Here is a 56,523-nt window from a genome sequence, read left to right as displayed (position 1 = left end):
CCGGTGGCGGACGAACCGGCGGACGAACCGGCGGACGGTCCTGCGGCCGGCAGCGGCAAGGACGCCGCGACCGCCGGCGTGGGCGGTGCCGCGGGAGGCTCCGGCGACGGCACCGACTCCAAGCGCGCCGCCCAGTTGCGGCGTCAGCAGGCGGCCCGCAGCGCCGCGCAGGCCCGCAAGTCCCGGGAGGCGGACCCGGCGCGGGGCGCGCTGCGCCGCTCGGTGCTGGTGGAGGCCGGCATCGCGATCGTCCTGCTCTCCGTGACCACGATCCTGTCCGGCTCGCAGCCCGGCCGGGCGGCCGAGGAGCAGAAGGGGCTGGCCGCGGCGCCCCCGGCTTCGTCGTCGGCGTCGTCGGCGGCATCGTCGTCGGCATCGTCGGCCGCCGTACCGGGCGAGGTGGCGCTGACCATCCCGTACGACACCGGCGGCCCCAAGGGCAGCGGTACCGCCTCGTTCAGCCTGTCGCCCGGGCAGGCCGGGGTCCCCAACGACATCCACCTGGAGCTGACCGGTGCGGGGAACCTGCCGGTCGCCGTCCCCGAGGTGCGGCTGGCGTTCACCCTGCCGGCCCGGCACCTCGGCCCGATCCAGGTGCCGCTGGCGAAGCTGGGCGCCGGACACTACGTGGCCACCAAGGTCCAGCTCCCGCTGGCCGGGACGTGGCAGCTCTCGCTGACCGTCCGCACCTCCGACATCGACGAGGTGACCGTGACCAGAAACGTGAAGGTCGCCCAGTGAGCACCGTCGACGACGGCACCCGGGCCGCCGCCCCCGCCCCCGACGCCGCGGGCGCACCGCTCAGCCGCCGCCGGCTGCTGGGCACGGCGGGTGCGGCCGGGGCCGCCGGCGCGGCGGGACTGGTGGCCGGGGGCGGCGCCGGAGCGGGGATCGCGGTGGCGGCACGGCAGCACCCCGCCGCCCTGACGTCGGTCGGCGCGGCGCACATCCCGTTCGAGGGCGTCCACCAGGCGGGCATCGTCGAACCGGCGCAGACGTGCGGGCATCTGGTCGCCTTCGACCTCGCGGCGGGCGCCGACCGCAGGGCCGCCGCCGCGCTGATGCGCCGCTGGTCCGACGCGGCGCGCGCGATGACGCGGGCGGGGCGGCCCGGAACCCCCGCGGTGTACGACGACCAGGTCGCCGACGACGCCGGGCCGTCCTCACTGACCGTCACCTTCGGCTTCGGCCGCAGCTTCTTCGCGCGGACCGGGCTGACCGGGCGACTGCCGCAGGCGCTCGCCCCGCTGCCGCACTTCCCCGCCGACGCGCTGGACCCGCACCGCAGCAACGGCGACCTGTGGGTGCAGATCGGCGCCGACGACGCGCTGGTCGCCTTCCACGCGCTGCGCGTGCTGCAGAAGGCGGCGCGCGACACCGCGACCGTGCGCTGGCAGATGAACGGCTTCAACCGCACACCGGGTGCGACCGCGCGGCCGATGACCGTGCGGAACCTGATGGGGCAGATCGACGGCACGAACAACCCGAAGCCGTCCGACCCCGGCTTCGCGCGGACGGTCTTCGTGCCGGAGGACGGCGTCGCGGGTGCCTCGGGCGCCGGCGGCGGGTCGCCCGCGTGGATGGCGGGCGGCTCGTACGCGGTGGTCCGGCGGATCCGGATGCTGCTGGATTCCTGGGACCACCTGTCGGTCGAACGGCAGGAGAGGGTGATCGGGCGACGCAAGTCCGACGGCGCCCCGCTGTCCGGCGGCACCGAGACCACCCCGGTGGACCTGGAGAAGTTCGGGCCCGACGGCCTGATCGCGATTCCCGGCGACGCCCACATCCGGGTCGCCGCGGCCGCGTCCAACAGCGGTGCGGCCATGCTGCGCCGCGGGTTCTCGTACCACGACGGGATCGGCGCGGACGGCACCCCGGACGCCGGCCTGCTCTTCGTCGCCTGGCAGGCCGACCCGATGCGCGGCTTCGTCCCCGTCCAGCGCAAGCTCGACGGCGGCGACGGCCTCTCCCGCTTCATCCGCCACGAGGCCAGCGGTCTCTTCGCGGTCCCGGGCGGTGCTGCTGCGGGCGAGTACGTGGGGCAGCGGCTGCTGGAGAGCTGAGGGCCGATGACGGCGAGGGCTGACGGGGCCGGCCCGGGCCCCTCGGCCCCGACGCTCGCGAATCCGGGCGGGTCGGTGCGGGGCGGCCGTTAGGCTGACTGCATGTCGCCGGCGAGCCGCTACACCTATCTCGGTCCTGAAGGCACGTTCACCGAGGCAGCGCTGCGCACGCTGCCGGAAGCCGCCACGCGCGAACTGGTACCGATGGTCTCGGTGCCGGCCGCGCTGGACGCGGTGAGAAACGGTGAGGCCGGCGGGGCGCTCGTACCGATCGAGAACTCCGTGGAGGGCGGCATCACCGCCACCCTCGACGAGCTGGCGTTCGGCGAGCCGCTGATGATCTACCGCGAGGTGCTGCTGCCCATCGCGTTCGCCCTGCTGGTCCGCCCGGGCACCTCGCTCGGCGACATCAAGACGGTGACCGGCCACCCGGCGGCCCAGATCCAGGTGCGCAACTGGATGGCCGAGCACCTGCCGGAGGCGGCCTGGGAGTCGGCCGCCTCGAACGCCGACGGCGCCCGGCTGGTGCAGGAGGGCCGGTTCGACGGGGCGTTCGCGGGCGAGTTCGCGGCGCCGACCTACGGTCTCGAACCGCTGGCCACCGAGATCCACGACGCGCAGAACGCCACGACCCGCTTCGTGCTGGTGGGCCGGCCGGCCCGGCTCGCGGCGCCGACCGGCGCGGACAAGACGTCGGCGGTCTTCTGGCTGCGCGACGACCACCCCGGCGCGCTGCTGGACCTGCTGCAGGAGTTCGCGATCCGCGGGGTGAACCTGATGCGGATCGAGTCCCGGCCGACCGGTGAGGGCCTGGGTAAGTACTGCTTCTCGGTGGACGCCGAGGGGCATCTGACCGAGCGGCGGGTCGGTGAGACGCTGATGGGTCTGCGGCGCCGCTGTCTGAATGTAAGATTTCTGGGTTCGTACCCGCGAGCCGACCAGGTGGCGCCCTCGGTCACCCGCGGAACGGCGGACGACGCGTTCACGGAAGCCGCGGACTGGTTGAACCGCGCGCTCGACGGCCGCGGCTGACGCCCGTCCCGGACCTCGCCGGTCACGGCTGTCCACCACAGTCCACCGAGTTATCCACAGGCCCATCCGAGTGCCTGTGGGTAACGTGGGGACAAGTCGACAACCAAGTCGGACCAAATCGACAAAGAGGTACACACGCATCACCGCCGACCGAAGTGATGCAGGTCATCCCGTGTCAGCCCAATTCCCGCGACCAATCCTCGCGGGTGAACAGTTCTCACCCCAAAGAGAGTGTGAGCCGGGTTTGGCGGGGGAATCCATAGCCGAACACCGCCCCGGGGAAATGATCTCCGCACTTCTCCACAGATCTTCCCCACACCCTGTGGACAAGGTGCGGAAAGTCTCCCGGAGCCTGTGGATAACTCGGCCCGGAAGAGCCCTCCCAGCTTGATCAACTCCGGTTCTCCACAAGCGGGATGCCCCGGGAGAGGGATCCGCCGAAGTGGGTTGACCAGCGGCTTTTCATGGTCATTTTCGGCTGTATTTCGCTTTCCACGGCAAAGTGGACAAAGATCACATTCCGCCTCTAAGTTGTCGCGTCCGGCGCCCTCCCGCCGGTAGCCTGTAGTCCGTGATTGACCTTCGCCTGCTTCGTGAGGACCCCGACCGTGTGCGCGCCTCCCAGCGCGCCCGTGGAGAGGACGTCGCGCTCGTCGACTCCCTCCTCGCCGCCGACGAGCGGCGCAGGTCCTCCGGTACCCGCTTCGACCAGCTGCGCGCCGAGCAGAAGCAGCTGGGGAAGCTGATCCCCAAGGCGCAGGGCGAGGAGAAGGCCGAGCTCCTGAAGCGCACCAAGGAGCTGGCCGAGGCGGTCAAGGCCGCCGACGGCGAGCAGCAGGCGGCGTCCGACGAGGCCCAGCGGCTGCTGCTGCAGATCGGCAACCTGGTCCACCCGGAGGCACCCGTCGGCGGCGAGGAGGACTTCGTCGTCCTGGAGCAGCACGGCGCCCCGCGCGACTTCGCCGCCGAGGGCTTCACCCCGCGCGACCACCTGGAACTCGGCGAACTGCTCGGCGCGATCGACACCGAGCGCGGCGCCAAGGTCTCCGGCTCCCGGTTCTACTACCTCACCGGCGTCGGCGCCCTGCTGGAGTTCGCCCTGGTCCAGGCCGCCATCTCGCAGGCCGTCGCGGCGGGCTTCACCCCGATGCTCACCCCCAACCTGGTCAAGCCCGCGGCGATGGCCGGCACCGGCTACCTCGGCCAGGTCGAGGACGACGTGTACCGGCTGGAGAAGGACGACCTGTACCTGGTCGGCACCTCCGAGGTCCCGCTGGCCGCGTACCACATGGACGAGATCCTCGAGGCGAACCGGCTGCCGCTGCGCTACGCCGGCTTCTCCTCCTGCTACCGGCGCGAGGCCGGCTCGTACGGCAAGGACACCCGGGGCATCTTCCGGGTCCACCAGTTCGACAAGGTGGAGATGTTCGTCTTCACCACGCCCGAGGAGGCCGAGGCCGAGCACCAGCGGCTGCTGGCCTGGGAGAAGCAGTGGCTGAGCTCCCTGGAACTGCCGTTCCAGGTGGTCGAGCTGGCCTCGGGTGACCTGGGCTCCTCGGCGTCGCGCAAGTTCGACTGCGAGGCGTGGATCCCCACGCAGGGCAAGTACCGCGAGCTGACGTCGACGTCCAACACGGACTCGTTCCAGGCCCGGCGGCTCAACATCCGGGTGCGCGACACCGAGGGGACGCGGCCGCTGGCCACCCTCAACGGCACACTGTGCGCGGTGACCAGGACGATCGTGGCCGTGCTGGAGAACCACCAGCAGGCGGACGGCTCGGTCCGGGTGCCGGAGATCCTGCGGCCGTACCTCGGCGGCCGCGAGGTCTTGGAGCCGCTCACCCCCGCCTCGGCCAAGTGAGCGCCGCCGCGGACCCGGCGGAGGGGCGGCCCACCGGCACGTCCGGGCGGCCGCTGCCGTACCGGCTGGTGGCCACCGACCTCGACGGCACGCTGCTGCGCAGCGACAACACCGTCTCGCAGAGCTCCCGTGACGCGCTCGCCGCCGTGACCGCGGCGGGCGCGGCGCACATCATCGTCACCGGCCGCTCGGTGCCGTGGACCCGTCATGTGCTGGACGACCTGGGCTACCAGGGTCTGGCGGTCTGCGGCCAGGGCGCGCAGGTCTACGACGCGGGCAGTCACCGGCTGCTGACCTCGGTGACGCTGGACCGGCAGGTGGCCGGGCTGGCGATCGCCAAGATCGAGGCCGAGGTGGGCCGGGTCGCGCTGGCCGCCAGCCGGGACGGCCTGGCCGGTGAGGTGCTGGTCGGCGAGGGGTACGTCTACCACCCCGAACTGCCGGTCATCCACATGCAGGACACCACCGAGCTGTGGGCCGACCCGATCAACAAGCTCTACATCCAGCACCCCGAGCTCGACGACGAGCTGGCCGAGGCCGCGCGGGCGGCGGCCGGGGACCTGGTGGGCGTGATCATGGCCGGGGAGGGCATCGTGGAGCTGCTGCCGCTGGGCCTGACGAAGGCCACCGGGCTGTCGCTGGCGGCGCGCCGTCTCGGCGTGGCCGCGGCGGAGACCATCGCGTTCGGCGACATGCCCAACGACGTGCCCATGTTCGCGTGGGCCGGCTACGGCGTGGCCATGGCCAACGCGCACTCCGAGCTGAAGGCGGTCGCCGACGAGGTGACCGCGTCCAACGACGAGGACGGTATCGCGCTGGTGCTGCGGCGGGTCTTCGGCGGGGTGATCTGAGGGCCGGACCCGGGAGGCCGGCCGCTCAGGCGGGCGGCGCCGGTTCCCCGGGCGCCCTGCTGTTCCTGGGCGCGGCCGCCTGCGGGGTGAGCCCGTAGCAGCACAGGCCGATCAGCACGGCCGTGAGGTGGCCGATGTCGGTGAACGTGCCCTTGTGCAGCACCGGGTAGGTGAAGAACGCCAGCACGCCGAGCAGATAGCCCCAGCGCCAGGGTGCCGGAACCCGGTAGGCCAGCACGCCGACGACCCCGGCGAGCCCGTAGCTGACCCCTATGTCGATGGTGTGCGCGAGCGAGCGCGGCAGCCGGGCGTCCCGGATACCGAAGAGCACCGCCTTCTGGCTGACCAGGGTGGCCCCGACGTGGGCGAGGGCCACCACCATCAGCCACCGCACGGTGCCGAGCCAGCGTTCCGCGGTGGCGTGCACCAGCTCGAACACCAGGGCGTAGAAGAGCAGCGCGGACGGCGTCTCGATCCAGAAGGCGCTGGCGAACAGTACGCGGACCGGGTGAATCCGGAGTTCGACGAGGTTGGTGCTGACGTGGTGCAGCAGGTAGGACCGCAGGTCGGGTGAGAGTCCCGCGGCCACCGCGCTGGTGACGGCGAGGACGGCCAGCCACACATGGGTGCCGGGTGCGGTGCGGAACCAGTCCGCTGTCGCACGGCACACGGCGCCGGGCCGGACGCGGCGCCGCAGCGCGACGGCCAGGGGGAACGCACGGCCCGGCGCGGGCGGGGAGGTCTCCGGGACTTCTGGGGCCACGTCCCCGTTGTAACCGGCGGGCGGTGGGCCCGCCGGGTGAACACACCGGCGGGCCCGGGTCCGCCGTCCGGGTGAACCGGGTCCGCCGGTGGTTCAGCCGGCCGTCACTCCTCGCCGGCGAGCTTGAGCGTGCGCAGCTTGTGGGCCGCGAACCAGCCGGCGACGGCGGTGACCAGCACCAGGAACACGACGCCGGTGGTCAGGGACACGTCCGAGGTGACCGAGGAGTCCAGGCTGATTCGCTGGGCGATCGCCAGCGACCACTGCTGGACGCTCAGGGTGCGCGCGCCCGGTACCACGTTGCCGATCACGCCCTCCCACACCAGCGCGTAGACGAGTCCGACGACGACCGCGTGCCGGGTGAGCACGCCCAGCATCAGGAAGATCGCCGAGTAGGCGATGGACGCGGCGGCCGCGGCGACCGCGAACGCCACCGCCAGGTGCTGGCCGTTGCCGTCGAGGACGAGCCCGGCCAGCAGGGTGGGCAGCGCGGAGAAGACGACGCTGACACCGATGGCCACGAGCAGCTTGGTGGACACGATCGTCGACCGCTTGATGGGCTTGGCCAGCAGATAGACGATCGCCCCGTCGTCGATCTCCGGGCCGATCGCGCCGGTGCCGGCGATCACGCCGATCAGCGGCACCATCGCGCTGAGCGCGAAGCCCTGCAGCAGGTCGGCGGTGGTGCCGTCGTCCTGACCGGCCAGCGCGCGGACCGCGCTGACGATGACCAGCAGGAGCAGCGGCAGGCAGAACAGCAGCAGGGCGCGGCGCCGGCCGAGCAGCGCCCGGTAGGTGAGCCGGGCGACGGTCCGGTGGTAGATGCCGGACCGTACCGGAGGCGCGGCCTGGAGGCGGGGTCCGGCGGGGTGGGTGCGTCCTGACGGAGCGGTGGTGGACATGCGCGCGGCTCCTTACGCGGTGACCAGGTAGGAGAAGACGCTCTCCAGGGACTCGTCCGAGGGCGAGACCGTGAAGAGCCGGATGCCGTGGTCGCGGGCGATCCGGGGCAGGAACTCGGTGAAGGCCGCGAAGTCGACCGCCTGGATCCGCAGCGCCCGCTCCGTCCAGTCCAGTTCGATCCCGGCCGTCGACGCATGGGCGATGAGCACCGACGCGAGCTGCCGGTCGTCGCTGGAGCGGACGAGGTAGCGGTGCGGGCGGTCGGTCATCAGGCGGCGGATCTTGCGGAAGTCACCGGACGCGGCGTGCCGGCCGGCGACCACCACCTCGATGTGGTGGGCGAGCTGCTCGACCTCCTCCAGGATGTGCGAGGAGAACAGCACGGTGCGGCCCTCGGCGCCCATCCGCCGCAGCAGTTCCATCAGGTGCAGCCGCTGGCGCGGGTCCATGCCGTTGAACGGCTCGTCGAGCAGCAGCACCGAAGGCTCGTGCACCAGCGCGGACGCCATCTTGGCGCGCTGCCGCATGCCCTTGCTGTAGGTCTCGATCCGCCGGTCCTGCGCGTACTCCATCTCGACCGTGGCCAGCGCCTTCTGCGCGGCGGCGCCCGGATCGGGCAGGCCGTGCAGTTCGGCGTTGGCGACCACGAACTCGCGGGCGGTCAGGAAGTCGTACATCGCCTCGCGCTCGGGGACGATGCCGATCTCGCGGTAGGCCTGCTCGTTCCGCCAGATCGGGACCCCGTCGAGGGTCACCGCGCCGGTGGAGGGGGCGAGGAAGCCGGCCATCATGTTGATGAGGGTGGACTTGCCGGCGCCGTTGGGCCCGAGCAGCCCGGTCACGCCGGGGCCGATGGCCATGGTGATGTCGTTGACCGCCACCACGTTGCCGAACCAGCGCGACGCCTTGTCGATGCCGATGACCGTCACGCCATGCCCACCTTCCGGTAGCGCCGCATCAGCAGCCCGAAGCAGCCGGCGATGATCCCGGCGATGACCAGCAGGTACACCAGGCCCGCGGCGACGTTCGGCGGCCCGGACGCGTTGGGGAACGCCGACGTCGCGCCGAGGAACCACGTCTGGAAGCCGTCGATCAGGGTGATCGGCGAGAACAGGCCGAGCCAGCCGATCACGTCGTACTTCTCCTGGCTCATGGCGACGCCCTGGACGCTGGAGACCGCGCCGTAGGTGATGACGAACAGCGCGATGATCGCGGCCACGCCGAACCCGCGGCGCGGCGTCACGGCGGCGATCACCAGGCCTATCCCGGCGAACAGCACGGACAGCAGGACTACGGACACCAGGCCCTTCGCAAACCCGGCGGTCTGGTCGCCGAAGTCGAGCTTCGCGAGCAGCGCGCCGATGTAGAGGATGACGAGCGGGAGCGCGGTCAGCAGGAACAGCGCCGTGGCCAGCGCGGCGAACTTCGCGACCACGTAGTCGACCCGCTCGATCGGCCGCGAGAAGTACAGCGGCGTGGTCTTGAACCGCAGGTCGCGCGAGACCGACTGCGGTGCCTGCGACGCCACGAACAGGGTGATGACCGCCTGGAGCAGCACCGCGTAACGGGTGTACGCGACCGGCAGTTTGGTCATGTGCGTGAAGACCGCGACGGCCACCATGATCAGCGCGGGTGCGCACATCGCGCCCAGCAGGATCATCGGCAGCACCTTGGACTTCGCGCTGCGGCCCAGGCCGTACGCGCCGCGCAGGCTCTGGCTGTACAGCGACTTCCGGGCGTAACCGCGGCCCAGGCGGGGGCCGTCGTACTTGCGGTAGCCGATGTTGTGGATGACGTCGGTGGGCGACGCCGCGGGTGGCCCGGGCGGCGGGCCCGGGACCGCTGCCACGTCAGGCTGCGTCACGGCCGTCTCCTTCCTGGCTCGTTCCGGGCGCGGCCGGGGTGCCGCTCTTCTCTTCGGCGCGGTCGCCGGCGGGGCTGTCCGGGCCGTCGCCGGGGCCGTCGTCGGGACCGCCCTCGGGACCGTCCTCGGGGTGGCCGTAGGGGTTGTCGTCGGTGAACAGTTCGGCGATGCGGTGCCGGCGCTGCTCCATCCGGACCAGGCCGACGCCGAGTTGGGCGACCGCGTCGCGCACCAGGTCGTACGACTCCTCGTCCGCCATGTCGACCAGCAGCAGGTGGCCGCTGGACTGCACGGTCAGACCCGCCGCACCCAGCATCACCAGCAGGTCCTGCTCGCGGTCGGTGACCTCGACCGCGAGCGAGGCCGTCTCCTGCGTGAAGTCCCGTGTGGAGGAGGCCCGCAGCAGCTTCCCGCCGTCGATGACGACGATGTGGTCGCTGGTGCGCTCCAGTTCGCCGAGCAGGTGCGAGGTGACGAGGACGGAGATGCCGAAGTCGGTGTGCACGCGGCGGATCAGGCCCAGCATCTCGTCACGGCCGGCCGGGTCCAGGCCGTTCGTCGGCTCGTCCAGCAGCACCAGCTTCGGGTCGTGCACCAGCGCCTGGGCGAGCTTGACGCGCTGCTTCATGCCGGTCGAGTAGCCGCCCATCGGGCGGTACCGCTCCTCGTACAGCCCGACGTGCCGCAGGGTGTCCGCTGTGCGTTCGCGGGCCGCGGTCGGCGGCAGGCCCGACATCCGGGCCATGTGCACGACGAACTCGGTCGCCGAGACGTCCGGCGGCAGGCAGTCGTGCTCCGGCATGTAGCCGACCAGGCCGCGGATCTCGGCGCCGTCGGTGGCCACGTCGAGTCCGAGCACACGGGCGCGCCCCTCGGTCGCCGGGGACAGCCCCAGCAGGATCTTGATCAGGGTCGACTTGCCGGCCCCGTTGGCGCCGACCAACCCGGTCACACCCGGGTTGACGTCCACGGTCAGCCGGTCGAGGGCGGTCACCCGTGGGTACCGCTTGCTCAGGCTTTCGGTAGCGATCACAGTCACGGGACGACCGTAGTGGTCCGCGCCACATCCGTGCGTCCCTCGGGAGTCTCGCATTCGCCTACTCCTGCGGACTGATGTCCCGTAGGGGTCACTCCCCCGCAGGAGTGGCGCAGGTCAGGGTCGGTGGCGGGCCGTCCGCCCGGCCCGGGTTCACCGCCGGTTGTCCACAGGCTGTGAGGGACCCTTGACCCTGCCATCGTCGGCTGTCACATTGACTGGTGTCAGCTTCGGGAAGGGCCGAGGGACGGGTGACGGGCATGAACGGGAACGCGGACGAGAGCGCGGACGAGAGCGCGGACGGGGACGCCGGCGAGACCGCGGGCGGGGCGGCGGACGCGGCGGCTGCGGGCGGGGACGCCGGGGTGCGCGAGCGGTTCGTCGACGGAAGCGGCGGGGTGCGGCTGTGCGTCGCCGAGTACGGGGACGCGGCGCTGCCCACGGTCGTGCTGCTGCACGGCTATCCGGACAGCAAGGAGGTCTGGTCCGAGGTCGCCCGGCGGCTCGCCGGCCGGTTCCACGTGGTCCTCTACGACGTGCGCGGGCACGGCCGGTCGAGCGCGCCCGAGCCGCTGCGAGGCGGGTTCACCCTGGAGAAGCTGACCGAGGACTTCCTGGCCGTGGCCGCCGCGGTCAGCCCGGACCGGCCGGTCCATCTCGTCGGCCACGACTGGGGATCGGTCCAGGGCTGGGAGTTCGCGACGGTGACCGCCACGCGGGACAGGCTGGCGTCCTTCACCTCGATCTCCGGTCCCTGCCTGGACCACTTCGGCCACTGGATCCGGCGCCGGGTCCGCCGCCCCACCCCGCGCCGCGCGGCCCAGGTGCTCGTCCAGGGCGCCAAGTCCTGGTACGTCTACGCCCTGCACACCCCGGTGCTGCCCGAACTGGCCTGGCGCGGGCCGCTCGGCCGGCAGTGGCCCAAGCTGCTGGCCCGCGTGGAGAAGCTGCCCCCGGACGGCTATCCCACCGCGTCACTGCGCGAGGACGCCGCCCACGGCGCCTGGCTGTACCGGGACAACGTCCGCCGACGGCTGGGCAGTCCGCGGGACGACGCCTTCGCACACGTGCCCGTCCAGCTGATCACGCCCACCGGCGACGCGTTCCTGTCCGAGCGGCTCTACGACGACCTGGACGCCTGGGTGCCGGACCTGACACGCCGCACCCTGCCGGCCAAGCACTGGGTGCCGCGGTCCCGGCCCGATCAACTGTCCCGCTGGATCACCGACTTCGTGGTCGCGACCGAGACCGGCTCCGGGCCGGCGGACCAGGACCACGACAGGGATGCCGACAGCCGGGAGCACGGCGGCGGGGACGGGAGGGTCGGCAAGACGGCCACGGCAGGCGGCAGGGGTGCGACGTCGCGACCGGGCAAGGAGGCGGCCGTGCTCGGCAAGGCGCTGCCCGGCGCCCGGGAGCGGTTCGCCGGACAGCTGGTGCTGGTCACCGGCGCGGCCAGCGGCATCGGCCGCTCCACCGCGCTGGCGTTCGCCGAGGCCGGGGCGCGGGTGATCGTCGTCGACCGGGACGCCGAAGGGGCCGCGCGGACGGCCGAGTCGGCGCTGGCGGCGGGGGCGGCCGGGGCATGGGCCGAGACCGTGGATGTCTCGGACGGCGAGGCGATGGAGAAGCTGGCCGACCGCACCTGCGCGACGCAGGGCGTGCCCGACGTGGTGGTGAACAACGCCGGGATCGGTCTGGCGGGCCGCTTCCTCGACACCAGCGTGGAGGACTGGAAGCAGGTCCTCGACGTGAACCTGTGGGGCGTCATCCACGGCTGCCGGGTGTTCGGGCGCCGCATGGTCGAGCGCGGCCAGGGCGGCCACATCGTCAACACCGCCTCCGCGGCGGCCTTCCAGCCCTCGAAGTCGCTGCCCGCCTACAGCACCTCCAAGGCGGCGGTGCTCATGCTCAGCGAGTGCCTGCGCGCCGAACTGGCGCCCCACCACATCGGGGTGACGGCGATCTGCCCCGGCCTGGTGAACACCCCGATCACCGCGAGCGCGCGGCACGCGGGCGTCAGCGAGGAGGAGCAGGAGCGCCGCAGGGCGAGCACCGCCCGGCTCTACCGGCTGCGCAACTACCCGCCGGAGAAGGTCGCCCGGGCCGTCGTCCGCGCGGCGCGGCAGGACACCGCGGTGGTCGCCGTGACGCCGGAGGCCCGCGGCATACGGCTGCTGTCCCGGCTGTCCCCTCGCGCCCTGCGGGCCCTGTCCCGCGTCGAGCCCCGACTCTGATCCCCTGGCAAGGAGAGGTTCCATGACGTACGCGATCAAGCCGCGACGGGTCTCGTTCGACTGGAAGCAGACCCCGCTGCACTGGATCCCCGGCGAGCCGACCGCCACCCATGTCATCAACGTGCTGCATCTGCTGCTGCCCGCCGGGGAGCGGTGGTTCGTCAAGGTGTTCAAGGAGGCGCTGCCGCTGGTGACCGACGAGAAGCTGCTCAAGGACGTCAAGGGGTTCATGGGCCAGGAGGCCACGCACAGCGTCCAGCACGCCTATGTGCTGGAGCACCTGGCCGAGCAGCGGCTCGACACCGCCGCCTACACCCGGCACGTGGAGTGGATGTTCGACGTGCTCCTCGGCGAGCGGCCGCCGTTCGGCATACCCCTGCCCCGGCGCGAGTGGCTGCGGTTCCGGCTGTCGCTGATCGCCGCGATCGAGCACTTCACGGCGATCCTCGGGGCCTGGGTGCTGGAGGCGGGCGCGCTCGACGAGTCCGGCACCGACGAGGTCATGCTGGACCTGCTCCGCTGGCACGGCGCGGAGGAGGTCGAGCACCGCGCGGTCGCCTTCGACATGTACCAGCACGCCGGCGGCAGCGGGGCCCTGCGCTACCTGCGCCGCGCGGAGGGGATGGCGCTCGCCTGGCCGGCGCTCGTCTACCTGTGGATCGTCGGCGCCCGCTATCTGCTGCGGCACGATCCCCAACTGACGGGCGGGCGCTACCGGTTCGCCGACCACCGGGCCGCGGCCCGCCGCGGGCTGCTGCCGTCGTGGGCCTCGCTGAACGCGGCGATGCCCCGCTACCTGGGGCGGTCGTACCATCCGTCGCAGGAGGGATCGCTGCGCAAGGCCGTCGAGTACCTCGCGCTCTCCCCGGCCGCCCAGGCGGCGGCCGGGGGCGGCGGCCCGGCCGGACGCGCCGCGACCTCCTGACCCGCCGCAGGGACGAACGAGGAGTGAGGGCGTGACCAGCGCCGCCCACCAGGCCGTGTACCGGATCGAGGACCTGTCCCATCTCAGCGGGACGACGGTCCGCACCATCCGGGCCTACACCGACCGCGGACTGCTGCCCCGGCCCGAGCGCCGGGGCCGGGCCAACGTGTACGGGGACGCCCACCTGGCCCGCCTCCGGCAGATCGCCGATCTGCTGGAGCGCGGCTACAGCCTGGCCAGCATCAAGGAACTGCTCGCGGCGTGGGACGCCGGGACCGGGCTCGGCGGTGTCCTCGGCCTGGTCGGCGAGGTGGACCGGCCGTGGTCCGACGAGCAGCCCGTGCGGATGACGCTCGCGGAGCTGACCGCCGCGTTCCACGGCGTCACCGACCTGACGGCGATCGAGGAGGCGCTGGGGCTCGGCGTCCTGGAACCGGTGCCGGGCAGCGACGACGAGTTCCTCGTCCCCAGCCCCCAGGAGCTGGCCGTCGCGGTCGAACTGCACGCGGCCGGTGTGCCGCTGACCGCGATCACCGGTCATCTGCGGGAGCTGCGCGAGCAGGTCGAGCACATCTCGGAGCGCTTCCTGGAGTTCACCACCGAGTACGTCTTCCAGCGGTTCCTGCACCACCCGCCGAGCGACGCCGAGGCCGAGGAGGCGGCCGGCCTCGTACGGCGGCTGCGTCCGCTCGCCCAGCAGACCGTCGACGCGGAACTGGCGCGGGCCATGCGGCAGCGGGCCACGGAGCACATCCGCCGGCACCTGGGCAGCGCGGGCCTCACAGCCGCGCTTCCCTCGCCCGTCACCTCACCCGTCACCTCACCCCCCGCCGACCCCGCGCCGGACTCGGGCCCGGTTTCCGCCGCTCCTTCCGACTCCGCCACGCGTCCGGCCGCGGATGTTCCGGTTGCCGTTCCGGTCGCCCTGCCCGCGGCGACGGTGGAGGCGGTGCGGGAGCTCGTCGGGACCGAGCGGGTCGCCGCGTTCGTGGCCGCCGCGGCGGATCGTGAGGTCGCGGCCCGCCGGATGGACGCCCTGGCGGACGACCACCAGGCGTGAGCGGGAGGAATGCGGCGGATCGCGGCCCGGCGGGTTCCGACCATGAGGGCGTTCCGACCATGACGGCGGTCAGACCATGACGGCGCCGCCGGCCACGTCGAGCACCACCCCGGTCACCCAGGAGGCCGCGTCCGAGGCCAGACGGCGTCCGCGTCCCGGCCGTGGACGACGACCTGCGCCCCGGCCCGGGCGAAGCGTGCGGCGACGGCGGCGCCGATGCCCCGCGAACTGCCCGTGACCAGGGCGACCCGCGCTCCGAGGCGGTCCTCCGGTGCGGCCACGCCCGTCACCTCGTCCCGCGCCCGGTGATGGTGATGCGGAAGGCCGGGTGGTCGGCGGGGTCGGGCAGAGCCTGGAAGGTCCGGGTGACGTTCGGCATCGCGCCGAACCGGCGCAGGTACTCCTCGACGAGTGCGGGGAGCTCGTCGGCCGGGACCTCCTCGGCGGTGAACTCCTCGACGGCGCCCCGCCGGGTGAGCCTGCCGGTCCCGGAGGCGCGCAGGTTCCGCGACCACTCGGTGTGCCCGTAGGCGGCCATCAGGTACTCCTGCCCGTTGTGGCCGAGGACGGCGACAGGTGTGGAGCGCCAGGTGCCGGTGGTGCGTCCCGGCACCGACAGGACGCTGACGACCCGCGGTTTGAACAGCCGGGCCATCCGCCCACCGATGACCCGTGCGGCCCATGGGGGACACAGGTAGTGGGTGGCAGTCATGGTGCCTCCTGGGTACGGCCTGGGTCGGCTGCTTTCGACACTCTCGACGTTAGATATCGAAGCGTCAGGAGTCAAATGCTTCGATGTCTATGGATAGTGATAGGCTCGGGGACATGCACCCCCACAGGACGCCCACCGGACTGCAGCTCAGCCGGACCGCCCGCGTCGTGAGCCGCGCGTTCGACGAGGCCCTCGACCGGGCCGGCGGCTCGCTGCCGGTGTGGCTGATCCTGCTCAACCTGAAGATCGGGCGTCCCGGCAACCAGCGCGAACTGGCCGCCGCGGTCGGCGTCCGCGAGGCCACGCTCACGCACCACCTCAACGCGATGGACACCCGCGGCCTGATCACCCGCCGCCGCGACACGGCCAACCGCCGCGTGCACGTCGTGGAGTTGACCGAGGAGGGCGAGGCCGCCTTCCTCCGCCTGCGCGACACCGCCGTGGAGTTCGACCGCCGCCTCAACGCCGGTCTGAGCGACGACGACCGCGAGGTGCTGGACGCTCTGCTGACCCGGCTCGCCGCGAACGTCGGCACCGGCTCGGCCGACGACGCCTCACCGCCGTGGGCCGGACTCGCCGAACGCCCGGGCTCCACCGGACGTTCGGGGGGCGGCGGCATGACCGGTCCTGCCGCTTCCGGCGACTGACGGCCGGAGCAGTCGGCGGCGGGCCCGGCAGTCGGAGTTCGGCAGTCGGAGTTCGGCAGTGGGAGCTCGGCGTCCTCAGTCGAGCACGATCCAGGTCTGACCGCGGTGCAGCGGGAACGGCTTGCCGTGGTACGTGAAGGTGGTGCCGGCGGCCGGGTTCGGGCGGCTCCAGTTCACGGTGAACTCCTTGCCGTCGCGCAGCACGGTGGCGGTGCCGGAGCCGACCGTCTGGCTGAAGGGCTCGCTGACCTTGCCGCCGCCGTTCGTGTCGACGAACCCCCTGGGGGAGTCGGTCACCTTGACGTGCTGGATGATCACGTTCTCCGGGCGGGCCGGTGCCGTGTCGTGCCCGTCCATGAGCACGGCGTACGACGCGGCGGCGTCGTTCCAGGTGAAGCGGAAGGTCGCGGCGGGCAGTCCGGCGTTGGCCGAGGCGGCCGCGGCGCCCCCGGCCGGGAGGGCGCCGAAGTGCAGCCCGATGTCCTTGGCCACCGAGGCGCCGTCGGTCAGTCCCGGGGTCCGCACGAACAGGTTGTGCGGCGCCGCGCGGTCGGTGCTGCGGAAGTAGGCGCGCGCCTTCTCCGCGGGGGCCACGTTGATCACGTCGGCCCGCTTCAGCACCGGGACGAACTTGCTCACGGCGCCGCTGTACGCGAACGCGGGCTTGCCGAAGGCGGATAGCACCTGCAGGTCGGTCTCGCGGGCGCTGCGCACCGGCCCGATCACCGACGGTTTCTGCGCCCCGCCGTACACGGCGATGATGCGGCTGAGCCCGCCCTCGACCCGCTCGATGTAGACGATGTCCGCCTGCGCCAGGCCGACCGCCGGCCGCGCGGGCCCCACGTTGTCGATCTTCACCACGAGCAGGCTCCCCTTTCCCGGCAGCCCGCTCAGCGGATCGACGGCGCCCGACGCCACACTCGGTGAGGGAGCCGGCCCGCCGCCGCCCCCGACCATGGTCGCGACCCCCACCCCGGCGCCCACCAGCACCGCCGCGACCCCGGCTACCGCCCCCACCTTGGCCTTCTTGTCCACATCCCCGCCTCCTTCGGCCGCCGCGCACCGTCCGGCTCCGCCGCGGAGTCATGAAAAAGTCTAGGCACAAACACGACATTTCCACCTCTTGCCGCCGGAACCCGTGGCCTTCACGGCCAGGCGTGGCAGAGGACCGGGCGGACCGGCCGGGCGTGCCGCCGGCGGGGTCGCGGGCGAACCGGTTCTGCGACTCAGAGGCCGATGAGCCCGATGCGCTTGCCGCACAGGCGGGCCATGTCGTCGATGTCCGACGTCAGGAGGACCACGGGTCCGGCCTGCCGCAGGGCCCCTTCCGCGACGGTCGCGTCGACGGCGTACTTGTGACCGTGCAGGCCGGCCGTCTTGAGGAGCCGCGCCGCCTCCTTGGCGGTCTGCTCGGTGACGGGCTCCACCTTGACCCGGGACACTGTCCACTGGAGCCGCGGCATGTTCACGCGGGAATGGCTGACCTCCACGATGGTGTTCGCGCTGATGATCAGGTCCGCGCCCATCTCGTGAAACACCTTCAGCAGGCCGAGGACCTTCCGTTCCTGAGCGACCCAGGCGGAGAGGCCCTCGCTGCCCAGGACCACGGACTCGACGTGCTGACTCACGCGGCGCTCGCGCCTCCGGTGGTCTGCATCGCTCCCGTGACACGCGCTCGGGCCTCGGCCAGCTCCTCCTCGCTGAAGGACCCGTGCTCGTCCTCGTAGCTTCGTAGGTCGGCCCCGAGCAGTTGGTGTCTGATCTGGCGGGCGACTGCCTCGGCCACATAGCCGGAGACGTTGTCCGTGAGCTTCTTCAGCTCCGCCACCTGCTCAGTCGGCAGCGTTACCGTGATCCGCGTCGTGTCAGCCATACTGCGAGCATGCCGCAGTACGCACTGCGGGCGCCCTTCTCACCGTCTCAGGGCGTGCAGCCCGTCGGCTACCAGCATGCACTCAGCGTCACTGGACACGGAGAAGTTCACTGAGCCGGTCGCCGATGACGGAGACCCCGGGGCGCGGCTCGACCTCGTAGTACCAGGGCTTGCGTCGTCGTAGCAGGGCGTCGCCGTGCTCGTTCCAGGTGAAACCGGGCTGCCGCAGAAGCCTCCGGAACACCGTGTCGACGGTCGTCGGGTGTGTGGCGGCCAGGCGGCGAATCGGCAGCGGTGTGATCGGCTCCTCGCGCAGATAGGTGCGGAGCAGGTCTTGGCGGTACTTGCGGCCCGGACCGTCAGGATCCGCGAACAGGTCCCGCAACGATCCGTAGTCCGCGTAGAAGTTGAGTCCGTCGACCTGGTCGTAGATGATGCCGACGGTCTCCGCATCGGCCAGTTCGGCCGGCAGTGTGAAGCGGGGCGGTTCCGGGGTGGCGCCCTGGCCGCCCCGGGCGCGGCGGGGACCTTGGCCGACGGTGGCGGCCTGCTGCCGGTGGCTGTAGTAGGAGTTGACGCGGTCCTCGGTGTCCTCCGGCGGGAGGATCAGCTCGTCGCTGCCGAAGAACTCGGTGAACGCGGGTCGACGCCGCTGCGCGATCCGTTGCTCGTAGGCTCGTCCGCATGCACCTGAGCATTGCGATCCTGCCGATCTACCGCTGGGCCGAAGGTCGCGGCATCTGGCAGCGGGCCGAGGAGTCGGGGTTCCACGCCGCGTACACGTACGACCATCTGTCGTGGCGGGTGCCGTTCCGTGACGGCCCCTGGTACGGCGCGCTCCCGACGCTCACGGCGGCGGCCGGCGTCACCGGGACGATCCGGCTGGGCACGATGGTGACCTCCCCGAACTTCCGGCACCCGGTGACCCTCGCCAAGGAGCTGATGACGCTCGACGAGGTCAGTGAGGGCCGGGTGACGCTGGGCATCGGCGCAGGCGGCACCGGCTTCGACGCGACGGTCCTCGGACAAGCGCCCTGGTCGCCGAAGGAACGCGCGGACCGCTTCGCCGAGTTCACCGCCCTGCTGGACCGGTTGCTGACCGAGCCGGCCGTGACGTACGAGGGCACCTACTACGCGGCGACGGAGGCGCGGACCGTCCCGGGCTGTGTGCAGCGGCCGCGTCTGCCGTTCGCCGTCGCGGCCACCGGCCCCCGCGGCATGCGGCTGGCCGCGCGGTACGGCCAGGCCTGGGTGACCACCGGCGACCCCGCGCTGTACGAGTCGGGCACCCCCGAGCAGTCGCTGGCCGCCGTCCGCGGCCAGGTCGAGCGGATCTCCGCCGCCCTCACCGAGGCCGGCCGTTCCCCCGAGGACGTGCCGAAGATCCTGCTGAGCGGTTTCACCCCGGACTACGCGGCGCCCTTCACCTCGGTGGACGCGTTCGTCGACTTCGCGGGACGGCACGCGGAGGCCGGCATCGACGAACTCGTCGTGCACTGGCCGATCCCGGACTCCGACTTCGCCTACGACCACGCGGTGTTCGAGCGGATCGCCGCCGAGGCCCCGGCTCAGCTCGCCTGACGCGACCGCCCCGCCCAGCCTGCCTGACGCGACCCACCCGGCTCAGCCCGCCTGACGCGATCCGCCGCGCTCAGCCCGCCTGGCCCGACGCCGGGACCGCCAGCACCCGGCCGGCCTTGGCGACCGCCTGCCGATAGAAGGTGGAGGCGGGCTCGGACGAGCTGCCGCCGAGTTCGAAGAAGTAGTAGCTGAGGACCACCGGCCCGAGCCGTTCCATCGCCAGGTAGCCGTGCACGCCGAGGCCCTGGACCTTCGCGGCGAGCTGCGCGGAGGCCGTGCCCGAACCGCCGAAGCTGGTCGGGGTCAGGGCGAAGGTGACGCGGGTGCCGCCGGTGGTCAGCGTCAGGGAGCGGCACGCGCTGAGGGCCGCGCGCGTCCTGGCGTAGTCGGCCGCGAGCTGCGACGGCGCCTTCGTCGTCAGCGCCTCCGCGACGAACGGTCCGGTGCCGCTGCCGGCGATCCCGGACGAGGCGGCCGGCTGCCCGGGCCGCGACGCCGCGGCCATCGAGGCGTTCAGCGTGCCGGCCAGCGGCTCGCACCCGCGGATCGAGGCGCCGCCGATGCTGCTGGGGTCGACCGTCGAACCGAGCCCGATGTCGTGCGCGGTGAGCAGCGCCGACTTCAGCTCGGCCACGGAGGGAACCGCGCCCGCGCCGGGTGTGTTCGCGGGGCTGGTGCCGGCGCCGCCCGCGGCCCCGTGCCCGCCGCCCTGCCGCGCGCTGTCGCCGCCGGTCCCGTCGCACCCGGCGGCGGCGGCCGCCAGTCCCAGGGCCAGCGCCATCGCCAGGAAGAAGGCCAGCACCGGGGCGCTGCCCGTGGCGCGGCCACCGGGCCGGGGGCCGCCGAGATCGTTGCCGGGTCGGATGTCCATGTGCCGCTCCTCTCCTCGGTCACATTCTGTGGCGGGGCGCGACCGCCCGCCGGACGACCGCCGCCGGATGGCGGGATCGGATGGGCGCGGCCAAGGTGGAGGAGGGGAGGGAGCACCGACACGTCGGGGCCCGGGCAGGGCCGTGCGAGCCCGCCCGGCGACCCCGGATCCGGATCACCGCTTGGAGATGCGAGATGTCCGAAGTCACCACCCCGTACGAGCCCGGCACCCCCTGCTGGGTCGACCTGATGGTCCCGGACCAGCAGGCCGCTCTGGACTTCTACCGGGACCTGTTCGGCTGGCAGGGCGAGGTCGGACCCGAGGAGTTCGGCGGGTACTCGATGTGCACCCTGCGGGGCAAGCCGGTCGCCGGAATCATGCAGACCCCGCAGATGGAGGGACAGCCCTCGCCGCCGCCCTCCTGGACCACCTACTTCAGCAGCTCCGACGCGGACGCGACACAGGCCGCGGTGAACGCGGGCGGCGGCAAGGTGATCGTCCCGGTCGCCGATGTCGGCACGATCGGCCGGATGCTCGTCGCCGCGGACCCGACGGGCGCGGTGTTCGGCGTCTGGCAGCCGAAGGACTTCGGCGGCGCGCAGATCGTCAACGAGCCGGGCGCCCTGGTGTGGAACCAGCTCCACACCCCGGACGCCGACGCGGCGAGCGCGTTCTACCGGACCGCCCTCGGCCTGGACTCCGGCCCGATGCCCGAGCTGCCCGAGTTCACCGGCTTCCAGGTCAAGGGCCGCACGATCGGCAGCATGCAGAGCATGGAGAACCTGCCCGAGGGGACGCCGCCGCACTGGCTGGTCAACTTCTCCGTCGACGACGTCGACAGCACGGTGGACGCGCTGGTGCACGCCGGCGGCAACGTCCTGGCACCGGCCTTCGACATGGACAAGGTCGGTCGCATGGCCGTCCTGCAGGACCCGCAGGGCGCGGTCTTCGCCATCGTCGCGCTCGCGACCGCCGGCTGACCGCGCGGCAGGGCGTGGGTTGCGTGCCCTGTGCGGGTTGCGTGCCCTGTGCGGGCGGAGGAGATTTGAAGGTAAAGCGCGTCCGGTGTTCGGTCGTGCGCAGAAGGGCGCGGTGCGCCGGACGCGGGTCACCGGGAAGGTGAGCGTCATGCGCATGTTGCTGACGGCGAAAATGGACACCGAGAAGGCGAACCAGCTCGTCACGGACGGGACGCTGGGCAAGACCCTCGAGGGGATCATCGAGGAACTCAAGCCGGAGGCGGCCTACTTCACGGCCTGGGAAGGCGAGCGGACCGCGTTGATGGTCTTCGACCTCCCGGACTCCAACCGGATCCCGAGCGTCGCGGAGCCCTTCTTCCAGGCAGGCGCGTCGGTCAGTCTCCGTCCGGTCATGAACCCCGACGATCTCAAGACGGGGCTGGAGAGCCTCGGCCGGTGAGCCGGAGCAGCGAAAAAAGCGTTCCCGGGACCCTCACGGCGGTTCCGGGAACGCCCTGATTGCGCCACTCGGGTGGCGTTGATGTGAATATCGCCGGATTCGAGGTGCGGCTCCTCGGATTCTGTGCTCGCTTCCGCATGATCGGACTAGTCGGTTCACCGGATCACGAGGAAGCGAGAGGTCGAGAAGTCATGGCTGCTACCGCCAACATCAGGACCTTCTGGGGTGCGCTGCTCAGCGTCCTCCTCAAGTGCGTCGCCGCGCTCGGGTTCACCACCGCGGCCACCCGCTCGCAGACCGCCGCCCAGTCGGCGGAGTTCACCGGCACCGAGTGCGGCGCGCTGGCCGCGGCCGTGCCGCCCGCGCGGGAAGCCGGCTCGCCGGGAGGCTCCCCTTCGGGAGGCCGGCGGGAGCCGTACCGCGTGCCCGCACCGCGCGCCTACGAACCGCTCCTCCTCGACCGCGGGCGCACATTGCCGCCCACGATGAAGCAGCGCATCAGCGCCGAGGCCCACGGATCCACCCCGCGATCGCGCACCCTGCCCGCCGGAACGCTCCTGGTCGACGACGGATGCGGCGGTCTGATGACCGTCCCCGAGCACACGGTCACCGAGAAGCCGGCGGCACACGCCAAGCGCCCCGCGCAGCCCGTGGCCGCCGCCCGGCGCAAGCTCGCCGCCCTGCGCGGCTGACGCTCCCGCCGCATTCCGGCGCACGGCCGGGCGACACCGTCCGGCAGACGGCACCGTTCTCCGGCGCCGTGTCAGACCAGCACCACCACCGCCCCACCGGGCGCACCGTTCCGACCGCAGGCACCACCGGCTCCCATGAGCCGCAGTCCGCACCTTTGTGCGGGGCACCGGTGCAGTGCGGGAGGATGGGGATCGTGACCTCAGCCACCGAGCCCACCGGGCCCAGCGAGCCGGCCGATCCGTACCCGGACGCGCACCACCCCGTGGCCACGCCGGCCACCGTGCTCCCGGCGCCGCACGAGTCGTTCGACGATCCCGCTCCGCGGTTGATCGCCACCGACCTGGACGGCACCCTGCTGCGGGACGACAAGACCGTCTCGCCGCGCACGACAGCCGCACTCGCCGCCGCGGAGGCGGCAGGGATCGAGGTCTTCTTCGTCACCGGACGCCCCGCCCGCTGGATGGGCGTGGTCTCCGACCATCTGGCCAGCCACGGCATGGGCATCGTCGGCAACGGCGCCGCGGTCTTCGACCTGCGGTCCGGCACGCTGATCGAGGCGTTCCCGCTGCCGGAGTCCGACGCACTCGCCGTCGCGCACGCACTGCGCGAGGCCGTGCCCGGAACCGCGTTCGCGGTCGAGCGCACCGCCCTCTTCCGGCGGGAGCCCGGCTATGAGGCCCTGGAGCCGGACGATCCCGGCGCCTGCGCGCCCATCGACGTCCTCCTCGCCGAGGACCGCGCGCACCCGATACTGAAGCTGCTGGCCAAGCACCCGTCCATCGATCCGGACGACTTCCTCGCCACCGCCCTGGCCGTCGCCGGACCGCACGCGGAGATCACCCGTTCCAGCGAGACCGCACTGCTCGAGATCAGCGGTGCCGGGGTCAGCAAGGCGACGACGCTCGCCAAGTGCTGCGCGGAGCGCGGGGTGACCGCGGACGAGGTCGTGGCCTTCGGGGACATGCCCAACGACCTGGCCATGCTGAGCTGGGCGGGAACCTCCTACGCGGTCGCCAACGCCCATCCCCGTGTGCTGGCCGCGACCGTGTTCCACACGGCGTCCAACGAGGAGGACGGCGTGGCCCAGGTCATCGAGCGGATCGTCGCCGCACGCCGGCGCTGAGCGGACGCCGGCACCCTCTCCGAGTTGGTCCTGGATCCGCCGTTGACGCGGGCGTGCCCTCAGGCCGCCGCGGCCGCCGGCACCGGTTCGGCGGCCTGCTCCTTCCGCAGGGTGCGGCGGAACGGGCCGTCCGCCGCCGCCAGTTCGGCGTAGCCACCGCGCTGCACGACGCGGCCTCCGTCCAGGACGACGATCTCGTCCACGGCGCCGCCGGCCAGCCCGGCCAGGCGGTGCGTGATGATGACGGTCGTCCGGCCGCGGGTCGCCGCCAGCAGGTCGGCGGTGAGGGCGTCGGCGGTGGGCAGGTCCAGGTGCTCGGCGGGCTCGTCCAGGACCAGAACGGGGAAGTCGGCCAGCAGCGCCCGGGCCAGGGCCAGCCGCTGCCGCATCCCGCCCGACAGACGGGCGCCGTGTTCGCCGACCGCCAGGTCCAGGTCCACGTCGAGGCGGGCCGCCGCCAGGGCCGCCCGCAACTCGTCGTCTCCCGCGCCCGGGCGGGCGAGCCGCAGGTTCTCCCGCACGGTGCTGTCGAAGACGTGCGCGTCCTGGGCGCACAGACCGACCAGCCGCCGGACGTCGTCGCCGTCGAGCCCCGACGCCTCCTGCCCGGCGAGGGTGTACGAACCGTCTTCGGCGTCGAGGAACCGCAGCAGGACGTGCGCCAGCGTCGTCTTGCCCGCGCCGGACGCGCCGACGACCGCGACGCGGCGGCCCTCGGTGAGCGTGAGGTCCAGCCCGGACACGGCCGGTTCCGCCTGGCCGGGGTGACGTGCCGTCACGCCGCGCAGGACGACGGGGTAGGGCGTGGCGGGCGCGGGCGCCGGGTGCCGCGGCTCTTGGACGGGCACCGGAGCGTCCAGGACCTCCCGTACGCGTTCGGCCGCGCGGCGGCTGCGCTGCCGCTGCTGGACGGCGGCCGGCATCCCGGCGACGGCCTCGAACGCGGCCAGGGGCGTCAGCACCAGGACGGCCAGCAGGACGCCGTGCACCCGGTGGGCTGCGACCGCCTGCACGCCCACGGCGGCGCAGCCGGTGACGGTCAGGCCGGTGATGAGGGCGGTGAGACCGGCTCCCAGCGCGGTCGCGGCGGCCGAGCGCGCGGCGATACGCCGCAGTTCATGGTCGGTCGCGGCGGTCTCCTCCCGGCGTGCGGGCAGCGCGCCCGTGACGGTGAGCTCCGCGGTGCCGGTGAACAGGCCGAGGACCCGCGAGGACAGCTCCCCGCGCACCGGGGCGACGCGGTCCTCGGTCCGGCGGGCGACCGCCGCCGACAGCGCGGGGACGGCCACTCCGGCGAGGAGCAGGCCGACGCCGAGCAGGATGCCCGCGGCCGGCAGCAGCCAGCCGACGGCGACCGCGGTGAGCACGGCGGTGGCGCCCGCGACGAGCGCCGGGAGCAGCCAGCGCAGGAACCAGTCCTGCACCGCGTCGACGTCCGCGACCAGCCGGGACAGCAGGTCGCCGCGCGCGGTGGTGCCCAGCCCGGCGGGCGCGAGCCGCTCCAGCCGCCGGAACACCCCGACGCGTACCTCGGCCAGCGCCCGGAACACCGCGTCGTGGCCCAGCAGGCGCTCGGCGTAGCGGAAGACGGCGCGTCCGATGCCGAACGTCCGGGTAGCCGTCACGGCCACCATCAGATAGAGCACCGGGGGCTGCTGGGCGGCCCGGCTGATGAGCCAGCCGGAGGTCCCCATCAGACCCACCGCGCAGCCGAGCGCGAGGACACCGAGCGCGGCCGCGCCGGTGAGACGCCGCAGGAATCCCGGTGCCCGCACCAGTCCGGTGACCGGCCCGGCCATCAGCCGGCTGCCGCCGGAGGGGGTGTCGCGCGGCTTCCGGTCCGCCGCCGGGTCCGCGGTCCGGGGCGCGGGAACCCGCGGCGGGAGCGCCGTCACGCTGGCGGTGGCCTCGGTGAGCCCGCTCCCGGGCATCTCGGCGGGCAGCGGCCGTGCGGTGGCGGCCGGGGTGACGCGTGCGGCGTCGTCGGCCGGTAGGGGGAAGGCCAGTGCGTGCACGCGGTCGGCCAGGGGCAGCAGGGCCGGGCGGTGGGCGGTCATCATGACCGTGCGGCCACGGGTGAGACGCCGCAGCGCCGTGATGACCGACGCCTCGGTGTCACCGTCGAGATGAGCTGTCGGCTCGTCGAGCAGCAGCAGGGGGCGGTCGGCGAGGAACGCCCGGGCCAGGGCGAGGCGCTGGCGCTGCCCCGCGGACAGTCCGGCCCCGTCCTCACCCAGCACGGTGCCGGGGCCGGCGAAGTCACGGACGCCGGCCGCGGACAGCGCGGCCAGGATCTCCGTGTCGGTGGCGTCCGGACGGGCCAGGCGCACGTTCTCGGCGACTGTGCCCGCGAACAGGTGCGGACGCTGCGGCACCCAGGCGATCTGGGCGTGCCAGGACGCCGGGTCGATCCGGGCGAGGTCGACACCGTCGACCAGGATCCGCCCGGCCGCGGGGACCGCGAAGCCGAGCAGGGCGTTGAGCAGCGTCGACTTGCCCACCCCGCTCGGTCCGGTGACCGCCACGGTCTCGCCGGGTGTGACGCGCAGGGTGGTGGGCGCCAGCAGCCCGTCCTGCCGCACCTCGACGCCGTCCACGGTGATGACGGTGGTGCGCAGGTCGGGGGCGGCCAGGTCACCAGGGACGCGGGCCGGTTCGGCCTCCAGGACCGCGAAGACCTCCTCGGCGGCGGCCAGTCCCTCCGCCGCCGCGTGGTACTGCGCGCCCACCTGCCGCAGCGGCAGATAGGCCTCGGGCGCCAGCACCAGCACCAGCAGGCCGGTACGCAGGTCCAGTTCGCCGTGCACCAGCCGCATGCCGATGCCGACGGCGACCAGGGCCACCGAGATCGTCGCGAGCAGTTCCAGGACGAAGGACGAGAGGAACGCGATCCGCAGGGTCCGCAGCGTGGCGCGCCGGTACTCGCCGGTGATGGCCCGGATGTTCTCGGCCTGGACCTTGGCCCGGCCGAACACCCTGAGTGTGGGCAGCCCGGCGACGACGTCGAGGAAGTGCCCGGACAGCCGGGAGAGCAGCCGCCACTGGCGGTCCATCCGCTCCCGGGTGGCCCAGCCCACGAGCACCATGAACAGCGGGATGAGCGGCAGCGTGATCACGATGGTCAGCGCCGACACCCAGTCGGCGGTGGCGATCCGGGCCAGGACGACCGCGGGCACCACCGCCGCGAGACCCAGCTGCGGCAGGTAGCGGGCGAAGTAGTCGTCCAGGGCGTCGATGCCGCGTGTGGCGAGCGTGGTGAGTTCGCCGCTGCGCCGGCCGCTGAGCCAGGCGGGCCCGAGAGCGGTCGCCCGCTCCAGCAGCCGGCGCCGCAGCTCCGACTTCACGGCCGCTCCGGCCCGGTGGGCGCACAGTTCGGTGAGCCAGGCCACCAGTGCCCGGCCTCCCGCGACCGCGACCAGGCCCAGCAGGTCACCCCGCAGTGCCCCGAGGGAGTCCCCGTGCTGGAAGCCGCCGACCACCACATCGGCGATGAGCGTGGCCTGGACGACCAGGAGCACGGCTCCTACCAGGCCGAGCAGGACGGATCCGGCGAGGAAGGCGCCGGTCGTCCGGGCGTGCCGCACGAGTCGAGGGTCGACAGGTTTCACGTGAAACATCCCCTTTCGCGCTGTTCCACGTGGAACATTCGCGAGTGCCGGGCCATCAGTGCAGGCTTTCCGCGATGTGCTGCGTGCCGATGCGCTTGCGGAACACCCAGTAGGTCCAGCCCTGGTAGAGCAGCACCAGCGGCGTCGCGATGCCCGCGCACCAGGTCATGATCCGCAGGGTGTACGGGGTCGCCGAGGCGTTGGTGACGGTCAGGGACCAGTCGCTGTTGAGGCTGGAGGGCATCACGTCCGGGAACAGCGAGAGGAACAGCATCGCCACCGCGGCGGCGATGGTGATCCCGGAGCAGGCGAACGCCCAGCCCTCGCGGCCCGCGAGGTTCGCACCGACGGCCGCCGCGAGCGCGGCCACTGCCACGATCAGCGCCACCAGACTCCAGGTGTCGCCACTGTGCGCCTGGGTCCAGATCAGGAAGGCCGCCGCCGCGACGGCCGCGACCACTCCGGCCACGCTGGCCAGTGCCCGGGCGCGTTCCCGGATCGGGCCGACGGTCTTCAGCGAGACGAACACCGCGCCGTGGAAGGTGAAGAGGGTCAGCGTGACCAGTCCGCCCAGCAGGGCGTAGCCGTTGAACAGGTCCCAGACGCTGCCGACGTAGTCCTTGGCGGCGTCGATCTTCACCCCGCGGGCGATGTTGGCGAAGGCCACGCCCCACAGCACCGCGGGCACCAGCGAGGTCCAGAAGATCGCGTGCTCCCAGTTCCGCTGCCAGCGCTCGTCCGGCCGCTTGGCCCGGTACTCGAAGGCCACACCGCGCACGATCAGGCAGACCAGGATGACCAGCAGCGGCAGGTAGAAGCCGGAGAAGAGGGTGGCGTACCACTCGGGGAAGGCGGCGAAGGTCGCACCGCCCGCGGTGAGCAGCCACACCTCGTTGCCGTCCCACACCGGGCCGATGGTGTTGATCAGCACCCGGCGCTCGGCGCGGTCGCGGGCGAGCAGCTTGGTGAGGATGCCGACTCCGAAGTCGAACCCCTCGAGGAAGAAGTAGCCCGTCCACAGGACGGCTATCAGGACGAACCACACGTCGTGGAGATGCATGTCGCGCTCCTCAGCTGCTCAGTACGAGAAGGCCATCGGCCGGTCGGCGTCCTCGCGGTCGCCGCCGATCCGGGTGGGGGAGCGGCGGTCGTCGTCCGTCAGCTCGGGTGGGCCGGCCTTGACGTACTTGACCAGCAGCCGCACCTCGATGACGGCGAGCACCGCGTACAGGGCCGTGAAGACGATCACCGAGGTGAGCACTTCGCCGGCCGAGACGCCGGGGGAGACCGCATCCTTGGTGCGCAGCACCCCGTAGACCACCCAGGGCTGGCGGCCGGTCTCGGTGAAGATCCAGCCCCAGGAGTTGGCGAGCAACGGGAAGACCATGGTCAGCAGGGCGATCCGCCAGTACCAGCGGGACAGCCCCTCGTTGATCCGCAGACCCCGGGTGAGCATCAGATGCGGCACTTCGTCCTCGCCTGTCCGGTGCTCCGGTGCGAGCCAGAACCTTCTGCGGGTCAGCCACAGCCCGGCCGCGCCGACCCCGATCGAGATGACGCCGAAGCCGATCATCCAGCGGAATCCCCAGTACGCGACGGGGATGTTGGGCCGGTAGTCGCCGGGGCCGAACTTCTGCTGCTCGGCCTTGTTCACGTCGTTGATGCCGCCGACGTAGGAGCCGAAGTCGTCGGTGGCGAGGAAGGACAGCAGGTTGGGCACCTCGACGGCCACCTCGTTGTGGCCCTTGTTCACATCGCCGACCGCGAAGATCGAGAACGGCGCGCCCTTCTGGCCGTCCCACAGCGCCTCGGCCGCCGCCATCTTCATCGGCTGCTGCTTGAACATGACCTTGCCGAGGGTGTCCCCGCTGATCGCGGTGAGCGCGCCCGCCACCACCGCCACCACCAGCGCCATCCGCAGCGAGGAGCGCATCACCGCGATGTGCTTCTTGCGGGCCAGGTGGTAGGCGCAGATTCCGATCATGAACGCGGCGCCGGTGAGGAAGGCGGCCGACATGGTGTGGAAGAACTGGGCGAGGGCGGTGTTCTGGGTGAGCACCGCGAGGAAGTCGTCGAGCTCGGCCCGCTTGGTCTTCGGGTTGTAGTGGTAGCCGACCGGGTGCTGCATCCAGGAGTTGGCGGCCAGGATGAAGTAGGCGGACAGGACCGTGCCGAGCGAGACCATCCAGATGCAGCCCAGGTGGATCTTCTTCGGCAGCTTGTCCCAGCCGAAGATCCACAGGCCGATGAAGGTCGACTCGAAGAAGAAGGCGATGAGCGCCTCGAAGGCCAGCGGGGCGCCGAAGATGTCGCCGACGAAGCGCGAGTAGGCGGACCAGTTCATGCCGAACTGGAACTCCTGCACGATGCCGGTGACGACGCCCATGGCGATGTTGATCAGGAAGAGCTTGCCCCAGAACTTGGTCGCCTGGAGGTACTTGTCCTTGCCGGTCCGCACCCAGGCGGTCTGCAGTGCCGCGGTCATCGCGGACAGCGAGATCGTCAGCGGCACGAAGAGGAAGTGGTAGACGGTCGTGATACCGAACTGCCAGCGGGCGATGTCCAGCGATCCCAGCGCGATCTGCACGGTTTCGCCTCCCTTTCCGCTCGGGCGAGTCCTTCGCCCGGGTTCACCTGACAAGACATGACGTAGGGGTACGCCACATCCGCTTGTGAACGTGAATACATTCACAAAGTAGTATCGCGCACGCGGAAAAGCCCCCTGACACCGGGGGTGGGTCAGGGGGCACAAGCCCGGAAATTCGGGCCCTACGGGCCTTCGGAGGCCGGCTACAGCTCCTTGCGGAAGGACTCCGCGGTCCGCAGCAGGATCGCGTTCGCCTCGGCCTCACCGATGGTGATCCGGACGCCCTCGCCCGCGAACGGCCGGACCGTCACGCCGGCCCGCTCGCACTGCGCGGCAAAGTCCGTGGTGCGCTCCCCCAGCCGCAGCCACACGAAGTTCGCCTGGGTCTCGGCCACCGTCCAGCCCTGGCCCGACAGCGCCTCGACCACCCGGGCGCGCTCGGCCACCAGACCGGCCACCCGCTCCAGCAGCGCGGGCTCGGCGCGCAGGCTGGCCACCGCCGCGTCCTGGGCGAGCTGGCTCACGCCGAAGGGCACCGCGGTCTTGCGCAGCGCCGCCGCGACCGGGTCGTGCGCGATCGCGAAGCCGATCCGCAGCCCCGCCAGGCCGTACGCCTTGGAGAAGGTCCGCAGCACCGCGACGTTCGGGCGCTCGCGGTACAGGTCGACGCCGTCGGGCACCTCCTCGTCGGTGATGAACTCCCGGTAGGCCTCGTCCAGCACCACCAGGACGTCGGACGGCACCCGGTCGAGGAACCGCTCGAGGGCGGCCCGCCGCACCACGGTGCCGGTCGGGTTGTTCGGGTTGCAGACGAAGATCAGCCGGGTGCGCTCGGTGACCGCGTCCGCCATCGCGTCCAGGTCGTGCCGCTCGTCGGCGTCGAGCGGAACGTGCACCGCCGTCGCGCCGCTGATCCGGGTGATGATCGGGTAGGCCTCGAAGGACCGCCAGGCGTAGATGACCTCGTCGCCGGGGCCGGACGTCACCTGCAGGAGCTGCTGGGCCACACCCACCGAGCCGGTGCCGGTCGCCACGTGCTCCGCGGGAACGCCGAAGCGCGCCGCGAGCTCGTCGGTGAGCGCCGAACAGGCCATGTCGGGGTAGCGGTTGATGGACCCCGCGGCGGCGATCGCCGCCTCCAGGACCCCGGGCAGCGGAGGGTACGGGTTCTCGTTCGAGGACAGCTTGAAGGCAGGCCCGGTCTGGGCCCCGTCTTCGTCCGCAGCCGGGGGTCGCCCGGGCTTGTAGGTGGGGATGCTGTCCAGTTCCGCGCGCAGCTTGGGGGTGGTCATGACCTCACCCTACGAGCCGCGCGGAGGACTGGGGAGAGGCGAGCGGGAGTGCGCTCTGCCACAGGTCCGCGGGGGGCCGCGGACGCATGCCCGGGTGGCGTGCGCGGTGGCGCGCGTCCCCCGTAGGAGTGAGTTGCCGGAAGGGCTGCGACAGGGCCAATGGCGGGGTCCGGACGGGCGGTGAGCGGTCATCTCCCGTGTCGCAGGGCCTGCCGCCTGCATATTCCACCTTGCATACGGTGTTCGATCTTGCAGAAACCGTTCTTCCGCCTGGTCCAGCGGCCGGAAGCTGGATGGACCAGGACAGCCCTAGGATCGGCACGCCATGACAGCAGCAGGGAAACACCAGGCGAGCCGCCCCGTCGGACGCCGGCTGGAGCGGGCGGGGATCAGGGACGTCGCCGCTGCCGCCGGAGTCTCGATCACGACTGTCTCCGACGCGCTCAACGGCAAGGGCCGACTGCCCGACGCCACCCGCCGCCATGTCCGCGAGGTCGCCGACCGGCTGGGCTACCGCCCCTCCGCCGCCGCGCGCACCCTCCGGACCGGCAGATCGGGGCTGATCGGCCTGACGGTGACGACGTACGGCGAAGAACCGTTCACCTTCACGGAGTTCGCGTACTTCGCGGAGATGGCCCGCGCCGCCACCTCGGCCGCGCTCGCCCGCGGCTACGCCCTGGTCATCCTGCCCGCCTCCTCCCGTCACGACGTGTGGGGCAACGTCGCGCTGGACGGCACCGTCGTCATCGACCCGTCCGACCAGGACCCGGTGGTCACCGAACTCGTCCGGCAGGGTGTACCGGTGGTCAGCGACGGGCGTCCGGCCGGCAGCCTGCCCGTGCACGCCTGGGTCGACAACGACCACGAGGACGCCGTGCTCGGCATCCTCGACCACCTCGCCGCGGCCGGCGCCCGCCGGATCGGGCTGCTGACCGGAACCAGCACCGACACGTACACCAAGCTGTCCACCACCGCCTACCTGGAGTGGTGCCAACGCGTGGGTCAGGAACCGGTCTACGAGGCGTACCCGGCGCACGACCCGTGTGCCGGCGCCGTCGCCGCGGACCGCTTACTAGCGCGGCCCGACCGCCCCGACGCCGTGTACGGCCTGTTCGACCCCAACGGCACCGACCTGCTCGCCGCCGCCCGCCGCTACGGGTTACGCGTCCCCGACGACCTGCTGCTCGTCTGCTGCAGCGAGAGCGGCGGCTACGCCGGCACCGATCCGCCGATCACCACACTCTCCCTTCAGCCGCGCCGGATCGGCACGGCGGTCGTGCAGTTGCTCATCGACGCGATCGAGGGGATCGGTCCCGAGCACCCGGTGCAGCAGGTGATGCCCACCGAGCTGATCATCCGCGCCTCCTCGCAGCGCCGCCCGCACCGCACGACGGTCAGCCCGCCGCGGGGGCCGCAACGCGGAGAGGGCTGAGGTTCGCGGACCCGGTACGCACGCAGCCAGGGCGGAAGAAGCCGGGACCGAAGAACCCGGTACGGAAGAAGCCGGGACCGAAGAACCCGGGACTCGAACGGCCGGACCCGCACAGCCGAAACTCGCGGAGAGGCGCCGGGCGGGCGTCCGACCGGAGCGGAGGAGCGGTATTCGGGGTGGTTTGTCTGGACCTTGGGAAAACCCGGGTGCCTGGGTATGTCACAACGCGCCAGCGTCATTCCTATGATGGGCGAATGGCGGCGCGATCGTGGAGGGGTCGATGACTCAGGGGGCAGGTCAGGGGTATGAACCCGGTGCCGGGTACGAGCCCGGCTACGAACCCGCGCCCGGATACGGGACGGCGCCCGGCTACGAAGCGGCCGCCGGGTACGAACACGGTTACGCGCCCGCGGGTTCCGCGTACGACCAGGGCCCGGCCGGCCCCGGCCAGGTCGCCGCTGCGCACGCCTCGTACGACGCCGGAGTGACCGCGCCCCCGGTGCCCGCCGGTTACGAGCCCACCCACCACGACACCGCCCTGGTCCCGCCGGAGTACACGCCGACGGCCCACGACCTGCCGGTGATCACCCCACGCTCCGAACAGGGCGACCGCCCGGGGCCCCTGTACGTCGTCGGCGACGTCCACGGCTACCTCGCCGAACTGCTGGCCGCACTGCGGGAGACCGGTCTGGTCGACGAGGAGGGCCACTGGTCCGCGGGCAGCGCCCGGCTGTGGTTCCTCGGCGACTTCACCGACCGCGGGCCCGACGGGATCGGCGTCATCGAACTCGTCATGCAGCTCTCGGCCGAAGCCGCGGCGGCCGGCGGCTACTGCCGCGCCCTCATGGGCAACCACGAGCTGCTGCTGCTCGGCGCCCACCGCTTCGGCGACACCCCGGTCAACTCCACCGGCGGCACCGCCTCCTTCCTCGCGGCCTGGCGCCTCAACGGCGGCCAGCCCTCCGACATGGAGCGCCTGGAGGACCGTCACCTCACCTGGATCTCCCGGCTCGACGCCGCCCATGTCACCGACGGCCACCTGCTGGTGCACTCGGACACCACCGCCTACCTGGACTACGGCAGCAGCGTCGAGGAAATGAACGACGCGGTCACCGGTGTGCTGCAGCGCGCCGACGCCGACGAGTGCTGGGACCTGTTCCGGAAGTTCACCAAGCGGTTCGCCTTCCGTGGCGACGACGGCCCCGAGGCCGCCCGGGAACTGCTCGCCACCTACGGCGGCAAGAGGGTCGTGCACGGTCACAGCCCGATTCCGTATCTGCTCGGCGAGGCCGGCGGGGACCACCCGGTGGACGGCGAGGAGCGGGGTCACACGGTGAACGGGCCGATGATCTACGCGGAGAACCTGGCTGTGGCGATGGACGGCGGGGTCACCATGGACGGCCGCCTGCTGGTCGCTCAACTTCCCCTGGTCGGCTAGCAACTGACGGAACGTCAGAGATACGTCAGGCGACAGGAAGAAAACTGCCGCCGCACCCGCGCGTCCCGGCAAGCATCGCCACTCCCACATTTCCTGGTTGCGCCCTGTCACGGCCCCCCGGACCGCCCTACCATCGGCTGTATCCAGGGCACACCGCCGTAGGCACACCGCTCTCCTGACATCCGGAACGCCGAGCCGGTTCCACGTGGAACACACAACCGGTCGCATACGGAGCGTCGGAGCATCGGGGGATGCATATGAACAGCGCTCCACACCTGCTCAACGAAGACCGCTCGGACTTCGAGCATGTCCTCGACGACGCGCTGCGCATCGTCCTCGACGACATGGACGCGGAGTCCAGGTCGCCGCTGAACGCCGAGCAGTTGCGCACCATGGCGCTGGCCGCCTCCGACCACATAGCGGCGGCAGCGGCCGACGAGTACGACGCGTACCGGACGCTGCGGGCGGACACCCGCGAGGCGGCCCAGGAGTCCGCGCGCGCCCGGGACACCCGCGCGTTCGGCTACGCGGCGATGGGCGTCGCCGAGGGCGCCGGATCGGGCGCGGGTCTCTTCGCGATCATGGCGGTGCTGACGCCGATCCTCGCCGGCGCCGCCGCGGTGATCTTCCTGCTCATCGGCTACGCCCTGGCCGCGGTGTCACCCGAGCCGTCGATCGCCTCACCGCTGCGGACGGCCGGCTGGTTCTTCGCCGCCATCATGGCCGCGTCCGTCCTGCTGGGCGGCGTGGGGCTGCTGGTCACCGCGCTCCGGGACAGCTCCTCGGCGATCCACGACACCCCCGACGCGATGCCGCCCGAGGTGGCGCAGGCCCGTCTGCGGTGGCACGAGGCCCTGATGAGCCTCGGCCTGCTGCCCTTCCTCGACGACGCGCTGACCAACGCCGCGGCCGGTGCGGCCGCCACCGCGGCCACCGCGCCGCCCGCCTCCCCGGCCGCACCGCCCTCCCCGCGCATGCCACGCCTGGGCTACACCCGCCCGGACTTCAGCTCCCCGCAGGACCCGCACACCGCCGCCCCCCGCTTCTCCTCACCCGACTTCAGCAGCCCCGATTTCGGGAGCCCGGACTTCAGGAGCCGGGACTTCGGAGGGACGGACCTCGGGGGGCGCGACTTCGGCGGCCCGGACTACGGCGGGCCCGACCACCGGGCGCAGTAGCGCGCGTCCACGGTTGGCCGTTGCCAGGTCGCGGGCCGGCTCCCGGGCGGATTGACTCGTTGGCGACCCAGTTCAGCGACTGGTCGGAACGGGAGAGGCCCATGCAAGTCCGTCGTCCGCTTGCCGTGCTGTGCGTGATCGCCCCGCTCGCCATCGGGACGGCCGCCTGTTCCGACTCCTCCGGGGGAACGGTGACGGGGACCCGCGGGCTCACGGTCGTCCGGCAGATCAGCAACCCCGTCCAGAACAACTGCGAGCACTTCGGCCCGATCGGGGTGACCCGGGTCCAGAACAACACCGGCGTGGACATCATCCTCCACAAGAACCCCGACTGCACCGATCCGCCCGGCCAGACCAGCTTCTACCTGCCCGCCACCGAGTCCGCCAACGTCGTCATCAGGCAGGGCCTCTGGAAGAGCTTCGCGCCGACCGGCTTCCCGCCTCCCGTCCCGGTGAACTGACCGGGCCGGTTCCGCCGGGCCGGCGCCTGCCGCTACTCCCCGCCGCCGATGCCGTCCAGTTCCACCACGGCGTCCGCGGGCAGTTCCAGGGCCGCGCCCGCGATGTTCTCGCGCAGGTGCGAGGCCGAGGACGTGCCCGGGATGAGCAGCATGTTCGGCGAGCGCCGCAGCAGCCAGGCGAGCGCCACGGACATCGGCGTGCTCTCCAGGCGTGCGGCGACCTTGTGCAGGGTGTCCGACTGCAGCGGGGACATGCCGCCCAGCGGCCAGTACGGCACATAGGCGATGCCCTGACGCGCCGTGCTGTCGACCAGCGCGTCGTCCTGCCGGTTGGCGATGTTGTAGAAGTTCTGCACGCACACGACCGGGGCGATCGCCTGCGCCTCGGCGAGCTGGTCCGCGTCGACCGTGCTCAGCCCGAGGTGCCGGATCAGGCCCTGCTGCCGCAGCTCGGCCAGCGCCCCGAACTGCTCGGCGAGGGAGCCGGGTTCGGGGGAGTCGAGGCCGCCCAGCCGCAGGTTCACCACGTCGAGCACGTCGAGGCCGAGACGCCGCAGGTTGTCGTGGACCTGCTGCACCAGCTCGGCGGGGGTGCGGGCGTGCAGCCAGTTGCCCTGATCGTCACGCCGCGCGCCGACCTTGGTGACGATGTGCAGGTCGTCCGGGTACGGCGCGAGGGCCTCGCGGATGATCTCGTTGGTGACGTGCGGGCCGTAGAAGTCGGCCGTGTCGATGTGGCGGATGCCCAGGTCCACGGCCGCCCGCAGCACGGCGACCGCCGCGTCACGGTCCGCGGGCGGCCCGAAGACGCCCGGCCCGGCGAGCTGCATCGCGCCGTAACCGAACCGGGTGAGGGTGAGCCCGGCCACCGGGTAGGTGCCGCCGGGAAGCTCGTAGTCAGTCATGATTCCTTTCCGCCGGCCCGCGTCCGCGGGGGCTGATCTCACGCTAACCAGCCCGCGCGGACACAGCCTGTGCCCCGGTCATCCTGGGAGTGAGGGGACCAGGCACCGCCCGCCGCCGGCTCGTACGATCGGAAGCATGAGCAGGCCCAACGCACTCGGCGAGTATCTGCGGGCCCGGCGCGAGCTGATCGACCCGGCGGAGGCCGGGCTGCAGGTGGTCGGAGTCCGCCGCACGCCCGGGCTGCGCCGCGAGGAGGTCGCCACCCTGGCCGGCATCAGCGCCGACTACTACCTGCGGCTGGAGCAGGGACGCGACCGCAATCCGTCCCCGCAGGTGCTGGAAGCGCTGGCGCGGGTGTTCCGGCTGGACGCCACCGCCACGCAGCACCTGCTGAGCCTGTCCACCGCGCGCCCCGCCGCGGCCCGCCGGCCCCGCCGCGAGGTGGTGCCCGCCGGGATCCGGCAGCTCCTCGACGTCGTCAACGTCCCGGCGTTCGTGGAGAGCCGCAGGTTCGACGTGCTCGCCGCGAACGCGCTGGCCTGCGCGGTGTCCCCCAGTCTGCGACCGGGCGTCAACCGGCTGCGGGCGATCTTCCTCGACCCCGCCGAGCGCGAGCTCTACCCGGACTGGGAGAAGGCGGTGCGCGGCATGGTCGCCGGGTTCCGCGCGTCGGTGGGCACCGACGTCGACGACCCGCGGACTGTGCAGCTCGTCGGTGAGCTGTCACTGGCCAGCGAGCCGTTCCGGCGGCTGTGGGCACGGCACGACGTCGCCCCGCTGGCAGGCGGGTCGATGCGGCTGCGGCACCCGCGGGCCGGGCTGCTCGAACTGCGCCGCGAGAAGCTGCCGATCAGCGACTCCGGCGGTCAGATCCTGGCGCTCTACCACGCCGAGCCCGGCTCGCCCACCGCCCGCGCCCTCGACGTCCTCCGCGCTGAGGCCCGGAGCGAGACCCCTGACCAGGCCCCTGATCAGACCCCGAACCAGGCCCCGAACCGGGCGACCGGGACGCCGGCCGAAGCCCCGGCCGAGACCCCAGGCCCGCGGGCCCGCCCCGCGGGCACCGTCTGAAGCCGCGGCGGTGGGCGACCAGGTGGCGCCCACCGCCGGTCCTGCGAGATGCCGGTCAGTCGGCCAGGGGCAGATAGACGCGGTTGCCGGAGGCGGCGAACTCGCGGGACTTCTCGGCCATCCCCGCCTCGATCTCCGCCTCCGTCCCGGAGCCGGTCCCAGTCCCGATCCCGGGCCCCGCTTCCGTGCCGGTCGGGGCCCCGGACCCGCCGTGGGTGCGGCGGATGTCCTGGGAGATCTTCATCGAGCAGAACTTCGGGCCGCACATCGAGCAGAAGTGGGCGGTCTTCGCGGGCTCGGCGGGGAGGGTCTCGTCGTGGAAGGAGCGGGCGGTGTCGGGGTCGAGGGCCAGGTTGAACTGGTCCTCCCAGCGGAACTCGAAGCGCGCGTCGGACAGCGCGTCATCCCACGCCTGCGCGTCGGGGTGGCCCTTGGCGAGGTCCGCGGCGTGCGCGGCGATCTTGTAGGTGATCACCCCGGTCTTCACGTCGTCCCGGTCGGGCAGGCCGAGGTGCTCCTTGGGCGTGACGTAGCAGAGCATCGCCGTGCCCCACCAGGCGATCATCGCGGCGCCGATGCCCGAGGTGATGTGGTCGTAGGCGGGCGCGATGTCCGTGGTCAGCGGGCCGAGCGTGTAGAACGGCGCCTCCTCGCAGATCTCCTGCTGGAGGTCGATGTTCTCCTTGATCTTGTGCATCGGGACGTGGCCCGGGCCCTCGATCATCGTCTGCACATGGTGCCGCTTGGCGATCGTGTTGAGCTCGCCGAGCGTGCGCAGTTCCGCGAACTGCGCCTCGTCGTTGGCGTCCGCGATGGACCCGGGGCGCAGGCCGTCGCCGAGGGAGAACGTCACGTCGTACGCGGCGAGGATCGTGCAGAGCTCCTCGAAGTTCTCGTACAGGAACGACTCCTTGTGGTGCGCCAGGCACCAGGCGGCCATGATCGAGCCGCCGCGCGAGACGATGCCGGTCTTGCGACGGGCCGTCAGCGGCACGTACCGCAGCAGCACGCCGGCGTGGACGGTCATGTAGTCGACGCCCTGCTCGGCCTGCTCGATGACGGTGTCCTTGTAGATCTCCCAGCTCAGTTCCTCGGCGCGGCCGTCGACCTTCTCCAGCGCCTGGTAGAGCGGCACCGTGCCGATGGGGACGGGCGAGTTGCGCAGCACCCACTCGCGCGTGGTGTGGATGTTGCGGCCGGTGGACAGGTCCATCACGGTGTCGGCGCCCCAGCGGGTGGCCCAGGTCATCTTCTCGACCTCCTCCTCGATGGACGAGGTGACCGCCGAGTTGCCGATGTTGGCGTTGACCTTCACCAGGAACCGCTTGCCGATGATCATCGGCTCGATCTCCGGGTGGTTGACGTTCGCCGGGAGCACCGCGCGCCCGGCGGCGATCTCCTCGCGCACGACCTCCGGGGGGACGTTCTCGCGCAGGGCGACGAATTCCATCTCGGGGGTGATCTCGCCGCGCCGCGCGTACGCGAGTTGCGTGACGGGCAGCCCGTCGCGGCCGCGGCGCGGGAGCCGGGGCCGCCCGGGGAACACCGCGTCGAGGTTGCGGAGGCCGCCGCGGGGCGCGGTGTGCCGGAGGCCGTCGTCCTCGGGGCGGACGGGGCGTCCGGGGTACTCCTCGGTGTCGCCGCGTCCGGCGATCCAGTTCTCCCGGAGCGGGGTGAGGCCCCTCCGGACGTCGGTCTCCACGGTCGGGTCGGTGTACGGACCGGACGTGTCGTACAAGGTCACGTCGCGGCCGGTGGTCAGGTGCACCTGACGGACCGGCACCCTGAGGTCCGGCCGTGATCCGGTGAGGTACGACTTGTGCCAGCCGATGTCACGCGTGCGTGCGTCCTGCATGGTCATCAGACCTACTCCCTACGCCGGCATTACCCGGTAACAGGTTCGGCGGTCGACGCAGCCGTCGCGTTGTCGCGATCCAGCGCCCTCTCAGCCCGGTGCTCCGAGCTCCCGCGTTGTGCAAAGGTGGCCCCAACGGTAGCGAAGGGGTGCGGACACACACCAGGGGCCTTGCGATGATCGGGCCGTGGACACCTCCCCGGCCGGCGCGCACGGTCACTCGCACAGTCACGGTCACAACCATGGGCCCGTGCCGCCGGTGTCGCGTCACCTGCGCAAGGTCATCGCCGCCGTCCTGGTGCCGTTCGCCGCCGCCGTCGTCGCGGGCCTGGTCCTGCTGTGGCCCGGCGGCGCCCCGGCCCACGACCGCACGGGCGTCGGCTTCGACCAGCAGACCCGGCAGGGCACGGTCGTCCGGCTGGCCGACCTGTCGTGCAAGGCGGCGAACGCCCTGCCGGACCAGTCGCCTTCGGGCGGCCCGGTCCCGGACGCCTGCCAGAAGGCGACGATCGAGGTGGCGTCGGGGCCGGACAAGGGAGCGACATTCACCGAGATCGTGCAGCCCGACCAGACCCGCCGCTACACCGTGGGCCAGGGCGTCGTGCTGGCGTACGCGCCCAACGCGCCCGCCGGGCAGCGCTATTCGGTGACCGATGTCGATCGCGGTTTCCCGCTGGCGCTGCTGGCGGGCCTCTTCGCGCTGGCCGTGATCGTCGTGGGCCGGCTGCGCGGGGTGATGGCGCTGATCGCCCTGGCGGTGTCGTTCGCCGTGCTGACGCTGTTCATCCTCCCGGCGATCCTGCGGGGCGACAATCCGCTGCTGGTCGCGGTGGTGGGCGGCAGCGCGATCATGCTGGCCGCCCTGTACATGTGCCACGGGCTGAACGCGCGCACCTCCGTGGCGGTGCTGGGCACGCTGTGCTCACTGTTCCTGATCGGGGCGCTGGGCTCGGGGTTCATCGGCTGGGCGCACCTGACGGGCAACACCTCGGACGAGACCGGCCTCATCCACAGCCTCTACCCGCACATCGAGATCAAGGGCGTCCTGCTGGCGGGCATCATCATCGGGTCGCTGGGCGTGCTGGACGACGTGACGGTGACCCAGGTGGCCGCGGTCTGGGAGCTGAAGGACGCCGATCCGGGGGCCAACTGGCGCAAGCTGTACGGCGCGGGGATGCGGATCGGGCGGGACCACATCGCCTCGGTGGTCAACACCCTGGTGATGGCCTACGCGGGCGCGGCCCTGCCGCTGCTCCTGCTGTTCTCCATCGCCCGCAGCGGGGTGCTGCGGGTGGCCAGCAGTGAGCTGGTCGCCGAGGAGATCGTCCGGACACTGGTGGGGAGCATCGGCCTGGTGGCCTCGGTGCCGCTGACGACGGCGCTGGCGGCTCTGGTGGTGAGCTCCGACCGGGGCGGCGGTTCGGGCGCGGGCCGCGGTGAGGGGGGCCGCGGCGCCGCGGCCGGCCACGGCGGCGCCGAGCCGACCGGTTCCGGGTACGTCACGGCCGGCCGCCCGGACGCGGGTGGTTCCGCGGTGCCGGGGCAGCCGGCCGGGGTGCGGGGCGCCGGGCGCCCCGGAGGCTCGGGCGGCGGAAGTCACCGCCGCCGTGCAAGGTGAGCGGCCCGCCCGTGCGGGCCGGGCTCGCCGGCCGCCTCACCAGTCGCGCTTGGATCCGCCGCCGGAGGTGACCCGCTTCACCACGAAGACCAGGGCGCCGACCAGGATCACGAAGACGACGACCTTGAACAGCAGGCCGACGACGATGCTGATGAGGCTGGCGATGAGTCCGCCGAAGACCACCAGCGCGATGACCGGGATACCGATCCACTTGACCCACCAGGGCAGGTTCTTCAGCAGGTTCTCCATGACGGTCGTGGTCTCCTTGGTTGCCGCCGCGTTCTGGTACTTCGAGAGTAGGGCCATCCGGCCGTACCGCGGGGCCTCCGGAGTCCCGATCCGACCCTGAACGCACCCCTAGGGTTCCGGGGGCGAGAAGACCACCATGACCCTGAGGTCCTCGCTGATGTGGTGGAAGCGGTGCGGGGTGCCCGCCGGCACGAAGACCACGCTGCCGCGCGCCACCGAGGTCGTCTCGTCACCCACCGTGATGGACGCCCGGCCGCTGACCACGAGGTAGATCTCGTCCTGACCGTGCGGCTGCTGGGGATCCGTCTCGCCGGCCCGCAGCGCGTACAGCCCGGCCGACATGCTGGTTTCCTTGAGAAAGCGCAGGTAGGCGCCTTGATTGGCCGCGCGCTCCGCGTCCAGGTCGTCCAGCCGGAACACCTTCATCGCCACTCCTCAGGCTGCGGTACCGCTACGGTTCCGTTCGCTCTCTTGTCCTGGTGATCAGTTCTGCGACGATCACACCATGAAGAATTTCATCGTCAAGACCCTGGCCAACGCCGGGGCCCTGGGCGTGGCCATCTGGCTGCTCAAGGACATCACGCTCACCGGTGGCTCCACGGCGCACAAGGTCCTGACCCTGATCCTGGTCGCACTGGTCTTCGGACTGGTGAACTGGCTGGTCAAGCCCTTTGTCAAGGTGCTGTCCTTCCCCCTGTTCATCCTCACCCTGGGTCTGATCACCCTGGTGGTGAACGCCCTCATGCTGCTACTGACGTCGTGGCTGGCGGGCAAGCTGAGCCTGGACTTCCACGTGTCCGGGTTCTGGACCGCGGTCCTCGGCGCACTGATCGTCAGCATCGTGTCGTGGGCCCTGCACGTCGTGCTGCCGGACGAAGAGTGATGAACGGCACGAACGGCCGCGCTGCCGGTACGAACGGCGCGGCCGGCGCGGACACCTCCGGCGGGCCGGGCGACAGCACGCGCAGCGTGCACGCGGGCCGGCCGCCGGCGACCCCGTACGAGCCGAGCCTGCCCGGGCCGGTCTTCGTCTCGCACTACCACCTGCCGGGCGAGGCCACCGGCCCCTACACCTACGGGCGGGACGAGAACCCCACGTGGGTCCGGCTGGAAGCGGCGATCGCGGAACTGGAGGCGCCCGGCGACGCCGCGGCCGCCACGGTGTCCTTCGCCTCCGGCATGGCGGCGATCGCCGCCGTCGTACTGTCCCAGGTGCGAGCGGGCGAGACCGTGGTGCTGCCCTCGGACAGCTACCAGGCGACCCGCGCGCTGCAGGAGCGGCTGGAGTCCTTCGGGGTCGCGGTGCGGCTCGCCCCCACCGCCGGCGACGCCCAGCTCGCGGAGCTGGAGGGCGCCCGGCTGCTGTGGCTGGAGACGCCGTCCAACCCCGGGCTGGACGTGTGCGACATCCGGCGGCTGGCCGACGCCGCCCACGCGGCGGGCGTGCTGGTGGCCGTCGACAACACCCTGGCCACGCCGCTCGGCCAGCGGCCCCTCGACCTCGGCGCCGACTTCTCGGTGTCCAGCGGCACCAAGGCGCTCTCCGGCCACGGCGACCTGCTGCTCGGCTACGTGACGACGCGGGACGCGGCGCTGGCCGCGAGCGTGCGGAAGTGGCGCAAGCTGGTCGGCGCGATCCCCGGGCCCATGGAGGCCTGGCTCGCGCACCGCTCGCTGGCGACGCTCGCCCTGCGGGTGGACCGGCAGGCGGCCAACGCCCTGGCGCTGGCGAACGCGCTGCTGGCCCGGCCCGAGGTCACCGGCGTGCGCCACCCGGGGCTGCCCACGGACCCGGCGCACCAGGTCGCCACCGCGCAGATGCGCCGGTTCGGGAGCGTGGTGTCCTTCACCCTGCCCGACCAGGCCCACGCCGAGCGGTTCCTTGCTGCGCTGCGGCTGACCGCGGAGGCGACGAGCTTCGGCAGTGTGCAGTGCACGGCCGAGCGCCGGGCGCGCTGGGGCGGGGACGCGGTGCCGGCCGGCTTCATCCGCTTCTCCGTGGGCATCGAGGACGCCGACGACATCGTGGCCGATGTGCTGCGCGCCCTGGACGAGGCGGCCGCCTGAGACGAGGCGGCCGCCCGGGCCCTGCCCGGGCGACGCACCGCCGCCGCTCGGGCCGCGGCTGTTTCTGCGGCCCGCGGCATTCCCGCCGGCACCGCCGCTCACCAGGGGCCCGGCGATTTCGACGCCCTGGGCACGTTTGCTGCGCCGTCCGTCGCGGCAGATCTCAGGCATGCCCCCGGACACGCACCCTGGCACCACCACTCGCCCGGTGGTCAAGCGCACGGCCCGCGCGATCGTCCTCGACGGCGACCGCCTCGTCCTGATCAAGCGGACCAAGCCCGGCCTCGCCCCGTACTGGGTGACGCCGGGCGGCGGTGTCGACGAGGAGGACGCGAACGTCCTCAGCGCCCTGCACCGCGAGATCGACGAGGAGCTGGGCGGCAAGATCACCGACGCCGTTCCCGCCTTCGTCGACACCACCGAGCACATCGCCGAGGACGGCTCGCACGGTGTGAAGGTGTCGTACTTCTTCGTCTGCCGGCTGGAGTCGATGGACCCGGCCCAGCGGCACGGCCCGGAGATCGAGGCGCCCTGTGGCGACTACGAGATCGTGCGGGTGCCGTTCAGCAGGATGGGCCTCGCCTCGGTGGACATCGTCCCGCTGACGCTGCGGCACTACCTGGACGCGAACATCGAGGGAGTGCTGGGGCTGCTGGGCCCGGACCTGCGGTGACGCGGTCGCCGGGGCGCCCGGCCGACCTCCGCTGACCGGGACCGGCGACGCCGCCGCGGGCCGCCTCGCCCTCACTTCGCGGCGGACACCAGCTCATGGACGAGGTCGTGCCGGATGCGGTGCGAGGGCATGCCGATCCGGACCAGGGTGTCGACGCTGCTGCGGATCATCCCCGGCGGCCCGGACAGGTACGCGTCGTGGGTCTCCCACGGCCCGAACTCCTCGACGGCGTCGGGGAGCGGGCCGGTCAGCGCGTCGGGCGGGGTGTCGGAGACGACCGTGCGCACCGACAGCCAGGGGTGCCGGGCCTTCATCTGGAGCAGGGTGTCCAGGTCGTAGAGGTCGGCCGCGTGCCGGGCGCCGTAGAAGATGTCGACCGAGCGCCGGTCGCCGTGCGCGGCGACGTCCTCGACCAGGGCCCGGATGGGAGCGATGCCGGTGCCGCCGCCCAGGCAGAGCAGGCCGCTGGCGCTGGCGTGATCCACGGTCATGGTGCCGGCCGGCGGACCGAGGCGGATGACGCTGCCCGGGGCCGCCCGGTTGACCAGGGCGTTGCTCACCCAGCCCGCCGGAACCGCCCGGACATGGAACGTGAGCAGGCCGTCGGCCCGCGGCGCCGAGGCGAAGGAGTAGTGCCGCCAGACGCGGGGCCACCAGGGTGTCTCGACGGCTGCGTACTGGCCGGCCAGGAACGGATACGGCTGGTCGGTCCGCACAGTCAGCACGGCCACGTCCCGGGTACGGCGCTCGTTGCTGACGACCTCGGCGCTCCACCAGGCCGGCGCGGTCTTCTCGTCGGCGGCCGCCGCGTCGATCATGATCTGCGAGATCACGGTGTAGGCCCGCACCCAGGCGGCCTCGGTCTGCGCGGTCCACACCGCTGAGGCATAGCGGGACAGCGCGCCGATCAGGGCTTCACCGAGGGCCGGGTAGTCGTGGGCCTGGGTCCCGTACTTGCGGTGACCGCGCCCGAGCTGCGCGAGGTACTCGGTGAGCGCACCCGGGTCGTCGATCCGGTCGGCCGCGGCGAGCAGTGCCCGGAACAGCCGGTCGCGCTGGGCCTCCATCGCTGCCGGGAACAGGTCACGCAGGTCCGGGCGGCGCAGGAACAGCAACGCGTAGAAGTACGAGGTCGCCTTGTCGGCTACAGGTGCGATCTCGTCCATGGTGCGCCGGATGAGAAAGGCGTCCGGCGACGGCGGCTTGGCGTCCATGATGAGCCGAGCCTGGCACCCGGCCCCACCAGATCGTGTGAATTGCGCGAAGCGCCGCCCCTGCGGACGGGCAGGCGCGTAGGGTGATGGGTCGCCCGTGTCGCGGCACGCGATGTTCCACGTGGAACACGAAGCGTCACCGATGGCGTCACCGATGCCCTCAGGCTCTACTTGCGTGCCTGTCGTGGCCTGCGCACTCCCTGCACACCCTCGGGGCTCTCGACGGGGACGGCGCAGTGCCCGGTGGCCAGCCGGTTGAGCGCGGAGACGAAGATGTCGCGCTCAGCGTCCGGCAGCGCGTCCAGGACGTCCCGGTGCACCCGGTCGACGATGGCCTGGCCCGCGGCGACGACCTCCTGGCCCTTCGGGGTGACCTTGATGATCCGCGCCCGTCGGTCGGTCGCGGACGGCACGCGCTCGGCCAGCCCGTCACGTTCCAGCAGGTCGACGGTGACGACCATCGTCGTCTTGTCGAGGTCGGAGAGCTCGGCGATCTGTGCCTGGGTGCGCTCGGCCTGCGAGGCATGGGCGAGCACGCAGTGCGCGCGCGGCGACATGCCGATCTCCGCCAGAGCGGCCGTCATCTGCGTGCTCAGCACATGGGCGGTGTGCTGCAGCAGGAACGACAGGTCAGGAGCACTGAGGGCGGCGGGTGCGGTCGGAGCGGTCATGCCGTCCAGGCTAACAAATAGGTCAGATACGGGATTGTTTCGCGACAGACCTATCTCGACTCCTCCGTCCCACCCCCGCGTCCCCGAAAGAGGAACCGTAAAAGATAGTCTCTTACAAAACCTTCTGCTACGGTCGGTATTGGTCATCGATCCGCCAGGAGGCGACCCGTTATGCGACAGCCATCCCCCGCGCCACCCGCCGCGCCCGGAAGCCGTTCGGCGACCGGCACCCGTTCCCCCGGCGCGGCCCTCGCCGTACTGAGCGCCGGAACCCTGATGATCATCCTCGACGGGACGATCGTGAACGTGGCGCTGCCGTCCATCCAGCGCGACCTGGGCTTCTCCCAGGCCGGACTGGCCTGGGTGGTGAACGCCTACCTCATCGCCTTCGGCGGACTGCTGCTGCTCACCGGACGCCTGGGCGACCTGCTCGGCCGGCGCCGCATCCTCGTCGCGGGGCTGACCGCTTTCAGCGCCGCCTCACTGCTGTGCGGGATCGCCGACTCCGCGGCCGTGCTCGTCGCGGCACGGTTCGTCCAGGGCGCGGCCGGGGCCATGGTCTCCGCCGTCTCGCTCGGCATGGTCATCGCGCTCTACCCCGAACCTCGTGGCCGGGCCCGGGCGATGGGCGTCTACAGCTTCACCCAGTCCGCCGGCGGGGTCCTCGGACTCCTGGCGGGCGGCGTGCTCACCCAGGCCATCAACTGGCACTGGATCTTCTTCGTCAACCTGCCGATCGGCATCGGCGCGGCCGTGCTCAGCCTGCGTCTACTGCCGGACGACCGGCCCGCCGACCGCCGTTCGCCGCGCGGCGCCGACGTCCCCGGCGCGGTCCTGGTCACCGCCGCCCTGATGCTGGGGGTCTCCACCATCGTCAGGACCGCCGACCACGGCTGGACCTCGACCGCGACCGTAATCTCGGGGGCGCTGTCGCTCGCCCTGCTCGCCGCCTTCCTGCTGCGGCAGGCCACGGCCGCCCACCCGCTCATGCCGCTGCGGCTGTTCCGTTCCCGGATCGTGGCGGGCGCCAACCTCGTGCAGTCCCTGATGGTCGCCGGAGGCTTCGGCTTCCAGTTCCTGACCGCCCTCTACCTACAGCGGGTCCTCGGCTACGACCCGCTGCGGATCGGCCTGGCCATCGCGCCGACCGGCGTGGTCATCGGTGTGATGTCCCTGCTGCTCTCCGCCCGGCTCGGCTCCCGCTTCGGCGAGCGTGCGGTACTGCTGCCCAGCCTGGCGCTCTTCGCCTCCGGCTTCCTGCTCCTGGCCCGGGCGCCCGCCGCGCACGCGTCGTACGCGGCCGACATCCTGCCGCCGATCCTGGTGTTCGGTGTGGGCTTCGGTCTCGCCATGCCCTCGCTGATGACCCTGGGCATGTCGGACGCCACTCCGGCCGACTCCGGCCTGGTCTCCGGGGTGTTCAACACCGCACAGCAGATCGGCGGCGCTCTCGGTCTGTCCGTGCTGGCCTCCCTCGCGGGTGCCCGCACCGACCACCGGCTCGCGGCCGGCACCGCGCTGCGCCAGGCGCTGACCAGCGGCTACCACCTCGCCTTCGTGGCAGCCGCCGGTCTGCTCGCCGCCGCCACCGTGATCGCCGGGGTGCTGCTGCGCCCCCCGGCGAGGCCCGGCGACGGCGCGGCGCCGCCCGACGACCCTGCTGCGGCGGTCAGTGCCAGCCGGGGAAGCCTCCGGGCACCGGAGCCGACGGATCGTAGGGCTCGCGTGTGAACACGAAGGAGCCCAGGTCGAGGTGGCTGAGCGAGCCGTCCCCCCGGCGCACCACGCGCAGCGTCTCACCGGCGTAGTAACCCTCGCGGCCGGTCCAGGTGCCGTCCGGTTCCACGTGGAACCGTGATCCGCGGCCCTGGCCGGTCAGCGGCGCCAGATGCAGCTCACCACCGGCCCGGACCCGCAGCGCGAACCCCGAGGTCCCCCAGTACCAGGGCCCGGCCAGCTCCAGCAGCGTGGGATCGATGTCCTCGGCCGGCCGCCAGGCGGCGGGGAAGACCGGCTCGGCCTCGACCGTGATCGCCAGCAGATCCGCGGCGACCGCGCTCACGGCCGGCCCCGAGGTGCAGTTGGCCAGCGCCAGCGCACCGGTCCCGTCCTCGACGCTCACCCACAGCGCGGCCAGAAACCCCGGCATCGAGCCGGTGTGACCGACCAGTTGGCGGCCGTTCCGCCGCAGCAGCTGAAGCCCCAGGCCGTAGCCGCCGTCCGGATCGACGGCCTGCGGCGGCGCCGCAGGCAGCCGCATCTCCTCGACCGTGCCCGCGCTGAGCACCCCGTCGCGGCCGGCCGCGAGGAAGCCCGCCCAGCGGGACAGGTCCGCCGCCGTGGACCACAACTGACCGGCCGGAGCCATCCGACCGGTCTCCTGCACCGTCTCGGGGACCATCACATCGGCCCACGGATGCACCGCGAAGCCGCCCGCCGCCGGGGCCTGCGGCAGCAGTGTCGTGCGGTCCATGCCCAGCGGCCGCAGCACCTCGGTGGCGAGCACCTCGCCCCAGGGCATGCCGCGCAGCTTCTCGACCACCGCGCCCAGCAGGGCGTATCCGGGGTTGGAGTAGTGATAGTGGCGACCGGGCGCGTGCTTGGCGGGGTCGGGGCCGAGGATGTCGGCGAGTTCGGGGCGCAGCGCGCCCGGTGTGCGCTCCCACCAGGGGCCGGGTGTCTCGGAAGCCAGGCCGGAGGTGTGAGCGAGCAGTTGACCGATCGTCACCCCGACGGCGCCGTCGGCGCCGTCGGTGTCCGGCAGATGCCGTGCGACCGGGTCGGTGAGCTCCAGCCGCCCTTCGTCCCGCAGCCGCATGACCAGCACCGCGACGAAGGTCTTGGTGAGCGAACCGATGCGGTACTGCGTGTCCGCGGCCGGCGCGTGCCCCTCGATCATGCTCCGGGAACCGGTCCACACCGGCCGTCCGTCACGCACCACCGCCGCCACGAGCGAGGGGGTCCGCCCCTCGGCCTGGCCGACGGCCACCCGGTGCGTCAACGCCCTTCGTGTGGCGGGCAGCAGGGTGTTCTCGTACGTCTGCGGGGAGTCGGGGCCGGTCGGGGACTGGGGGTCAACCGTCAATTGTTCGCCTCTCGTGCCGGTACGCACCGGTTGCGGACATCGCTCGCGCGCCCGGGCGGGCGCGCGTGGTCATGCTATTCCGCCGATCCGGGGTCCCCACCGAAACGGACCGCGATGATCGACATCCGCAGCGAGCGCAGCCCCGGGATGCGGTGGGACAGCGGCGCGAGGGCGTAGAGGCCGCGGCCGCGCGGGAACCGCAGGCTGCGGACCTCGGTGATCCTCGGCGACGCGGCGGCCACCTTGCGGTACTCCGTGACGTCCATGCCCCACTCCCAGCGCGGTGCCCGGTACCGGCCGTCGGAGGAGCCGAGGGCGCCGGCCTGGTTGCGGGCGACCATCGCCCGCGGCAGCGCGTCGAAGAGGAACCTGCCACCCGGGAAACGCTCCGCGCAGGCGGCGATAAGGCCCTTGGCCTCGGCCTCCGGCAGATACATCAGCAGCCCCTGCGCGGTGACCATGACGTCCCGCGACGCCACACCGTCGCCCACTTCGTCCATCCAGCGCAGGTCCAGCGCCGAGCAGGCGAGGCTGCGGCGGCGCGGCGGGTCGTCCGGCAGCAGGGTCCTGCGCACCTCGACCGTCTCCGGCAGGTCCACGGAGAGCCAGCGCACCCTGCCGTCGTCGACCCGCCAGAACTGCGTCTCCAGGCCCTCACCGAGCGCCACCACCGTGCCGCCGGGGCGTTCGGCGAGGAACCGGCGCACCTCGTCGTCCAGGCAACGGATCCGCAGGGCGTGCCACTGGGCCATGGAGGCGGCGCCGAACCGCTCGAAGGGGTAGTCGATGCGGTCGACGAGCTCGACGGCCCGCGGGTCGTCGAGCAGCCGGGAGCCGGGCCGCCGCGCCTCCTCGGCCCGGTTGTAGAGGTTCCACAGCAGCGTCTCGGGGACGCCTTCCAGTTCGACCTTGATCCGTTCGTTCTCGGCTGACATGACCTCAGGTTCCCACCGCAGCGGGCCGTGTGAGAAAGGTTGACACCCCCTCAGCGTGGGCGTAGACATCACGTCGGTCAGAGAGCGCTCTCACGCACGCTGGGGCAGCACGGAGAGAGCGCACCCGGTTCACCCCCACCCAGAGCCGACTCGACAGGAGCCCACGACATGAGGGTCACCCCACGCGACCTCTTGCCCGGCCGTAAACGTTTCCGACGATCTCCGCAGGGCATCCTCCTGCTCACGCTGGCGATGATCGCCTCGGTCTATCTCTCGCTCGCCCCGACGTCCTCCCACGCCGACACACCCGTGCTGCTCTCCCAGGGCAAGCCCGCCACGGCCTCGTCGGTACAGGACCCGTTCACCGCCGGCGCCGCCGTGGACGGCGACACGGGAACGCGCTGGTCGAGCCTGGCCGCCGACCCCCAGTGGATCCAGGTCGACCTCGGCACCAGCCAGCCGCTCACCCAGGTGGTACTGAACTGGGAGACGGCCTACGCCAAGGCGTTCCAGATCCAGGCGTCGGACAACGGTTCCACGTGGAACACGCTGTACTCCACGACCACGGGCACCGGCGGCACCCAGACCCTTCCGGTCTCCGGCTCCGGCCGGTACGTGCGGATGTACGGCACCGTGCGTGCCACCCAGTGGGGCTACTCCCTCTGGGAGTTCCAGGTCTACGGCGGTTCGGGCGGCGGCACCCCACCGACCACCTGCGGCACCACCACGGCCGCCCTCGGCAAGCCGGCCACCGCCTCCTCCACGGAGAACGCCGGCACCCCGGCCTCGGCGGCGTTCGACGGCAACGCCGGCACCCGCTGGTCCAGCGCGGCCTCCGACCCGCAGTGGATCCAGGTCGACCTCGGCTCGTCGCAGACGCTCTGCGGGGCACAGCTCATCTGGGAGACGGCGTACGGGAAGGCGTACCAGATCCAGGTGTCGGACACCGGCAACGCCAGTGACTGGCACACCGTGTACTCCACCACCACCGGAGCCGGCGGGACGGAGAACCTGTCGTTCAACGCCACCGGCCGATACGTGCGGATGTACGGGACGGTCCGCGCCACCCAGTGGGGCTACTCCCTGTGGGAGTTCACCATCCTCACCCCGGGCGGCACGAGCACCCCGCCGACCGGCGGCAACGGCAACTGCCCCTGGGTGGGCTCCACCGCGCCGGTCGCCACCCGCGTCGCGCAGGTCATGGCCCAGATGACCAACGCCCAGAAGGTGTCGATCCTGCACGGCAACAACAACTCCTCGCCGTACATCGGCAACATCACCGGCATCCCCTCGCTGTGCATCCCGAACATCGGACTGCAGGACGGCCCCCACGGAGTCGGTGACGGGCTCGGCGGCGTGACGCAGATGCCGTCCGCCAACGCCTCGGCGGCCACCTGGGACACCGCCCTGGAGCAGCAGTACGGCTCGGCGATCGGGGCGGAGTTCGCGGGCAAGGGCGCCCAGGTGGCGCTCGGCCCCACGCTGAACATCGTGCGCGACCCGCGCTGGGGCCGGGCCTTCGAGACGTTCGGCGAGGACCCCTACCTCAACGGGCAGATGGCCGCCGCCGACATCCGCGGCATCCAGAGCCAGGGCGTGATGGCCGAGATGAAGCACGTGGCCGTCTACAACATCGAGAACCCGGCGGGCACGGTCATCGTCGACAAGCGCACCCTGCAGGAGCTGTACCTGCCGGCGTTCCAGGCCGCGGTCCAGCAGGGATCACCGGCGGCCGCCATGTGCGCCTACAGCGTCGTCAACAACGTCCCCGCCTGCCAGAACCCGGACCTGATGAACACCGGGCTCTACCAGCAGGCGAACTTCGGCGGCTTCATCACCAGCGACTGGGGCGGCACCCACTCCACGGTCGAGTCCGCCAACGCCGGCCTTACCGTGGAGATGCCCAACGGCTACTTCTACGCCGACTTCCTCGCCCAGGCCGTCGCCGGCGGCACGGTCAGCCAGGCCACGCTGGACACGATGGTCAGCCGGCTGCTCACGCAGTTCTTCGCCTTCGGCCTCTTCGACAAGGCGCCCAGCGGGTCCCGGGACGCCACCGTCACCACCCCGGCCCACGCGCAGACCGCCCTGCAGGGCGCGGAGGAAGGCGCGGTCCTGCTGAAGAACAACGGCATCCTGCCGCTGTCCACCTCCACCACCCACTCGATCGCGGTGATCGGCTGGGACGGCGGGGCCGGCGTGCAGACGATCGGCGGCGGCAGCGCCACGGTGACCAGCCCCGGCACGGTCTGGCCGATCACCGGCATGCAGAACCGGGTCGCCGGCACGGGCACCACCGTCCAGTACAACGACGCGACCAACCTCGCCTCGGCGGTCAGCCTGGCCCGCAGCTCGGACGTGGCGATCGTCTACGCGTCGGACAACTACGGCAACGAGGAGCACGACACCACCACGCTCGACCTGCCGAACAACGGCGGCGGCTCGGTCAGCCAGAACGACATGATCGCCCAGGTGGCGGCCGCGAACCCGCACACCATCGTGGTGCTGAACAACAACTCGGCGATCAACATGCCCTGGCTCAACTCGGTCGCCGGCGTCTTCGAGGCCTTCTACCCGGGCCAGCAGATCGGCACGGCCATGGCCGCGCTGATCTTCGGCGACGTCAACCCGTCCGGCAAGCTCCCCGTCACCTTCCCCAAGTCGCTGGCCGACGTGCCCGCGAACACGGCGGCGCAGTGGCCCGGCGCCAACGGGCAGGTGCAGTACAGCGAGGGGCTGAACGTCGGCTACAAGTGGTACGACACGAAGAACATCCAGCCGCTCTTCCCGTTCGGCTTCGGTCTGTCGTACACCACCTTCGGCTTCAGCAACCTGCAGGTGGGGGCGCTCTCCGGGAACACCGCGACCGTCCATGTGACGGTGACCAACACCGGGTCGCGCGCCGGCACGGACGTCGCCCAGCTCTACGTCGGCGATCCGGCGTCCACAGGTGAGCCGGTCCACCAGCTCCGGGGCTTCCAGCGCGTGACCCTCAACCCCGGGCAGGCGCAGACGCTGACGTTCACGGTCAGCACCCACGACCTGGCCTACTGGAACACCGGCAGCGGCAACTGGACCACCGCCGCGGGCGCCTACCAGATCCTGGTCGGCGACTCCTCGCGCAACCTGCCGGTGTCCGGCACCCTGACCGTGCCGACCACCGTCAACGGTGCGGCGGCCGCCCCGCAGACGGCCGGGACGGCGGCGAAGGCGGCCACCGCGGCGGGCACGGACGGCGGGACGGCTCCGGTGACACAGCCGCTGGCCGTGCCGAACCCGTACGGCATGAGCAGCCCTCTGCACCACGCGGTCGACTGGGTCCTCGACCCGAACGCCACCGGTCTGACCTACACCGCGACCGGTCTGCCGCCGGGTCTCGCTCTCAGTCCGTCGGGCCGGTTCACCGGCGCGGCCACGGGCCAGGGCACGTTCACGGTGACGGTCACCGCGCGGAACGCGAGCGGGTCGACGGGAGCGGCCACCTTCGTGTGGACGGTGACCTGAGCACCTGAGCGGACCTGCGCGGTCCGGTGATGCCGGAGCGGCCCGGCATGATCCGAGCCGCTCCGGCAAGTGCGCGGTCCGGCCGGGACGCCCCGGCCGGACCGCTCCCGTGCGATAGTCGTAGCCATGCGCGATGAGGTGGCTCCGCTGCTGAACCGCTTCCTGGACGAGATGCGGGAGGCGGTACCTCTCGAAGCGCTCTGGGCCCACGGCTCCCTCGCGCTGGGGGACTTCCGGCCCGGACGCAGCGACCTCGACATGATCGCCGTCATCGCGTCACCCGCTGGCAGCGCCGAACGCCATCGGCTCCAGGCCATCCACCACGCGCTGGAGGCCGACGACCCGCAGGCCGCCAAACTGCACTGCTCCTACATGGTCCGCGGTGCGCTCACCGACACCTCCACCCGCCACCTGACGTGGGCTCATCGTGAGCTGACGACGCGGGCGGTGACGCCGGTCAGCCGCCGCGAGCTGCGCACGGGCGACCTGAGCCTGTTCGGGCCGCCGCCCTCCGCGCTCCTGCCGGACGTCGGCGACGCCGAACTGGCCGAGTTCGTCCGCCACGACCTGCGGACCTTCTGGCTCCCCGCCACGCTCCGGCCGACGATCTGGCTGCGGGACGTCTGGGTGGACCTCGGCGCGCTCACCACCGCGCGGGCCAGCGTCACCCTGGCCGACGGCCGTCTGATCAGCAAGGGCGAGGCCCTCGATGTGCTGCCCACGCTCGGGGCGCCACAGGAACTCGTCGACGAAATCCGCGCACGGCGCTACGCCTCGCCGGAGACCCTGAACGCACCCCAGCGGGTACGGCGCGCCCGCCAGACCCGGGCGTTCACGCGGTCGGCGATCCAGCGGGTGCTGGCGTCATAGCCGTCGCCCTCGCTGCCCTCATAGTGGCTGCCCGTGCGATGAGGGGTGCCCTCCCGGGCCGGGCGAGCGGGGTCGCGTGCGGAGCCTTCGGCATGCGGCACGCGGCCTGCTGCATCCAGTTTGCGCGGCGCGGGACGCGATCGGGGGCACGTGAGAAGCGCTCAGGCCAGGCCCTTGCCGCCCGCCGGTGCCGTGGTGAGGCTATGCAGGACCTCGGCCTTGATCGCGCCGGGCGTCAGGGCGACGGCTTTCGGGACGCCCGTGTTCCACTCCTCCGCGAACTCCTTCACCCCGTCCCGGAAGACACGGCGCAGCACGAACCCGCCGAGTACGGCGGCGACCGCGGCCGGCGGCCGGGCCCAGCCGCGGCCCCGCGCGGTGACGACGACCTCGGTCTTCCAGCGGGCGTGCTTCGTCTCGGTCATCCTCACGTGCACAGCCGCCTTGACGAGCGGATGGCGCAGTTCGGCCGTCAGCGGCGGCCGGCTGCCGGGCTCGGCCGCCCACCACGCCCGCAGATCGAGCGCGCCCTTCGTCCGGCCGCGCCGGTACCGGGCCCGGGTGCCCGCCCCGCGGAAGTCCGCGGACCACCGCAGCGTCGCCGGCCCGTCGACGGACCGCAGCTCCCCTTCGCCGCGCAGCCGCAGGTCAGGGGCCTTCCCGTCGTACCGCAGGCGGACGACGGAGGACCGGTCCCATGCTCGGACGTCCACGCGGTGGGTGGCGGGGACGCCGTCGGCGTCGACGTCCTCGATCAGGTACCGGGCGCCGGCGCCGATGTGGTGGCCGGCGGTGATCCGCAGCCCCTGCACGCGCTCGGTCCCGGCGAACAGGTGGCCGCGCTCCTCCCGCAGTTCCTCGACCGCGTCCACCACGGCGGCGAGCGCCGCCTCCAGCCACTTCCGCGGCACGGGTTCCAGTACGACCGTATGCCGAAGCGTCACCATCCCCGGATCGTGCCAGCCCCGCCCGGTCTCACGGAAGAGCCCGGCCACCGTCCGTCCAGCAGACCGGAGTCGCCATGCCCCCGCTGATGCGCCTGACCGCCGTCACCCTCGACTGCCCCGACCCCCTGGCCCTGCTCGCCTTCTACCAGCAGGCCACCGACCTCGAACCCCACCCCAAGTCCGACGCCGACTTCGCGGGCATCACCTGTGCCGACGGTCTCTTCGTCGGTTTCCAGCGGGTCGACGGCCACCGACCGCCCAGTTGGCCGGACCAGACCACCCCGCAACAGCTCCACCTCTGCTTCGCCGTCGACGACCTGGACGCGGCCGAGGCCCGCCTGCTCGCCCTGGGCGCCGCGAAACCCGCCCACCAGCCCGGACCCTCCCGCTGGCGCGTCCTCACCGACCCCGCCGGCCACCCGTTCTGCATCGTCGTCGTACGACCCTGACCACCCGGTCCGAGGTCGGAGGCCCGCCACCTGGGACGACCCGCAACGCTCAGTCCCACCACTGCACGACGAGCAGGCCCCGACGGGACGCCTGCGCGTAGAAACGGCGCAGAAGCGTCAGATGCGTCCGCAGGTAGGCACGCGGATCGCCGAGGCCTTCGGCCGCGCGGCCGAGCAGCGTCGCCGCCTTCCGGGGGTCCTGGGGCACGGCCGCGAGAAGGCGTTCCGGATCGATCTCCGCGAGCAGCGCGCCCACCCGGGCGACTCCGTCCGCGGTGAGCGCGGTGGGCGCCGGACCGAAGGGGCCGATGCCGTGCGGGGGCGCGGAGAGGAATCCGAGGTCGAGTTCGGCGTCGCCGTCGGTCGCCGGCACGAGCGCCTCCTGCTGTGCGGGGTCGAGGCCGGCCACCTCACCCGCGCGTTCCAGCAGGGCCGGCGCCCAGTCCAGGTCCAGGCAGTCGGACGACGGAGGGTCCCACTGCGGGTCGCCGTCCGGTGACGCGCTCGCGGACCGCCGGCACGCGGCGAGGTACTCCTCGGTGACGCGCGCGAGCTGCTGGGTGACGGCCATGGCGGCAGTATGCGGGTCTCCCGCCGGATCAGCCGGTCACCGGGCCGGTCGTCCCCGTGCCCGGGTCATTCCGGGTCGCGGAGGTACTGGAGGACGGCGAGGACGCGGCGGTTGTCGTCGGTGGCGGCGGGGAGGTCCAGCTTGGTGAAGATGCTGTTGATGTGCTTGCTGACCGCGTTCTCGGAGACGAACAGGGCCGAGGCGATACCGGCGTTGGAGCGGCCCTCGGCCATCAGGGACAGGACCTCGCGTTCGCGGGCGGTGAGCCGGGCGAGCGGCTCCCGGCCGTCGAGCCGGGTGACCATCGCTGCCACCACCTTCGGGTCGA

General features: G+C 72.3%; 54 protein-coding genes (2 of these 54 running past the window's edge). 27 read left to right on the top strand and 27 right to left on the bottom strand.

Annotation, left to right across the window (positions count from 1 at the left end; genetic code table 11):
* The 5 genes from K7862_RS37620 to K7862_RS16330 form a co-directional block, all read left to right on the top strand.
* Positions 1-741, top strand: partial view of a copper resistance protein CopC gene (locus K7862_RS37620; RefSeq protein WP_262413242.1) — the 3' end only. 1,473 nt of this gene lie to the left of the window's left edge; the window shows 741 of its 2,214 coding nt (coding positions 1,474-2,214); its start codon lies off the left edge, out of view; the stop codon is at positions 739-741.
* The gene (efeB, locus tag K7862_RS37615) at positions 738-2,063 is read left to right on the top strand and encodes an iron uptake transporter deferrochelatase/peroxidase subunit (RefSeq protein ID WP_308012020.1); all 1,326 of its coding nucleotides are present in this window, start codon (positions 738-740) and stop codon (positions 2,061-2,063) included. The genes K7862_RS37620 and efeB overlap by 4 nt, the downstream gene beginning before the upstream one ends.
* Positions 2,064-2,165: 102 nt before the next feature.
* The gene (gene pheA, locus K7862_RS16340; RefSeq protein ID WP_222963326.1) at positions 2,166-3,095 is read left to right on the top strand and encodes a prephenate dehydratase; all 930 of its coding nucleotides are present in this window, start codon (positions 2,166-2,168) and stop codon (positions 3,093-3,095) included.
* 571 nt (positions 3,096-3,666) lie between these two features.
* The gene (gene serS, locus K7862_RS16335; protein ID WP_222963325.1) at positions 3,667-4,956 is read left to right on the top strand and encodes a serine--tRNA ligase; all 1,290 of its coding nucleotides are present in this window, start codon (positions 3,667-3,669) and stop codon (positions 4,954-4,956) included.
* Positions 4,953-5,807 carry an HAD family hydrolase gene (locus K7862_RS16330; RefSeq protein ID WP_222963324.1) on the top strand — a complete coding sequence of 285 codons (855 nt, stop codon included), beginning with the start codon at positions 4,953-4,955 and terminating at the stop codon, positions 5,805-5,807. Before serS ends, K7862_RS16330 begins: the two co-directional genes overlap by 4 nt.
* 25 nt (positions 5,808-5,832) lie before the next feature.
* Here the strand turns inward: K7862_RS16330 and K7862_RS16325 are convergent, their stop codons facing one another.
* From K7862_RS16325 to K7862_RS16305, 5 genes are all read right to left on the bottom strand, one after another.
* Positions 5,833-6,570, bottom strand: a complete 738-nt coding sequence (locus K7862_RS16325) for a rhomboid-like protein (RefSeq protein WP_308012019.1) — start codon at positions 6,568-6,570, stop codon at positions 5,833-5,835.
* A gap of 104 nt (positions 6,571-6,674) precedes the next feature.
* Positions 6,675-7,394 (bottom strand): ABC transporter permease subunit, encoded by a 720-nt coding sequence (locus tag K7862_RS16320; protein WP_222963348.1) that lies wholly within the window; start codon positions 7,392-7,394, stop codon positions 6,675-6,677.
* A gap of 90 nt (positions 7,395-7,484) precedes the next feature.
* On the bottom strand, positions 7,485-8,402 hold the full coding sequence (locus K7862_RS16315) for an ABC transporter ATP-binding protein (RefSeq protein WP_222963323.1): 918 nt from the start codon (positions 8,400-8,402) through the stop codon (positions 7,485-7,487).
* Positions 8,399-9,322 carry an ABC transporter permease subunit gene (locus K7862_RS16310; protein WP_222963347.1) on the bottom strand — a complete coding sequence of 308 codons (924 nt, stop codon included), beginning with the start codon at positions 9,320-9,322 and terminating at the stop codon, positions 8,399-8,401. Before K7862_RS16310 ends, K7862_RS16315 begins: the two co-directional genes overlap by 4 nt.
* Before the next feature lies 1 nt (position 9,323).
* A complete protein-coding gene (locus K7862_RS16305) occupies positions 9,324-10,430 on the bottom strand; it encodes an ABC transporter ATP-binding protein (RefSeq protein ID WP_222963322.1) in 1,107 nt (368 codons plus the stop codon).
* 203 nt (positions 10,431-10,633) lie between these two features.
* Here K7862_RS16305 and K7862_RS16300 point away from each other — a divergent pair, with 203 nt between their 5' ends.
* Genes K7862_RS16300 through K7862_RS16290 form a run of 3 tightly spaced genes read left to right on the top strand, consistent with a single transcriptional unit; the run spans position 10,634 to position 14,595 of the window.
* On the top strand, positions 10,634-12,610 hold the full coding sequence (locus tag K7862_RS16300; protein WP_222963321.1) for an SDR family oxidoreductase: 1,977 nt from the start codon (positions 10,634-10,636) through the stop codon (positions 12,608-12,610).
* A 22-nt stretch (positions 12,611-12,632) separates the two neighbouring features.
* On the top strand, positions 12,633-13,535 hold the full coding sequence (locus K7862_RS16295; RefSeq protein ID WP_222963320.1) for a metal-dependent hydrolase: 903 nt from the start codon (positions 12,633-12,635) through the stop codon (positions 13,533-13,535).
* A 31-nt stretch (positions 13,536-13,566) separates the two neighbouring features.
* Positions 13,567-14,595 (top strand): MerR family transcriptional regulator, encoded by a 1,029-nt coding sequence (locus tag K7862_RS16290; RefSeq protein ID WP_308012018.1) that lies wholly within the window; start codon positions 13,567-13,569, stop codon positions 14,593-14,595.
* Between the two features lie 113 nt (positions 14,596-14,708).
* Here K7862_RS16290 and K7862_RS37610 read toward each other — a convergent pair whose 3' ends face one another.
* Both K7862_RS37610 and K7862_RS16280 read right to left on the bottom strand, forming a co-directional pair.
* Positions 14,709-14,876, bottom strand: a complete 168-nt coding sequence (locus K7862_RS37610) for an SDR family NAD(P)-dependent oxidoreductase (RefSeq protein ID WP_222963319.1) — start codon at positions 14,874-14,876, stop codon at positions 14,709-14,711.
* Positions 14,877-14,881: 5 nt separating this feature from the next.
* Positions 14,882-15,307, bottom strand: a complete 426-nt coding sequence (locus tag K7862_RS16280) for a nitroreductase/quinone reductase family protein (protein ID WP_222963318.1) — start codon at positions 15,305-15,307, stop codon at positions 14,882-14,884.
* 113 nt (positions 15,308-15,420) lie between these two features.
* On the opposite strand from K7862_RS16280, the gene K7862_RS16275 reads away from it, so the two are divergent.
* Positions 15,421-15,954: a MarR family winged helix-turn-helix transcriptional regulator gene (locus tag K7862_RS16275; protein ID WP_222963317.1), complete on the top strand. Its 534-nt coding sequence runs from the start codon at positions 15,421-15,423 to the stop codon at positions 15,952-15,954.
* A gap of 75 nt (positions 15,955-16,029) precedes the next feature.
* Here K7862_RS16275 and K7862_RS16270 read toward each other — a convergent pair whose 3' ends face one another.
* The 4 genes from K7862_RS16270 to K7862_RS37605 form a co-directional block, all read right to left on the bottom strand.
* Positions 16,030-16,989: a DUF3048 domain-containing protein gene (locus tag K7862_RS16270; RefSeq protein ID WP_222963316.1), complete on the bottom strand. Its 960-nt coding sequence runs from the start codon at positions 16,987-16,989 to the stop codon at positions 16,030-16,032.
* Positions 16,990-17,180: 191 nt separating this feature from the next.
* Positions 17,181-17,582, bottom strand: a complete 402-nt coding sequence (locus tag K7862_RS16265; protein WP_222963315.1) for a DNA-binding protein — start codon at positions 17,580-17,582, stop codon at positions 17,181-17,183.
* Entirely contained in the window at positions 17,579-17,827 is a 249-nt protein-coding gene (locus K7862_RS16260; protein WP_222963314.1) for a type II toxin-antitoxin system CcdA family antitoxin, read from the bottom strand. The genes K7862_RS16265 and K7862_RS16260 overlap by 4 nt, the downstream gene beginning before the upstream one ends.
* An 88-nt stretch (positions 17,828-17,915) precedes the next feature.
* Positions 17,916-18,212 (bottom strand): hypothetical protein, encoded by a 297-nt coding sequence (locus K7862_RS37605; RefSeq protein WP_262413240.1) that lies wholly within the window; start codon positions 18,210-18,212, stop codon positions 17,916-17,918.
* A gap of 299 nt (positions 18,213-18,511) precedes the next feature.
* Between K7862_RS37605 and K7862_RS16250 the strand changes: the two genes are divergently transcribed.
* Positions 18,512-19,408, top strand: coding sequence for an LLM class flavin-dependent oxidoreductase (locus tag K7862_RS16250; protein ID WP_222963313.1), 897 nt, complete (start codon positions 18,512-18,514; stop codon positions 19,406-19,408).
* 70 nt (positions 19,409-19,478) lie between these two features.
* On the opposite strand, the gene K7862_RS16245 is transcribed toward K7862_RS16250, so the two are convergent.
* On the bottom strand, positions 19,479-20,279 hold the full coding sequence (locus tag K7862_RS16245; RefSeq protein ID WP_222963312.1) for a hypothetical protein: 801 nt from the start codon (positions 20,277-20,279) through the stop codon (positions 19,479-19,481).
* A gap of 194 nt (positions 20,280-20,473) precedes the next feature.
* Between K7862_RS16245 and K7862_RS16240 the strand changes: the two genes are divergently transcribed.
* The 4 genes from K7862_RS16240 (at position 20,474) to K7862_RS16225 (ending at position 23,514) form a co-directional block, all read left to right on the top strand.
* Positions 20,474-21,259: a VOC family protein gene (locus tag K7862_RS16240; protein ID WP_222963311.1), complete on the top strand. Its 786-nt coding sequence runs from the start codon at positions 20,474-20,476 to the stop codon at positions 21,257-21,259.
* Positions 21,260-21,407: 148 nt separating this feature from the next.
* Positions 21,408-21,698: a hypothetical protein gene (locus tag K7862_RS16235; RefSeq protein ID WP_222963310.1), complete on the top strand. Its 291-nt coding sequence runs from the start codon at positions 21,408-21,410 to the stop codon at positions 21,696-21,698.
* A gap of 191 nt (positions 21,699-21,889) precedes the next feature.
* Positions 21,890-22,390, top strand: a complete 501-nt coding sequence (locus K7862_RS16230) for a DUF6344 domain-containing protein (protein ID WP_222963309.1) — start codon at positions 21,890-21,892, stop codon at positions 22,388-22,390.
* A 185-nt stretch (positions 22,391-22,575) separates the two neighbouring features.
* Entirely contained in the window at positions 22,576-23,514 is a 939-nt protein-coding gene (locus K7862_RS16225) for an HAD hydrolase family protein (RefSeq protein WP_222963308.1), read from the top strand.
* 59 nt (positions 23,515-23,573) lie between these two features.
* Here K7862_RS16225 and cydD read toward each other — a convergent pair whose 3' ends face one another.
* From cydD to hisC, 4 genes are all read right to left on the bottom strand, one after another.
* Complete coding sequence (gene cydD / locus K7862_RS16220; protein WP_222963307.1) at positions 23,574-27,122, bottom strand: thiol reductant ABC exporter subunit CydD; 3,549 nt, start codon at positions 27,120-27,122, stop codon at positions 23,574-23,576.
* A gap of 55 nt (positions 27,123-27,177) precedes the next feature.
* Positions 27,178-28,182, bottom strand: a complete 1,005-nt coding sequence (cydB, locus tag K7862_RS16215; protein WP_222963306.1) for a cytochrome d ubiquinol oxidase subunit II — start codon at positions 28,180-28,182, stop codon at positions 27,178-27,180.
* Between the two features lie 18 nt (positions 28,183-28,200).
* Entirely contained in the window at positions 28,201-29,709 is a 1,509-nt protein-coding gene (locus K7862_RS16210) for a cytochrome ubiquinol oxidase subunit I (protein WP_222963305.1), read from the bottom strand.
* A 203-nt stretch (positions 29,710-29,912) separates the two neighbouring features.
* On the bottom strand, positions 29,913-31,001 hold the full coding sequence (gene hisC / locus K7862_RS16205) for a histidinol-phosphate transaminase (protein WP_222963304.1): 1,089 nt from the start codon (positions 30,999-31,001) through the stop codon (positions 29,913-29,915).
* A gap of 325 nt (positions 31,002-31,326) precedes the next feature.
* On the opposite strand from hisC, the gene K7862_RS16200 reads away from it, so the two are divergent.
* The 4 genes from K7862_RS16200 (at position 31,327) to K7862_RS16185 (ending at position 35,510) form a co-directional block, all read left to right on the top strand.
* Positions 31,327-32,433, top strand: a complete 1,107-nt coding sequence (locus K7862_RS16200; RefSeq protein WP_222963303.1) for a LacI family DNA-binding transcriptional regulator — start codon at positions 31,327-31,329, stop codon at positions 32,431-32,433.
* Positions 32,434-32,713: 280 nt separating this feature from the next.
* Positions 32,714-33,871 carry a metallophosphoesterase gene (locus K7862_RS16195; protein ID WP_222963302.1) on the top strand — a complete coding sequence of 386 codons (1,158 nt, stop codon included), beginning with the start codon at positions 32,714-32,716 and terminating at the stop codon, positions 33,869-33,871.
* 257 nt (positions 33,872-34,128) lie between these two features.
* The gene (locus K7862_RS16190; protein WP_308012017.1) at positions 34,129-35,049 is read left to right on the top strand and encodes a hypothetical protein; all 921 of its coding nucleotides are present in this window, start codon (positions 34,129-34,131) and stop codon (positions 35,047-35,049) included.
* Between the two features lie 101 nt (positions 35,050-35,150).
* Positions 35,151-35,510 carry a hypothetical protein gene (locus tag K7862_RS16185; protein ID WP_222963301.1) on the top strand — a complete coding sequence of 120 codons (360 nt, stop codon included), beginning with the start codon at positions 35,151-35,153 and terminating at the stop codon, positions 35,508-35,510.
* 32 nt (positions 35,511-35,542) lie between these two features.
* Here K7862_RS16185 and K7862_RS16180 read toward each other — a convergent pair whose 3' ends face one another.
* Positions 35,543-36,415, bottom strand: coding sequence for an oxidoreductase (locus K7862_RS16180; RefSeq protein WP_222963300.1), 873 nt, complete (start codon positions 36,413-36,415; stop codon positions 35,543-35,545).
* A gap of 136 nt (positions 36,416-36,551) precedes the next feature.
* Between K7862_RS16180 and K7862_RS16175 the strand changes: the two genes are divergently transcribed.
* Complete coding sequence (locus tag K7862_RS16175; protein ID WP_222963299.1) at positions 36,552-37,487, top strand: helix-turn-helix transcriptional regulator; 936 nt, start codon at positions 36,552-36,554, stop codon at positions 37,485-37,487.
* A 55-nt stretch (positions 37,488-37,542) separates the two neighbouring features.
* Here the strand turns inward: K7862_RS16175 and thiC are convergent, their stop codons facing one another.
* Entirely contained in the window at positions 37,543-39,348 is a 1,806-nt protein-coding gene (thiC, locus tag K7862_RS16170) for a phosphomethylpyrimidine synthase ThiC (RefSeq protein WP_222963298.1), read from the bottom strand.
* A 181-nt stretch (positions 39,349-39,529) separates the two neighbouring features.
* Between thiC and K7862_RS16165 the strand changes: the two genes are divergently transcribed.
* The gene (locus K7862_RS16165) at positions 39,530-40,960 is read left to right on the top strand and encodes a YibE/F family protein (protein ID WP_308012016.1); all 1,431 of its coding nucleotides are present in this window, start codon (positions 39,530-39,532) and stop codon (positions 40,958-40,960) included.
* A gap of 36 nt (positions 40,961-40,996) precedes the next feature.
* Here K7862_RS16165 and K7862_RS16160 read toward each other — a convergent pair whose 3' ends face one another.
* Both K7862_RS16160 and K7862_RS16155 read right to left on the bottom strand, forming a co-directional pair.
* Positions 40,997-41,209, bottom strand: coding sequence for a DUF5326 family protein (locus K7862_RS16160; protein ID WP_222963345.1), 213 nt, complete (start codon positions 41,207-41,209; stop codon positions 40,997-40,999).
* 108 nt (positions 41,210-41,317) lie between these two features.
* Positions 41,318-41,635: a cupin domain-containing protein gene (locus K7862_RS16155; protein ID WP_222963296.1), complete on the bottom strand. Its 318-nt coding sequence runs from the start codon at positions 41,633-41,635 to the stop codon at positions 41,318-41,320.
* Between the two features lie 79 nt (positions 41,636-41,714).
* On the opposite strand from K7862_RS16155, the gene K7862_RS16150 reads away from it, so the two are divergent.
* The 3 genes from K7862_RS16150 to K7862_RS16140 all read left to right on the top strand — a co-directional run bounded on the left by K7862_RS16150 (position 41,715) and on the right by K7862_RS16140 (position 43,949).
* Positions 41,715-42,092, top strand: a complete 378-nt coding sequence (locus K7862_RS16150; RefSeq protein WP_222963295.1) for a phage holin family protein — start codon at positions 41,715-41,717, stop codon at positions 42,090-42,092.
* Positions 42,092-43,276 (top strand): cystathionine gamma-lyase, encoded by a 1,185-nt coding sequence (locus K7862_RS16145; protein WP_222963294.1) that lies wholly within the window; start codon positions 42,092-42,094, stop codon positions 43,274-43,276. The genes K7862_RS16150 and K7862_RS16145 overlap by 1 nt, the downstream gene beginning before the upstream one ends.
* Before the next feature lie 169 nt (positions 43,277-43,445).
* The gene (locus K7862_RS16140) at positions 43,446-43,949 is read left to right on the top strand and encodes an NUDIX domain-containing protein (RefSeq protein WP_222963293.1); all 504 of its coding nucleotides are present in this window, start codon (positions 43,446-43,448) and stop codon (positions 43,947-43,949) included.
* A gap of 71 nt (positions 43,950-44,020) precedes the next feature.
* Here the strand turns inward: K7862_RS16140 and K7862_RS16135 are convergent, their stop codons facing one another.
* Positions 44,021-45,163, bottom strand: a complete 1,143-nt coding sequence (locus K7862_RS16135) for a globin domain-containing protein (RefSeq protein WP_222963292.1) — start codon at positions 45,161-45,163, stop codon at positions 44,021-44,023.
* 167 nt (positions 45,164-45,330) lie between these two features.
* Positions 45,331-45,834, bottom strand: a complete 504-nt coding sequence (locus K7862_RS16130) for a MarR family winged helix-turn-helix transcriptional regulator (RefSeq protein ID WP_222963291.1) — start codon at positions 45,832-45,834, stop codon at positions 45,331-45,333.
* Between the two features lie 171 nt (positions 45,835-46,005).
* Here K7862_RS16130 and K7862_RS16125 point away from each other — a divergent pair, with 171 nt between their 5' ends.
* A complete protein-coding gene (locus K7862_RS16125) occupies positions 46,006-47,565 on the top strand; it encodes a DHA2 family efflux MFS transporter permease subunit (protein WP_222963290.1) in 1,560 nt (519 codons plus the stop codon).
* On the opposite strand, the gene K7862_RS16120 is transcribed toward K7862_RS16125, so the two are convergent.
* The gene (locus K7862_RS16120; RefSeq protein ID WP_262413234.1) at positions 47,504-48,919 is read right to left on the bottom strand and encodes a serine hydrolase domain-containing protein; all 1,416 of its coding nucleotides are present in this window, start codon (positions 48,917-48,919) and stop codon (positions 47,504-47,506) included. The two genes, K7862_RS16125 and K7862_RS16120, sit on opposite strands and share 62 nt — an antisense overlap.
* 74 nt (positions 48,920-48,993) lie before the next feature.
* Positions 48,994-49,854 (bottom strand): class I SAM-dependent methyltransferase, encoded by an 861-nt coding sequence (locus tag K7862_RS16115; protein WP_222963289.1) that lies wholly within the window; start codon positions 49,852-49,854, stop codon positions 48,994-48,996.
* A 168-nt stretch (positions 49,855-50,022) separates the two neighbouring features.
* Between K7862_RS16115 and K7862_RS16110 the strand changes: the two genes are divergently transcribed.
* Both K7862_RS16110 and K7862_RS16105 read left to right on the top strand, forming a co-directional pair.
* Positions 50,023-53,358, top strand: coding sequence for a discoidin domain-containing protein (locus tag K7862_RS16110; protein WP_222963288.1), 3,336 nt, complete (start codon positions 50,023-50,025; stop codon positions 53,356-53,358).
* A gap of 126 nt (positions 53,359-53,484) precedes the next feature.
* Entirely contained in the window at positions 53,485-54,228 is a 744-nt protein-coding gene (locus tag K7862_RS16105; protein WP_222963287.1) for a nucleotidyltransferase domain-containing protein, read from the top strand.
* A gap of 161 nt (positions 54,229-54,389) precedes the next feature.
* Here K7862_RS16105 and K7862_RS16100 read toward each other — a convergent pair whose 3' ends face one another.
* On the bottom strand, positions 54,390-55,175 hold the full coding sequence (locus K7862_RS16100) for a hypothetical protein (protein ID WP_222963286.1): 786 nt from the start codon (positions 55,173-55,175) through the stop codon (positions 54,390-54,392).
* 74 nt (positions 55,176-55,249) lie between these two features.
* Between K7862_RS16100 and K7862_RS16095 the strand changes: the two genes are divergently transcribed.
* Complete coding sequence (locus K7862_RS16095) at positions 55,250-55,624, top strand: VOC family protein (RefSeq protein WP_222963285.1); 375 nt, start codon at positions 55,250-55,252, stop codon at positions 55,622-55,624.
* Positions 55,625-55,673: 49 nt separating this feature from the next.
* Here the strand turns inward: K7862_RS16095 and K7862_RS16090 are convergent, their stop codons facing one another.
* Together K7862_RS16090 and K7862_RS16085 are read right to left on the bottom strand one after the other, a co-directional pair.
* Positions 55,674-56,195, bottom strand: a complete 522-nt coding sequence (locus K7862_RS16090; protein WP_222963284.1) for a YfbM family protein — start codon at positions 56,193-56,195, stop codon at positions 55,674-55,676.
* A 65-nt stretch (positions 56,196-56,260) separates the two neighbouring features.
* On the bottom strand, positions 56,261-56,523 hold the 3' end of the coding sequence (locus tag K7862_RS16085; protein WP_222963283.1) for a LuxR C-terminal-related transcriptional regulator. The gene runs 388 nt beyond the window's last position; only the last 263 of its 651 coding nucleotides appear in the window; its start codon lies beyond the right edge, outside the window — the gene reads right to left on this strand; its stop codon occupies positions 56,261-56,263.

Origin of the sequence: Actinacidiphila acidipaludis (assembly GCF_019890725.1) — a bacterium.
GTDB lineage: Bacteria > Actinomycetota > Actinomycetes > Streptomycetales > Streptomycetaceae > Actinacidiphila > Actinacidiphila acidipaludis.
Note: the sequence above shows the minus strand (reverse complement) of the source record. Positions and strands in the feature narration are given on the sequence as shown.

Bases quoted from the DNA above. Each gene is read 5' to 3' on its own strand.
- pheA (WP_222963326.1), top strand. From the start codon at position 2,166: ATGTCGCCGGCGAGCCGCTACACCTATCTCGGTCCTGAAGGCACGTTC.
- K7862_RS16305 (WP_222963322.1), bottom strand. From the start codon at position 10,430: ATGCGAGACTCCCGAGGGACGCACGGATGTGGCGCGGACCACTACGGT.
- K7862_RS16300 (WP_222963321.1), top strand. From the start codon at position 10,634: ATGAACGGGAACGCGGACGAGAGCGCGGACGAGAGCGCGGACGGGGAC.
- K7862_RS16295 (WP_222963320.1), top strand. From the start codon at position 12,633: ATGACGTACGCGATCAAGCCGCGACGGGTCTCGTTCGACTGGAAGCAG.
- K7862_RS16280 (WP_222963318.1), bottom strand. From the start codon at position 15,307: ATGACTGCCACCCACTACCTGTGTCCCCCATGGGCCGCACGGGTCATC.
- K7862_RS16275 (WP_222963317.1), top strand. From the start codon at position 15,421: ATGCACCCCCACAGGACGCCCACCGGACTGCAGCTCAGCCGGACCGCC.
- K7862_RS16260 (WP_222963314.1), bottom strand. From the start codon at position 17,827: ATGGCTGACACGACGCGGATCACGGTAACGCTGCCGACTGAGCAGGTG.
- K7862_RS16250 (WP_222963313.1), top strand. From the start codon at position 18,512: ATGCACCTGAGCATTGCGATCCTGCCGATCTACCGCTGGGCCGAAGGT.
- K7862_RS16245 (WP_222963312.1), bottom strand. From the start codon at position 20,279: ATGGACATCCGACCCGGCAACGATCTCGGCGGCCCCCGGCCCGGTGGC.
- K7862_RS16240 (WP_222963311.1), top strand. From the start codon at position 20,474: ATGTCCGAAGTCACCACCCCGTACGAGCCCGGCACCCCCTGCTGGGTC.
- K7862_RS16235 (WP_222963310.1), top strand. From the start codon at position 21,408: ATGCGCATGTTGCTGACGGCGAAAATGGACACCGAGAAGGCGAACCAG.
- K7862_RS16230 (WP_222963309.1), top strand. From the start codon at position 21,890: ATGGCTGCTACCGCCAACATCAGGACCTTCTGGGGTGCGCTGCTCAGC.
- K7862_RS16225 (WP_222963308.1), top strand. From the start codon at position 22,576: ATGGGGATCGTGACCTCAGCCACCGAGCCCACCGGGCCCAGCGAGCCG.
- cydB (WP_222963306.1), bottom strand. From the start codon at position 28,182: ATGCATCTCCACGACGTGTGGTTCGTCCTGATAGCCGTCCTGTGGACG.
- hisC (WP_222963304.1), bottom strand. From the start codon at position 31,001: ATGACCACCCCCAAGCTGCGCGCGGAACTGGACAGCATCCCCACCTAC.
- K7862_RS16200 (WP_222963303.1), top strand. From the start codon at position 31,327: ATGACAGCAGCAGGGAAACACCAGGCGAGCCGCCCCGTCGGACGCCGG.
- K7862_RS16195 (WP_222963302.1), top strand. From the start codon at position 32,714: ATGACTCAGGGGGCAGGTCAGGGGTATGAACCCGGTGCCGGGTACGAG.
- K7862_RS16190 (WP_308012017.1), top strand. From the start codon at position 34,129: ATGAACAGCGCTCCACACCTGCTCAACGAAGACCGCTCGGACTTCGAG.
- K7862_RS16185 (WP_222963301.1), top strand. From the start codon at position 35,151: ATGCAAGTCCGTCGTCCGCTTGCCGTGCTGTGCGTGATCGCCCCGCTC.
- K7862_RS16180 (WP_222963300.1), bottom strand. From the start codon at position 36,415: ATGACTGACTACGAGCTTCCCGGCGGCACCTACCCGGTGGCCGGGCTC.
- K7862_RS16175 (WP_222963299.1), top strand. From the start codon at position 36,552: ATGAGCAGGCCCAACGCACTCGGCGAGTATCTGCGGGCCCGGCGCGAG.
- thiC (WP_222963298.1), bottom strand. From the start codon at position 39,348: ATGACCATGCAGGACGCACGCACGCGTGACATCGGCTGGCACAAGTCG.
- K7862_RS16160 (WP_222963345.1), bottom strand. From the start codon at position 41,209: ATGGAGAACCTGCTGAAGAACCTGCCCTGGTGGGTCAAGTGGATCGGT.
- K7862_RS16155 (WP_222963296.1), bottom strand. From the start codon at position 41,635: ATGAAGGTGTTCCGGCTGGACGACCTGGACGCGGAGCGCGCGGCCAAT.
- K7862_RS16150 (WP_222963295.1), top strand. From the start codon at position 41,715: ATGAAGAATTTCATCGTCAAGACCCTGGCCAACGCCGGGGCCCTGGGC.
- K7862_RS16145 (WP_222963294.1), top strand. From the start codon at position 42,092: ATGAACGGCACGAACGGCCGCGCTGCCGGTACGAACGGCGCGGCCGGC.
- K7862_RS16140 (WP_222963293.1), top strand. From the start codon at position 43,446: ATGCCCCCGGACACGCACCCTGGCACCACCACTCGCCCGGTGGTCAAG.
- K7862_RS16135 (WP_222963292.1), bottom strand. From the start codon at position 45,163: ATGGACGCCAAGCCGCCGTCGCCGGACGCCTTTCTCATCCGGCGCACC.
- K7862_RS16130 (WP_222963291.1), bottom strand. From the start codon at position 45,834: ATGACCGCTCCGACCGCACCCGCCGCCCTCAGTGCTCCTGACCTGTCG.
- K7862_RS16125 (WP_222963290.1), top strand. From the start codon at position 46,006: ATGCGACAGCCATCCCCCGCGCCACCCGCCGCGCCCGGAAGCCGTTCG.
- K7862_RS16115 (WP_222963289.1), bottom strand. From the start codon at position 49,854: ATGTCAGCCGAGAACGAACGGATCAAGGTCGAACTGGAAGGCGTCCCC.
- K7862_RS16110 (WP_222963288.1), top strand. From the start codon at position 50,023: ATGAGGGTCACCCCACGCGACCTCTTGCCCGGCCGTAAACGTTTCCGA.
- K7862_RS16105 (WP_222963287.1), top strand. From the start codon at position 53,485: ATGCGCGATGAGGTGGCTCCGCTGCTGAACCGCTTCCTGGACGAGATG.
- K7862_RS16100 (WP_222963286.1), bottom strand. From the start codon at position 55,175: ATGGTGACGCTTCGGCATACGGTCGTACTGGAACCCGTGCCGCGGAAG.
- K7862_RS16095 (WP_222963285.1), top strand. From the start codon at position 55,250: ATGCCCCCGCTGATGCGCCTGACCGCCGTCACCCTCGACTGCCCCGAC.
- K7862_RS16090 (WP_222963284.1), bottom strand. From the start codon at position 56,195: ATGGCCGTCACCCAGCAGCTCGCGCGCGTCACCGAGGAGTACCTCGCC.